Origin of the sequence: Pseudomonas sp. NFACC08-1 (genome assembly GCF_900106735.1) — a bacterium.
In the GTDB taxonomy this organism is placed as follows: Bacteria; Pseudomonadota; Gammaproteobacteria; order Pseudomonadales; family Pseudomonadaceae; genus Aquipseudomonas; species Aquipseudomonas fluorescens_Q.
Genome location: NZ_FNNL01000010.1, coordinates 72,825 through 129,908, shown reverse-complemented (window position 1 = coordinate 129,908; position 57,084 = coordinate 72,825). Strand labels below are relative to the sequence as shown.

Genomic DNA, 57,084 nt, shown 5'->3' with positions numbered 1-57,084 from the left:
TCGAAGGAAATCATGGCCAAGGCTCCGGAAGAATCGAAAATCTTCTTCAAGGTCGCACAGGATGGCGCCGCGCCTTATATCGCTGCGGGTAAATGGAAGCCGTACGAAGGCATGGCCGAAATCGTTCCCGGCATTGCACCGTATGCCATTCCCGGCCACACGCCCGGTCACACCGGCTACATGATTTCCTCAAAGGGTCAGTCGCTGCTCATCTGGGGCGACGTAGCTCATGTTGGCGCCGTCCAAATGCCGCACCCGGAAATCAGCATCGTCTTCGACTCAGACAGCGCGTCGGCGGTCAAAACGCGTGAAGACCTGCTGGTGAAACTCGCTGCGGACAAGACGATGATTGCCGCAGCCCACATGCCGTTCCCTGGCCTGGGCCGTCTTCGCAAAGCCGACAACGGCGAAGGCTACGACTGGGTACCGGCGACTTTCCTCAACCTGGAGTGAACTGACCATGACTTACGATTCATCTTCCGTCCGTGAGCTTCGGGATGCGATGTTTGCCTTCGACTTTGCGCATCCCGTACGCACCATCGAGACGCTCCGCGTCGGCATGGAGGCCATTTCACAAGCGAACCCGCCGGCGGCCGACCTAACCGTCGAGACGATCCAACTCGGTGGCGTAGCTGCGGTGGCGATTACGGCTCCTGGCGCTTCCAAGGACCGAGTCATCTACCATTTCCATGGTGGTGGCTGGGTGGCTGGCTCTCCTTCCTCGCATTTAGGCATGCTTGGGGAGCTGTCTCGAGCGGCAAAGTCCCAGGTCATCGTTCTGGACCACTCCAAGGCACCTGAACACCCATTTCCGGCATCCTACGACGAGTCCATCCGCGGCTACGAAGCACTGCGTGCGCTTGGCAAACCATTCGCCGTGACAGGTGACTCCAGTGGCGGAGGCATGGCTCTCAACGTTCTGGCCTATGCAGCCTCGAAAGGCCACAAGGACGCGCGAGCAGCGCTACTCATTAGCCCATGGGCAGACTTGACGCTGACGCTGCCCTCGTTAACGCAACTGGCTCACCGCGACCCAATGGTCAACGCAAGCGCGATGCGGGAGATGGTAGCGGCTTACGCTGGCAACCACGATTTGAAGGATCCGCGCATCTCGCCCCTGTTCGCCGACATGCACGGTTTTCCTCCGCTGCTCATACATGTCGGAAGCGACGAAGTACTTCTCGACGACGCGCTTGAAATTGACCGAAAGGTGCGCGCGGCCGGTGGCGAATCGCACCTTGAGGTGTGGCCGGAGATGTTGCACGTCTGGCACATTCAAACAGCCTCTTTGCCCCAGGCCCACGACGCGCTCCAGAGAGCCGGCGAGTTTCTCATCGGGCACCTCGCTGACTAGCACGCGCACGCACACACACTGCAAAACTGCAGACACTCGATAGGAGATTGTAATGACTACTGACACCAACCCACCGGGAACAGCATGGATGCAAATCGTCAAGAAGAAAGGAACGAGCGACTTCGCGAAGTCGTTCACTGCTGACGCCAGCCTTCAGACCTCAGCCCTAAGCAAGACGGTGGTCGGCCCGACATCCATCGGGGCATTCTTTGCCGCGACGAGCACGATGTACGAAGACTTCGTGTTCACCGCGGAGGCGGTTGACGGTGCGAAGACTTACCTTGAGTGGGATGCCATCCACGGTGGTAAGCCGGTCGCCGGCACCACCATCATCACTCGGAATGAGTCTGGCCTCGTCCACAATATCAAGCTCTTTCAAAGCCCGTTCCCCGTCGTTCGTGAGTTCTCGGCGGGCCTGAAAGAGCGACTCGAAGAAACACTCGGTCAAGATTTCTTTAGCTAAGTCGGGGCCAACTCGTCGCCGCGTATTAGCTGAACGACACAACTGAGGAAACGCTCATGCCAGTTTTTCACGCCCACATTCCAGCTCGGAAATTCTCTAGCGAAGAGAAACGCGCGCTGGCGGATGCCTTGAATCTCGCTCTTCATGAAGCCATGGATACGCCCAAGGATGACCGCTTCGTCATCATCAGTGAGCACAAGGACGATGAGCTTTTCATCCATCCGACTTTTCCTGACATGAAGAGATCTGACAAGCGCATGGTCGTAACGGTGACGATAGGCTCGAGCAGGACAGTGGAGCAGAAGCGCAAGCTCGCGGAGTTGGTCACCCGTTACGCGGTAGAAAAAGTGGGCGTCAGCCAGGACGACGTCAGCCTGATCATGTATGCCGTTCCCTTGGAGAACATGAGCTTCGGCGGTGGCAAGCTGGTCTCTGACATTGACCTCTCCATGCCTTGGGTAAACAAGTAAGAAATACGAACGCCGCCCCGTTCTTTGGAAATGGCGCAGCAGAATTGACTCGAGCAGGTGGCAGTCCTTGCGCGCGCCCAAAGAGGTAAGCTATGAACGATTGGCATTTCTACGAACCGGCACAGGGACATTCCCTGCGGCACGATCCGCTCAACGCCATCGTCGCTCCGCGCCCGATCGGCTGGATCAGTACTGTCTCCAACGATGGCGTACGTAACCTCGCTCCCTACAGCTTTTTTAACCTGTTCAGCTACAAGCCGCCGATTATCGGCTTTTGCTCGCTTGGTGCGAAGGACTCGCTCGCCAATGCGCGTGCGACCGGCGAGTTCGTATGGAATCTGGCGACGCGAGAACTCGCAGAGGCAATGAACGCCTCTGCAGCGATGGCGCCAGCGGACATCGATGAATTCGAGTTGGCCAAGTTGGAGACGCTGCCCTCCGCAAAAGTACGGCCATCGCGCGTTGCGGCCAGCCCGGTGCAGTTCGAGTGCGTGGTCACCCAGATCGTGCAGCTTGAGGCGCAAGGCGGTGCGGCGCTCCCGGCGTGGCTGGTGTTGGGCGAAGTAGTAGCGATCCACATTGACCAGCAACTGATCAAGAACGGCGTATATCAGACTGCGCAGGCGCGTCCGATCCTGCGCGGAGGTGGGCCGGCCGACTATTTCGAAATCGGCGCGGAGCAACTCTTCACGCTCGAGCGACCAGGCAATTGACCAGGCATCGAGTGACCGAGGCAAAAGGGTGGACGGCATGAACTGCCGCTGCGCATAGGGTTTACGGCGCCGCCTGACCTCTTTATACAAGGAGAACTTCCATGTTTCGACGTACCGATATCGCGTTCGAAGCCGAGGGCGGCGTCACGCTGCGCGGCTGGCTCTATGTTCCCATCGGCGGCACCGCCCCCTATCCTGCCATCACCATGGCGCATGGTTATGCCGGCGTGAAGGAGCACGGCCTAGAACCATTCGCTGAGCAGTTTGCCTCCAACGGCTTTGTCGTCCTCCTGCACGATCACCGTAACTTCGGCGCCAGCGAAGGCACGCCGCGCCAGGATATCGACCCATGGTGTCAGATCGCCGATTGGCGGCGCGCGATCAGCTTCCTCGAAGACCAGGAAGCCGTCGACGCGAAGCGCATCGGCTTATGGGGCACGAGCTATTCCGGCGGTCACGCACTCGTGCTTGGCGCAACCGAACGACGCTTGCGTGCGGTCGTCGCGCAGGTGCCGACGATCAGCGGCTTCGAGCAAGGACTGCGCCGCATTCCGCCCGATGCGGTCGCCGCCATCGAGGATGCCTTCGCGGCGGACGAGCGCGCGCAAGCACGCGGCGAGCCGCCGCGTAGACAGGCAATTGTCAGCGCCGATCCGGCCGTCCCTGCTTCGTACCGCACCAAGGAAGCCGTCGAGTTTTATCTGCAGCCCGTACCCGACGGCGCCTGGGAGAACAGCGTCACGGTGCGCTCGACGCGCGCTGCGCGCATGTACGAACCGGGCACGTGGATTGCGCGCGTGTCCCCCACGCCACTGCTGATGGTCGTCGCGCTGCAGGACACGATCACGCTGACCGATCTTGAGCTGGCCGCCTACGAGCGTGCCCTTGAGCCAAAGCGCCTCGTGACGATTCCCGGCGGCCACTTCGATCCCTACATCACCAGATTCGATCAATCAAGTACCGCCGCGCTGGACTGGTTCAAGGAACACCTCGCCTAACTTCAGCTTGCGACAACGCAGGAGCCCGACATGTCTCATCTCACCCATACCATCGAGAACGGCATAGCAACGATCATTCTTGATCGCTCGCCGCAAAACCGCATCGACGACCAGATGGTTGACGAACTGGCTACGGCAGTCAGCGCGATCGAACGCAGCGACGCACGCGTCGTGCTGGTGCGCGCCGAGGGCGAGAACTTCAGCTTTGGCGGCGACATCACGTCCTGGCCCGATGACACCCCCCGCCAGTTGCGTGCACGCTTCGAGGGTTACATGGACGTCTTCAATCGCTTCGAACGTCTGCCCTTGCCTGTCATTGCCGTGGTGCAGGGCTTGTGCGCAGGCGGTGGTTTCGAACTGGCGTTGCGTGCCGATGTAATCTTTGCCGCCGAAAGCGCAACATTCTGCCATCCGGAACAGTCGCTTGCCTTAGTGACCCTGTTGGGCGGCATCTACCGCGTCGCCGAACGCGCGGGACGCGTACGAGCCATGGAATGGGCGCTGACTTCCGAGCGTGTCCCCGCTGCGACGATGGAGCGCTTCGGCGTCATCAACCGCGTCATCGCCGATGCCGAACTGCTTGCAGCGGCGCATGCCTTCGCCGCGAAGTTCGTGCACGGCCCCACACGCGCCCACGCCGCTCACAAGGCCTTGCTGCGCGCCTGGGCCAACGGCGGCATCCAGGCGGCCGACGATGTGATGTTCAACATTGCCATGCCCTTGTTCGAGACAGAAGACGTGAAGAACGGGCTTGCTTCGGCCATCAAGGCCCTGAAGGCCGGTACGCCGCGCCTGGAGCTCGAATTCAAGGGTCATTGATTTCCGCTACGCAAACCGACTCAAGGAGCGGAACGTGCGCGATTAGCCGTGGAGAGAGGCCAGTAGGCCACCCGGCGCAAACAAGTCACGGACCAGCAAGGGCCCATCGCTTGTTGGCGCTGATACGATTTTGCCCCAGGCCGCCGCAGGGCTCAGACGTCCAGCTCGGAATGCAATTCGGACAACGCGGCAAAAAGTTGCTCATCGTTCCGCTTGTAGTACGTCCATTTTCCAACTTTTGTTGCTGTCACGAAATCCATGTCTTGAAGAACCTTCAGGCAAAGGGATGTCGCAGGTTGCGACATCCCCGCTTTGTCCTGAATCAAGCTTGCGCATACACCGTATACGCTGAAGTCGTAGAGCTGGCTGTAGCTCTTGAAAGACTCGTGGGGGTTTGCCAGCCACGCGAGGACAGCTCGTCGGGTCGGATGAGACAAGACCTTAAGTGCTTCGCTTAACTCCATAAACCTTGAACCTTGACTCTAATGTGGGGCTGCCCCCAGTTGGGTGACCCCGCACGCTGTCAGGCGCTGTGCGGATAGTCGGTGTATCCCCGCTCCCCACCGCCATACAGAGTTGAAGGATCCACGGGGTTGAGGGGGTGGTTTTCTTTGAAACGTAGTGGCAAATCCGGATTTGCTATAAACGTACGTCCGAAGCCGAAAAAGTCGCCGTAACCCGTCGAGAGAATACGTTTGGCTTTCTCATGAGTGTAGTTACCGGCATACATGATCGGGCCCGAGAACGTCTCACGCAGTGCCTGCCGGAATGAGTCTGGAAGATCAGGGCTATTGTCCCAATCTGCTTCTGCAATTGAAAGGTACCCGATGCGCAGGCCTTCCAGCATTTTGGTCGCTTCGACGTAGGTCTCTTGCGGATCTTTTTCGACCAGCCCCAAATAGACCCGTTCTTCATCCGTCGATTCAAATAATGGCGCGAAGCGTACACCAACGCGCTCGCTTGCGAATACACCAATGACCGCTTCAGTCACTTCACGTAAGAACCGCAGCCGGTTTGTGAGAGATCCCCCGTACTCGTCAGTTCTGCAATTAGTGTGTTCTGAGATGAATTGGTTGATGAGGTATCCGTTCGCGCAGTGCAGCTCAACGCCGTCGAACCCCGCACGCTTCGCATTTTGAGCCGCTCGGCGATAAAGCTCTACCAACTCCTTGACCTGGAGAGTGGTCAATTCTTGCGGCATGCTCGGATCTGCTAACTGTCCTTCGTTAGGGCCGGTTTCAATGAACACTTTAACGTTGGTGGCACGGATAGCTGAAGGGGCAACTGGAGGCTGATTATCGGGTTGCAAACTGACGTGGGAAACACGACCAACGTGCCAGAGTTGGCAGAAGATGGTGCCGCCCTCGGCATGAACGGCTTCGGTCACCTGGCGCCAACCTTCGACCTGTTCGTCACTGTAAATACCGGGTGTCCAAGCATAGCCTTGGCCACGTGGCTCGATTTGAGAGCCTTCGGTGACCATGAAGCCAGCTGTAGCGCGTTGGCGGTAGTACGCTGCCATGAGCGAGTTCGGTACGTTACCTGGCTGCGAGCTTCTGGAGCGAGTGAGTGGGGGTAGGACGATACGATTTCGAAGCACCATGCTGCCAAGGTTCATAGCATCAAAAAGACTGCGAGAGGACATTGTTGAGCTCATAGGGGTAGTTGAGTGTGCAAACACATTAACACATAAGAATGTACTAATGTGTAGCGGCGACGCATTCATCTGTATTCAAAGCGCCTAGGCACTGTACGAAAAGTACTGTCTCAAACACCGCATGGCGCAAGCCAGTGAGACCATCGCCGCATAAGTTTTCGCGAGCTTGTCGAAGCGCGCAACGATGCGGCCGTTCTCCTTCAGCCAGCTGAGCATGCACTCAATGATGTTGCGTTGTCGGTATTTGGGGCGATCACAAAGTCTCGGTAATCCTGGCTTGGATTTGCGCTTCATCGTGCGCAGCGGGATAACCGGCTGCATCCGATAGCGGTCGCAGTAGCGCCGCAACGCTACGCCATTGGCATCGCACAGCATGTGAATCTTCGTCATCAGGCCGACCCGGCTTCGTCCGAGGGCATGATCTTGCGGTTCTTTAGCAGCGCCCGAGCAGAGCACCAGAACACTGGGCTCCTGCCTTTGATGGACGCGGACTTTACTGAGTCCCGACGATTGCTGGGTTCAAATGAGTTTCAGCTGATTTCGTACAAAACCCTCGCATGGCTGGGTACGCCCAAGAGCCTGAACTCGGCTTTTTCAGCACCACAAAGCACTATTAATTTCTTATACGCAGACACCCTAACGCCCCACTCACCGGAGTTTCGGGGCGCGAAGCGAGAATATTCTCATGCGCCGTGAATTATTATGAATGGCTCTGCAAATATCAATCAAACAGTATCCAGATAAGCCACTTTTTTATCCCAGACGAACGAATACCTGCTTCTACAGAAACACTGGGCTGAGAGGCATGCTCATCAGAACACAGAAAAAGCGACTAACAGCATCTTCTTTACAATCTGCGGATCCTCGCCACGAGATATCTGTGACGCAGCATTACTTAATTGCGCATCAATATAGATAGATGCAAACTCTGATGACATGTCTGCAGAGAATTCACATTTGGCTTTTGCACGCTCCACCCATTTCCTGTAAGCCGTTAATGCTTGCTCTTGAATGAAATCGATTTGTGCTCGTGTTGCCTCACCCAAGTGCATGCGTGATTCGCGCATCTTTATCAAAAGACATCCCTTTGGTATCCCTTGACTGTCACTCACCGAGGTGGCGAATGACACCAGGCTGTCAAGCATCTCTCGAAACGGCTTTTCTGCCTTTAACATCTCCAGCACAGAATCCAGCTCCTGTTCCTGATATTTAAGAATAACGGCTTTCATCAAGCCATCTTCATTCCAAAATTCACGATAAAGACCTGGCTTCGATATATCGCACCTTCTGCAAATTTCATTAAGGGATAAGCTGCGTACGCCCTCTTTCCAATAGGCTTCCATTGCCACATCCAAAACGTGATCACGGTCCAGGGTCTTAGGTCGTCCCCTTGAAGGCTTTGTCGGATTTAAGCTCATTTTGTACCACCTGGTATTTTAACTTGACACACGGCACCCTCCCCTCCTATTTTGTACCGAATGGTACTTAATAGACAACCCAGCGGGAAAGAAAAATGAGCGAAGCCAAAAAAAGCGTCATCATCACCGGTAGCAGCAGTGGATTTGGCCTAAAAGCAGTGAAAGACTTTGCAGACAAGGGCTACCAAGTGTTCGCCACCATGCGTGGCACAGAAGGCAAGAACGCCGCAGTCAAGACCGCGCTGGAAGCGTATAGCAACCTCATCCATGTCGTAGATATGGATGTCACCAGCGACGAATCCGTCAAGACAGCCATTGCTGGTGTGCTGGCTAAAGCGGGCAAGATTGATATTTTGATTAACAATGCAGGCGTAATGTACCTGGGTATTACGGAGGCATTTAGCATTGCCCAAGCCAGGGAGCAGATGGAAACCAACTACTATGGCGCCATGCGCATTATACAGGCTGTCTTGCCCGCTATGCGGGAAGCCAAATCCGGTCTGATCATTAACACCTCATCAATGGTCGGCCAGATTTCGGCGCCGTATTTCTCTACATACGCCGCCACCAAGCACGCTCTGGAAGGCTACGTCCAAGGCTTACGTTACGAAGTGGCGCCCTTCGGTATTGATGTTGCCATCGTGCAACCAGGCCCGTTCCCTACTGGTCTGAGTGCTGGAGGGCAAGCGCCTTCCCGTCTTGACGTACTGGAGAGCTATGGTGACTTGGCAAAGATACCTGATGCTATGTTCGCAGAATTCGCGAAATTCATGCAGTCTGACCAGGCACCAGATCCACAGTTGGTCGTCGATACTTATTTAGCGTTAGCAGATATGCCTGCCGGCAAACGTCCTACACGCACAGCGGTAGGCATGGTTTGGGGTGTTGATGAAATTAACGCTGCCAAACAACCCATTCAAGACCGTGTTTTAAAAGAAATGCAACTAGAGAATATTTTAGGCGGCGCTGACGCGTAATTCCCTGTAACAGGGCAAGCTATTCCTTGCCCTGTTTCAGCTAAATATCACAATCGCACTCCTTCTTTGGGAAACGTCCAATAGCAGTTCTTTAGCTCCGATTAGCGCAGCGCAATTGAAGAGCAAAGATCTAAGCGCCAACAGCCTTCGCGGGGTGCATACGCTTCGAGGCGAGCAATTTTAGCCACTAGTTAGGCCCCTTGCGGGGCAGGGAGCATACAGTGAAGGTTACACTTCTCTACGGTGGCCTACTTGCAATCTTATTCATTGCACTAAGTGCCCGAGTAATTATTGGAAGAATGGGGCCTGGCAGCCCTAGCCTTGGCGACGGTGGCAATTCCGTCATGTTTCGGCGCATTAGAGGACATGGCAATTTCGCTGAGTACGTTCCACTGGCGCTCGTGCTGATTGGATTTCTAGAATTAACCGGCTCACCGCAATGGCAACTACACACGCTCGGTTCAGTACTACTTGTTGGACGCATTCTACATGGCTACGCACTTTCGTTTACAGACGACAATTCTTTTGGTCGTAACGCCGGCATTTTTGCAACTCTTTTAGTACTGTCCACCTCGGCCGTGCTTTGCATTTGCAGGTATTTTGGTGGCGTCTAATTAGGCGTGCAACGCGACCTTTTTTCGGGCTGTAACTACCGTCCTGGAGCCCAGTCAAAATGTTCTTCGGGGATCCGGATAGTCTGTAATCGTATCGGCTGCATGGCAAGGAGCACCGTTTCTCGATCGGTACTGACTCCGACATAGGCCTCCATCCTTGGTTTTGCTGAGGGACACGGTTGGGTAGAACGCAACGTTGGCCTTACGCACCACAGTTATATCGAGTGTGAATCAAGATCTGTGTTGAGGGTGGCGCGCTCGCCGCGCCCTCGATCGCTCCTCGTATCCAGCGCACCGCTGCGGCCGTCTCGCCAACGAAATCATGAGAGATAACGTAATCCATGACACCGGACTCCAGCATCGCCCGCGTATGAACCGTAAGCTCATGGCCGACGAAAATAGGCCGATCCTCAGCCGCAATGGTATCTATTGCGCAAGCAACGCCCCGATTGGCGCCGGCCACGTTGTAGATGGCTGCCGGGTAGTCGTGTTTGGAAAAGTAACGCGTCAATTGTTCAGTCGTGGTCTGAGGGCGATCATCGGACATCACCCGCTCGTCGATCTTCAGATAGGGAAACTCCGAGCGGAGCACCCGGCGAAACCCCATCTCCCGCTCTTGCTGACAACGAAACGGCACACTGGTCACCAGCAGGATTTTCGCGGGCTCTTTAGGTAACGCATTGCCGATCAGTAACCCGGCGACACTGCCTGCCGCATATTGATCATTGCCAACATAGGCGCTACGCCCGGAGTTAGGCAGGTCGGTGGTCAGGCACACAACTGGAATACCCAGGCTGCAGAGTTTGCGAATCGCTCGGTTGATCGCCGGATGCTCGCGCGATACGACGATCACCCCATCCGCCGAGGCGCCCTGCGCCTGAACCTGATCAGCAAACGTGGCGGGATCGACCTGGTTGGTCGGTTCATAGTAGCCATGCACCACGACACCTGGCGTCGAAGCGTTCACCAATGCCTCGGCGTCAGCCAATGTTGCATTGAAGGTTTCGCCCGAATCGCAAAAGAGCTTGATCTGCAACGTTGCCATGCCATCAGCCAAGTCCTTCTTTAGCTTATCCAGCGCCGCCAGCACTTTCAGACGGGTGTTTTCTCGCACGCCGGGGCGGTTATTCAGCACGCGGTCGACGGTGGCTGCTCCGACCCTGGCCACCTTGGCGACCTGTTGAACGGTGGGCCCCTTCCATAAACGCGCCGATGTTTGCATGGTCATATAGCCCGCTCTCTCTTGATGTCATTTACATCATATACGTATTACTGATGGCTGTTTTCAAGAGCAATGAAAACCACTACTACACCTTCAAATTTGAGGTTTTTCACATCATAAATAGCCTATGGCGCGCCTTGATGATTGCTTGTTCGGTGCTAATAATCGAGGCACAACAAACACAACAAACCGCCAGGATAGTCCCATGAATAACTCGCCTCATCGGTTGGTTTCGACCGCCACGGCTACGCCGCTTATGGCCACATACATCTCCCTTCCCAGTCCACACGCACGCGAGTTCGACGTTGCGTTGATGACTGTCGCCCATTGATAGGTCGTTGAATATGAGCATACGAATCGCCGTTATCGGCGCAGGGATTATGGGGGAGGATCACGCCCGCATCATTGCCCAGGACCTTCCGGGAGCCACTTTGCACGTGGTGTGTGATGCGTCGCCAGAGCGAGCGAAGCTGATAGCTGACCGTTATGGCGCTGCTGACGTTTCCACTGATCCACTGTTCACGCTTTCAAGGTCCGATGTCGATGCAATCATCATCGCCAGCCCGGACGAAACCCATGCGGTCCTGACCATGGCAGCCATCGAGGCAGGGAAGCCCGCACTGTGTGAAAAGCCGTTGTCTCAAAGCCCGGACCAGTGCCTGGCGGTCATCGACAAAGAGGCCTCTCGGGGTCGCCAATTCGTGCAACTGGGCTTCATGCGCCGGTTTGACCCTTCGTATAGGGAAATGAAAAGTGCCTTGAGCGACGGCGTGATAGGTCGGGCTGTGATGATGCACAACTTCCACCGCAACGTAGAAGCCCCCGCCAACTTCAGCGGGCAAATGGCAATCAGTAACTCCGCGCCGCATGAGTTCGATGTGGCACGTCACGTGCTCGACACTGAATACGTTGCCATCTCAGTGTTCCAACCCACCCACACGTCTGAGGACGGCGTCGGCGCCCCGGTATTCATGGTGCTGGAAACCCGGGAAGGCCATCTGGTGAACATCGAAATCAACAACAACGCCCATTACGGGTACGACGTCCGTGGCGAGTTGGTGGGTGAGCGAGGTTCCGTGCAACTGAACACACCCGTACATGCTCGTTTCAACACCTGTCTTCAGGGTTTTGAAAGGTACGCGGCCGATTGGCGGCCGCGTTTCGCCGACGCCTACCGCCTGCAGAACAAAGCATTCGTGGCGTTCATCAACACAGGTCGGTTCCCAGTCCATGCCGCGAATGCCTGGGACGGCTATTGCGCAGCCATTGTCGCCCAAGCCGGCATCGAGGCACTCAATCAGCGTCGCCGGATCGTGTTGCCGACGCTGGAAGCACCGCCCCTCTACCGGTCGCGAGAAGGAGCTACGTCATGAAGCTGGGATTCGTCACCGATAGCCTCGGCAACCTGCCCCTGCGGGAGATGCTCAAGCAGGCTGAACGGCTGGGAGTGTCGGGCCTGGAGATCAACACTGGCGGATGGTCCACCGCGCCGCACTTTGACTTGGCCCAGATGCTCGCCAGCGCCGACCACCGCCAGGCCCTCAAACGCAGCTTCCAGGAACACAATCTGGAGATCATTTCCCTGAACGCCAACGGCAACCCTTTGCACCCCACGCAGCCTGCACAAGGCCAGTGCCTCAGGGACACGATACGCGTAGCCGGTGAGTTGGGAGTCAAGACCGTCTGCACCATGTCTGGCTTACCTGAAGGTCAGGCCGGCGACAGGATGCCGAACTGGGTGGTTGCCTCATGGCCTCCCGAAACCCAGGCAATGCTGCGCTATCAATGGGAAGAACGCCTGCTGCCCTTCTGGAGCGAGATAGCTGATCTGGCCAGGGAAAATGGTGTGGAGCGCATCGCTTTGGAATTGCACGGTAACCAGTGCGTCTACAACGTCCGTTCGCTGCTGAAGCTACGCAATGCCATCGGACCGGTAATTGGCGCCAACCTCGATCCCTCGCATCTGTTCTGGATGGGCGCTGATCCGCTGGTCGCCGCCGAGGCACTGGGCGACGCCATTTATCATGTGCACGCCAAAGACACTTTGCTTAATGCGCCAGTCCAGGCCGTGGATTCACTCCTGGAAAATGGCTCATTGATGGATATCTCATCCCGAAGCTGGTCCTACATCACACTTGGATTCGGCCACGGTGAGCAATGGTGGCGGCAGTTCTGTTACCGCCTGAAGATGGCTGGCTACGATGGCTGGCTATCGATCGAGCATGAGGACGTTTTACTCAACAGCCTCGAGGGTTTGGAAAAGTCCGTAAGACTGCTACAGAGCGTCATGCCGGTTGCCACCAGCGATTTCAAACCCCAACCCATCTGAATCGCACCACGAGAAAAACCCATGTAATTGCATATTGAAACGCTCACCGCGATGGCGAGTGAGTATCCCCATGAGTTTCAGTCAGGAATATCACAATGACAATTAATTCCTACGGAAATACGGCAGACACTTCAGCCGCCTATGTAAGCCCTGAAAAGCACCAGGCACAGCGCTACCTGCAAAAAATCACCTGGATTGCCACGTTTGGCGGCTTGCTATTCGGCTTCGACACCGGCGTCATCAACGGCGCCTTGCTCTACATGAAAGATGACCTGGGCCTGACACCCTTTACGGAAGGTCTGGTCGCCAGCGCCCTATTGATCGGCGCAATGATGGGGGCACTGTTCAGCGGTCGCTTATCGGACCTCAAGGGTCGCCGCCGTATCATTCTTTTCCTCGCCGTAGTGTTTTTTCTTGGCGCGTTGGCTTGTGCGCTGGCGCCAACCCTCAACGTCATGGTGGCCGCCCGCTTCACGCTGGGGTTAGCGGTGGGCGGCGCATCGGTCGTCGTGCCGGCGTATCTTTCGGAGATGGCCCCATCCAGCATCCGCGGTCGCATCATTACCCGCAACGAGTTGATGATCGTCACCGGGCAATTCCTGGCCTTCACCACCAACGCCACACTGGGCAATTTGTTCAGCGATCTCGACGGTGTGTGGCGATGGATGCTTGCCTTGGCAACCCTGCCAGCAGTGGCACTCTGGTTGGGAATGCTCTACATGCCGGAAAGCCCGCGCTGGCTGGCCACCAAAGGGCGCTTCAGAGAGGGCCTGGAGGTGCTGAAACTGGTACGGGAGGAGTACTACGCCAAAGCTGAGATGGAGGCGATCACCCAGCAGATCAGCAACGAACGATTCATCAAAAAAGGCGGCTGGCGTGACCTGTCTCAAAAGGGTGCGCGGCGAATCTTTTTGATTGGCATCGGTATCGCTGTTACGTCGCAGCTGACCGGAGTCAATTCAATCATGTACTTCGGCACCCAGATCCTCACAGAAGCAGGCCTGGAGCAACGTAGCGCACTGATCGCCAATGTTGTAAACGGCGTTATCTCCATTGGCGCAACCTTCGTGGGCATTGCTTTGCTCGACCGCGTAGGCCGTCGTCCAATGATGTTGCTCGGTTTCACTGGCACCACATTGTCTTTGCTGTTGATTGGCCTGGTTTCAGTTTTTGTCGCCCCCTCCGTCACCCGCGCCATGCTCATCCTCGGCGCCATGGCGATGTTCCTGGCCTCCATGCAAGGGCTGATCGGGCCTGCTTTTTGGGTGCTTCTGGCGGAAATTTTCCCAATGCGCATCCGCGGCGGATGCATGGGTATGGCGATCGCAGCGTTCTGGTTGACCAACGTGATGATCGGCATGTTCTTTCCATCTTTGGTTGCGATGATCGGGATCGGCCAAACCTTCTTTGTGTTCGTGGGAGCAGGACTCCTGTCCCTGACCTTCGTCGCGGTATGGGTACCGGAGACACGCGGCAGCACGCTCGAAGAGATTGAGCAGCGGTTGTATGGTTAGGCTTCGCTTCAGGAGCGATAAAGCCCCTCTTTCACTCTCGTCGCAGGAGAGTATGGGGGGCAACGCCAAAGGCTTTGCGAAAAGCGTGGCTGAAATGAGAGAAGTCGGAGAAACCGAAATCCAGCGCCGCCTGAGAAATACTGCGGACTTGACCGCGCTCAATAGCGTCGCGGCTGGCAAGCAATCGTGCCTTCCAGATTTCTGCGACCGGCGATTTCTGATGACGGGCGAAAGCGCGCGTCACAGTGCGCGTTGAGACATGGTGGGCTTGAGCAATGCGTTCGAGCGACAGGTCCGCCTCGGTCAAATACCGGTGGATGTAATTCATGATCCGGCCATGCAGATCCAACTCGTCATGAGTCTGCTTTAAATCCTGGAGTTCCAGGCTGACCACCAGAAGGTCGAGCAACGTGCTGGAGTAACGACTGGATACTCCTTCGTTATGGAAGCCTGAAGGCATACTCGCGGCTTGCCGTAACATCTCGCGTAACGGAATCACTCCCGGGCGACGATCATCCAGAACCACAGCGGTGCAGTCCGCTATGGAGGGCAAGCGCTGACTGAGCAGTTTTCGCGGAATGCGGACAAGGTGGTTATCAGTACCACCGAAGCTGAATCTGAACGGCTGGGATGCGTCATAAAGAAACAGATCGTCCGCCGCCAGTTTCGTCCGTCGGTCAGCCTGCTCCAGTTCGCCATAACCGCTCCTGGTAAAGCCCAACCACAAGTCGTCATTGGGATCACTGCGCAGGTGTTGGGCGGAGCGCTCCCAATAATGCAAGGGGGCGGACAACGTGCAGATGTCCAACTCGCCCATGCCATGCACCTCCAGCGCCCCGTCAAAATCGCTCTGCGCCAGCAGTTTGCTGTCTGCGTCCAGGCAGTGGTGACAAACCACTTCCTTCCAGTAATCGAACCGGAGGGGGGCCGTAACGGCAAGCGTTGAATACTGACAGGTCTGGCTCATTGCATTCACCTCGCGGCGGCGATTCAACAAAAAAAGCGGGGTAACGTTTTGGCGAGCCAAGCAATTAGCAGGCCATCGCCATCGCCTCATTCCCGCTGTCAGACACCTTGGAAGATAGGTGCCTGCGCGTTACATGGGCCGATTCTTCCAATACTCCTGATGCCACTTCTCGGGGCACCTCGCCCCCTTGATTCACAAGCCCCGCACCATTGCTGCGCGCTGATATGCCGGCCTTTTTTGCCTGTCCTTTTCAACCAAACGGTTGTCCATTCGAGCCAAGCACGTTGCATCCCCCCTGGATAATTTCTACTCCACGCCGTGCCCCTACAAGCACGAATGATGAGGTGTCTCATGCATCCACGAGAACAGCAGCGACTGTCCGATTCATCCTGGTTTTTACAGCGATGGGACATGGCACCCGAAGAGTTTGCCACTTACCTGGTGCAGCTCGGGACCTTGATGCTGCAACGCCGATGGCGCGGTACTCACCGCAAAACAACAACATCCACTGGGATGTAGAACAGCGAACCGTCCGTTTGAGACGGAAATAAAGGAGCCCCCCATGGAATCTGCGATTGATAAACATCTCAAATGTCCCCGGACGTTGTCCCGTCGTGTTCACGACGATTACCAGCCACCCTTCCCGATGTATGTGGGGCGAGCCGACGAAAACGTGAAGCAAGTGGTGATGGCTTACCTCGGGGTGCAATTTCGCGACGAGCAACGCGCCGCCGCCCTGCAAGCCATGCGCTACATTGACGCCAGCTTTGCCCTCGCCGATGGCCCAGGGAATCACGACCTGACCTACCACCTGGATAATCAGGGGTATGGGAACTTCATCGCCGTGGGCTATTGGCGTGATCCCGCCGCCTACCACCGATGGCTACTTTCAGCGCCTGTGGCCGATTGGTGGGGCGACGATGCGCGCCTGAACGAGGGGTTGGGGTATTTCCGCGAAGTCATCGCACCGCGCGCCGAGCAGTTCGAGACGCTGTATGCATTCCAGGACGATTTGCCAGGTGTCGGTGCGATCATGGACGGCATCAGCGGCGAGATCGAGGAGCACGGCTACTGGGGCTCGGCGCGCGACCGCTTTGCTATTTCACAAACCGACTGGATGCAGCCGACCAGCGAACTGCAAGTCATTTCAGGCGACCCCGCCAAGGGCGGCAGGGTCGTGGTGCGCGGCCACGACAACCTGACGCTGATCCGCTCCGGACAAGACTGGGTCGAAGCCGGCGAGGAAGAGCGCGCGCTCTATTTCAACGAGATGCTGCCGCCCCTGCAAGACGGCATGAACTTCCTGCGTGACGAGGGGCAGGCGCTTGGCTGCTACAGCAACCGCTTCGTACGCAACGTCGACCTGGATGGCAATCTTCTCGACATCGCCTATGACATCGGTCACTGGCGATCCCTCGACAAACTGGAACGCTGGGCAGAATCCCACCCCACTCATTTACGTATTTTCACCACGTTCTTCCGAGTAATCGGAGGCCTTTCGAAGCTGCGGCTGTATCACGAGGTCTCGGTAGCGGACGGTAGCCAGCAACTGTTCGAGTACATCAACTGCCACCCGCAGACCGGGATGATGCGCGACGCGCAAGTGTCGCCTACCTGACTTCATCGCTGACTCCACTTTTAGCCCTGCGCATTGCCTGACTGGCGATTGCGGGGCTCTTTTTGCCCGAAAAAAAGGATCGTCGATCATGAAACAGTTCCGCTACCTGTCGCTTGCCGCCCTCCTCCCCAGCCTTTCTTCTCACGCGCTCGAGGTGGATCCTGGCGATTACGAGCCGCTCCCCGTCGGAGCGACCATCGGCGTGGTCTACTACCAGCACGCCACCACGGACAGTGCCTATGCCCAGGGTCACAAGACCAGCTCCGATTTCAACCTGACTTCCGATATCGGCATTCTGCGTCTGCTGCACGTCTACCAGTTGAGCGAGCGGCTGACCATCGAGCCCCAATTCCTGTTGCCCTTCGGTCATGTCTCGGGCGGTGGTGACGCTTCTGGTCTAGGCGACGCCAGCGGCATCGGCGACCTCATTCTCACCGCGCCACTCAAGTACCGTCTCAACGACGCCAACGACACCCTCGGTGCGACCGCCTACTTGTACGTGCCGACTGGCGACTATGACAAAGACGACGCGCTCAACATTGGCGAGAACCGTTGGAAGGTTGATCTCCAGGCCGCTTACGTCAAGCACTTCACGCAGAAGTGGGCCATCGACCTCGTCGGCGACGCCATCTGGTACGCAGACAACAACGACTTCGGCGCCAACTCCGCCCGCCGGGAGCAGGACGTTTCCTACGGTGCTCAGTTAATGGGGCGCTACATGCCCGACGAGACCACGGCGCTGGCTATCGGCTTCGGCCACAGTTGGGGCGGGGAAAACCAGATCGATGGTGTCAACCAGGACGACAGGATGGAAACCACCAACTTCCGTATCACGGCCAGGAAGTTTTTCACCGCCAAGGACCAACTCCAAGTGCAACTTGGACGCGACCTTGCGGTGGAGAACGGCCCCAAAGAAGACTTTCGCATGAACCTGCGTTACGTCAGGGTTTTTTAGACCCGCCCGTCTCTACCACCCGTTGTCCTTATCAACCAAGCGTGTGCCCAACGGCGCGACAGTTGGCTAATGAGATGCCTCTCACCCGAAACGGAGTAACCAGACAATGACCGACCAGCAATCCACCATGGAACAACAACCCTCCCTCTATACCCGTCTTGGCGGCTATGACGCGATCTATCAGTTCGCAGGCGCCGTGTTGAGAAAGACAATGGGACACCCCGCCATCGGGCACATCTGGGCCCATATGTCGGAATCGACGTTCCAGAAGGAACACATCAATTTTGTCGATTTCCTTTCCGAGCACTGGGGTGGAAGCGCCAAATACCGGGGTAGAGACATGGTCACCGCGCATCGCGGGATGGGCCTGACCGAGGTGCACTGGCAAGCGGTGCTCGATTGTCTCGAGGCGTGCTACGACGACTACGGCCTGGCCCCGGATCTGCGCAAAGAGGTCAACGACTTCCTCATCAAGTTCAAACCGGCGGTGATCGGGAGCCCCTCCTATCGGGACGTCGTGCTCGCGCACCCGGAAATGGACCCCGCCAAAGGCATGAGAAGCGTTGGGGTTGTCTGGCCAAAACCTGGGAAGGCATCTCAGAAACAGGCCACGCCGGAATCCAAAGACTAATGCGCTCGGCATCAGCCTACGGCAGCCAGGGCTCGCTCTGGCCGCCGACGGCTACCGTGGCGTGGCTATAAAAACAGGGGCAAGCGAGTCCCGCTCAACCAAGCGACTGTCCTCCTCAGCCAAGCGCTGCTCAATCTGTGGAGATAGCTTGATACCAGCCCCGAGCACGGCTCGCCAAGAGTGCGCAGCGTGCCCGGGCATCCCCGAGATGACGTTTGAACAGACATTGCCAGCCCCTACGGGTTGGCACAGGACACAGGACACCCCATGGCCATCATCCGCCCGACTCTCGAACACGTGCAGGATCTCGCCAGCCGCCTGCACATACAGCTGACACCCGAGCAAGCCAGCGAATACCTGGCGCTTATGCAATCCAGTTTCGATGCCTACGACCTGGTCGATGAGTTGCCAGATTTCATCCCTCCAGTGCGCTACGAGCGCAGTGCTGGTTACCGCCCTTCAAGCACGGATAATCCGCTGAACGCCTGGTACTACAGAACCGAGGTGATGGGCGCCAGTTCGGGCAAGCTTGCCGGCAAGACGGTCGCGCTCAAGGACAACATCTCTCTGGCCGGTGTCCCGATGATGAATGGTGCCGCGCCACTGGAGGGTTTCGTACCGTCGTTTGATGCCACCGTGGTGACGCGTCTGCTCGACGCAGGAGCAACCATCCTCGGCAAAGCCACCTGCGAACATTACTGCCTCTCCGGTGGTAGCCATACCTCGGACCCCGCGCCTGTGCACAACCCTTTTCGCCATGGTTACACGACGGGCGGTTCGTCTTCGGGCAGCGCGGCGCTTGTGGCGACGGGCGCGGTCGACCTGGCTATCGGTGGCGACCAAGGCGGTTCCATCCGCATTCCTGCCGCATGGTGCGGCATTTATGGAATGAAACCTACCTGGGGTCTAGTGCCTTACACCGGGGTCATGGCGATCGAGTCCACTTTCGATCATGTCGGCCCCATGACGAGCAACGTACGCGATAACGCGCTCATGCTCGAAGTGATGGCCGGCGCCGACGGGCTCGACCCTCGCCAAGCCGCCCCCAAGGTCGATGCCTATTGCGATTATCTGGAACGAGGCGTGACCGGACTTCGGATCGGGGTTCTCCAGGAAGGCTTCCAACTCGCTAACCAGGATCCACGTATCGCAGAAAAGGTACGCAGCGCTATCGCCCGGCTAGAGGCGTTGGGCGCGCGGGTCGAGGAGGTATCGGTTCCCGAACACAACCTGGCGGGGTCGTTATGGAGCCCTATCGGTTGTGAAGGCCTGACCATGCAAATGATGCACGGCAATGGCGCGGGTTTTAACTGGAAGGGGCTGTACGACGTGGGCCTGCTGGACAAACAGGCCGGTTGGCGCGACCAGGCGAACGCATTGTCGCCGTCACTCAAGCTTTGCATGTTCGTCGGCCAGTTCGGTCTGGAGCGCTACAACGGTCGCTACTACGCCAAGGCCCAGAACATTGCGCGCTTTGCCCGAGCGGCCTACGACAAGGCACTGGACACCTATGACCTGATCGTCATGCCGACAGTGCCAATCACCGCTCAGCCGCTCCCGGAACCGGGTTCTTCAATCACCGAGACCGTCACGCGTGCGTTGGAGATGCTTGGCAATACGGCCGCTCAAGACATTACGGGGCACCCCGCCCTGTCGATCCCTTGCGGCCTGGTGGACGGACTGCCCGTGGGGCTGATGCTTGTCGGAAGACATTATGCCGAAGGCACCCTCTATCAAGCGGCAGCGGCATTCGAGGCTTCTGTCGATTGGCGGACGTTGTAGACCTGCGCATCGCATTGGCGAACGAACACCGGCAAGTAGCACTGAAAGTGAGTATCGACTTCAGAGGAGCCAATACATGAGCCATACCCATGAACATCACCACGATCACGATCACGATCACACCGAGCCACCCGAGGCCATCGCCTTGCGTGTCAAGGCACTCGAATCCCTGTTGATCGAAAAGGGCTTGGTCGACCCAACCGCCATGGATGCGCTGGTGGACACTTACCAACACAAGGTCGGCCCGCGCAACGGCGCTCAGGTGGTCGCCAAGGCCTGGTTCGATCCCGATTACAAGCAGCGGCTGCTGGAAGATGCCACCGCGGCCATTGCTGAACTGGGTTTTTCCGGCGTGCAGGGCGAAGACATGGTGGTGGTGGAAAACACCGCGACCGTACACAACGTGACGGTCTGCACGCTGTGCTCCTGCTACCCCTGGCCGACCCTGGGTCTGCCACCCGTCTGGTACAAATCCGCGCCCTATCGGTCACGGATCGTCATCGATCCGCGCAGCGTGCTGGCCGAATTCGGCTTGATCATTCCCAATGACAAGGAAGTTCGCGTCTGGGACAGCAGTGCCGAGTTGCGCTACCTGGTATTGCCGGAACGTCCGGCGGGTACTGACGGCTGGAGTGAGGAACGACTGGTCGAGCTGGTGACGCGCGACGCCATGATCGGTACCGGACTGCCTAAGAATCCGGATCAAGTAGCCTGAACCTGAGAAGGAAAAAACCCATGAACGGTGTACACGACTTAGGCGGTATGCACGGTTTCGGCCCAGTGCTTACCGAGGAAAATGAACCGATCTTCCATCACGACTGGGAGCGCAGGGTCTTTCCGCTGTTCGCCTCGCTCTTCGCCGGCGGACACTTCAATGTCGACGAATTCCGACACGCCATTGAACGCATGGAACCGGCTGAATACTTGCAGTCCAGTTACTACGAGCATTGGCTGCATGCCTTCGAGAACCTGCTGCTGGAAAAAGGCGTGATCAGCAATGGCGAACTGCAGGGTACGGCCAAACCAACCCCACCGACACAGCCCGTCACGGTTTTAACACCGGACATCGTCGAGGCCGTAGTGCTCGGCGGCGCCTCTTCCCGGGCAAAGGAACCTGTCTCCGGCCGCTTCCAGGTCGGTGACCGGGTGCGGACGAAGAACCTCAATCCAACCACCCACACCCGACTGCCCCGCTACGCGCGCGGCAAGGTCGGGACCATCGAAATTGCACACGGTGCGTTTGCAACCCCAGACACGATGGCCCACGGTCTCGGCGAACAACCCCAACAGGTCTATGCCGTTCGCTTCACTGCCACAGAACTGTGGGGAGTGGCGCGACCGGACAGCGTTTGCATTGATCTGTGGGACAACTATCTGGAGGCCGTATGAGCGCCAGCCTGCATCACATCCCCCCAATAGCCGGCCTGTCTTCCGACGATGAGGGCCCGGTGTTCGACAAACCTTGGCAGGTCCAGGCGTTTTCCCTGCTGGTACACCTGCACCAAATCGGTCTATTCCCCTGGAAAGACTGGGTGCAGGTATTCAGCGACGAGATCAAGGCTAGCCCGGCGCAACCCGGAGAAAGCGTCAACGACACTTACTACCGGCAATGGATCACAGCGATGGAAAGAATGGTCACCACACTTGGTTTAACGGGTATGGAAGACATCACCCAGCGCACCGAGCAATGGCAGCAGGCTTACTTGAATACCCCCCATGGACAACCGGTGACGCTGCTCAATGCGAGTTGCCCACCGGCCCATGGAAACGGCCACGAGCACTTGCCACGGCATGAGCCGGTAGCGATCAGCCGGGCCATCAGCTGAGGCCGGAGTCGTCCTGTTTTTTACTTTCGAGGTCGCGAAGCGGCCAAGGAGCAATCGTCATGCATATCGAACCTAACCTGGTGGAAGCTGGAAAACTCTGGCTGAGCTATGTCACTGCCGCGGGTGCCGGCGCCTACACCCTCAAACTCGCGGCCCAAGCCATAGGCGAGCGTGGGGTCTTCTCGCTGCTGGCTCGCACTATCACTGCCACGGCCCTGGTATTCAGCTTCTTCGAGCTACTACCGCACCATCCAGTCGGCGTCTCCGAGGTGCATCTCATCCTGGGGTCAACGCTGTTTCTGCTGCTCGGCGCCGCACCTGCGACAGCGGGTCTAGCCCTGGGACTGCTGATCCAGAGTCTGTTCTTCGCTCCATTCGACCTGCCGCAATACGGCATGAACGTCACCACCCTTCTGGTACCGCTGTTCGCAGTCGCCGCCCTGGCGAAACGCATCATCGCGCCAAACACGCCGTATGTGGAACTGAGCTATAGACAAGCGCTGGGGCTGTCGACCGCCTTCCAGGCCGGCATCGTCGCCTGGGTTGCCTTCTGGGCCTTCTATGGACAAGGCTTCACCGCAGGAAACGCCCTGTCAATTCTGACCTTCGGCAGTGCCTACATGACCGTCGTCACCCTCGAACCGCTGTTGGACCTGGCCGTGCTGGCCGGTGCCAAGGCAACACATCGCCTGCGTGGCAGCGCGCTAATCGAGCGCCGCCTGTACCAGGCCGCCTGAGTCGACAGACTCCAGTCCAGGTCAGACAGTCCCCGAGCATTCGAAGACCGGAATGCTCGGGGCATCAAGAACCAGAACCGCCCCGAAACCTCGTGAGTAAAACTAGAGGTATTTGATGTTTTTCAGAAATAGCACCCGCAAGGAATTGAAGCTGCTCGGCGAACGACTGGAACAACCCGACGGCGAGGGAGTATCGATAGCGGCGAAGGATTCGTCACTGCGACGGGTACTGGCCGGCATCGAACGCCTGCTCGCCGATCGCACGGCGCTCCGGGCCAGCGTGATCGACCTGAATGCTGAACTGCAACGCCTCAAGCTTCAGTTGGATGAATACGAAACGCAATTGCACGACCAAGCGCAACTTTGGCAATTGGCGGCTTGCGGGTCGGGTGATTTGCTCTGGAAATTGCAGTTCAATGGCAGCCTACAGCCCGCCCGCGATGCAGTACTGCAATGGTTCGGCAACCTGCCCACTCAGGCGGACCTCCCCGTCTATCTAGGCTCCTGGAACGATTGCCTTCACCCTGACGACCGCCAGGCCAACCTGGATGCCCTGGCTCGCCACCTGGCCGATCGCAGCGGGCACGCGCCCTACCAGGTGGAGGTGCGCCTCGCGAGCCACTCGGGAGAATACCGCTGGGTCCAGATCGTCGGCGAAACGCTCCGTGACGAACGGGGGCTGCCACAGATCAGCGTCGGTATTGTGCGTGACATCCACAGACAACGCTTGCAAGACGAAGAGTTCGCGATGCTCTCAGCCCGCTTCGAGATTTCCCGCGAATGCATTCAGGATGCACTCTGGGATATCAATATCATCGCAGGCGATCCAGCCAATCCCCATAACGCCATCTGGTTCTCGTCACAGATGCGTCGCCTGCTCGGCTACGAAACCATCGAAGAGTTTCCCAATGTGTTCGAAAGCTGGTTGTCCCGCCTGCATCCCGAAGACAGCCAACGGGCCGTGCAAGCGTTTGTCGAACATGTCACCGACCGCTCCGGCCAAACACCCTTCGATGTGACCTACCGCCTCAGGCACCGCAACGACGAGTACCGTTGGTTCAGAGGCCGGGGTCAGACCCAGCGAAGCAACGACGGCACGCCCTTGCGTACAGTGGGGGCGATCACAGACGTGCACGCCCATCGCGAGGAAAGCCAGTTGCGTCAGACTCAGGAACGTCAGCATCAAGCGATGCAGGAAAACCTCGCCAAGCTGACGCAGATAGTCGCCGCCATCCAAAGCATCGCCAAACAGACCAATCTACTGGCCTTGAACGCGGCGATAGAAGCGGCCAGAGCCGGTGAGGCCGGAAGGGGTTTCGCAGTGGTCGCCGACGAGGTCCGCAAGCTGGCCACCCGCACCAGCCAGGCCACCCAGCAGGCGGCCGACATGATCGAGAGGTACTGAGTTCAAGCTGTGCATCCATTCTCATTAGATTGAAGGTGTGGCCTGCGCGTAAATGCCCGGGCCACCCCGCAATTCAAACCAATTCAGCTAAAGAGGCCGGATTGAAGCCCTTCAAATCCGCGTAATCGCCTCTTTCCACCTTGGCGACCCAATCCTTGTCACTCAGCAACACACGCCCTACTGCAATCAGATCGAACTCTCCGCGCTCCATACGCTCAATGAGCCGATCCAGACTCGCGGGGGTTGAGCCCTTTCCGGCGAAGGCGTTAGTGACATCATTCTCCAGCCCAACCGAACCGACGCTGATGGTGGTGGCGCCAGTGACTTTCTTCGCCCAGCCCGCGCAGTTCAACCCATTCTCACCGTCAATTTCGGGAAACTCAGGTTCCCAGAAGCGGCGCTGCGAGCAGTGCAGGACGTCGACACCGGCCTCGACCAGTGGCAACAACCAGTCCTCCATCACCGCCGGCGTTTCAGCAACGCGCACCCCGTAGTCCTGTTGCTTCCACTGGCTGACGCGCATGATGATCGGGAATTGCGGGCCAACAGCCTGACGAACGGCAGAGACGACCTCACTGGCAAAACGCGAGCGTTCCTTGATTGTCGGCCCGCCGTAGCGGTCGGTGCGCAGATTGCTACCAGACCAGAAAAACTGATCGATCAGATAACCATGGGCTCCGTGGATCTCAACGGTATCGAAGCCCAGTCGCTTGGCATCCGCTGCGGCCTTGGCGAAGGCGGCTACCGTGTCGGCAATGTCTTCTTCACTCATCGCCACGCCACGCAGGTCACCTGGCGAAACAAGGCCCGACGGGCTTTCAACGGGTGCATCTGGCTCCCAGTCGTTGATGTAACGCGTGGAGCCGGTGTGCCAGATCTGCGGTGCCATGCGCCCGCCAGCCGTGTGGACGGCATCGATCACGTTCTTCCATCCAGCCAGCGCCGCTTCGCCGTGAAAAAAAGGAATACCGGCATCATTACGCGATGCCGGGCGATCAATCACGGTGCCTTCCGACAAAATCAGCCCGACACCTCCCTCTGCCCGCCGCCAGTAATAGGCAGTGCTCGCGTCCCCCGGGATGCCCTCGGGTGAGAACAGACGCGTCATCGGCGCCATGACAATGCGGTTTTTCAGTTCGAGCGACCGGATGGAAAAAGGACGGAATAAGATGCTGGTATCGAGGGTCAACATCGGATGGACTCCATTTGTTTTCGGAGGCCATAAAGTATTTTGTAAACCTGATGTCAATTAGGCACTTAAAGCCGCCTAGGTATACGTGAGGAAACTTCAATGCTGGAATTAAAGCCGCAGTGTTTTTCGTCGGAGTGCCCAAGTCGGGCGTTGTTCGACCAGATCGCGGATAAGTGGTCAATGATGGTTCTGGCGGTGCTCGATGACGGACCGCATCGCTTTAACGCCATCAAACGTCGCCTGGAGGGCGTCACCCAGAAGGCACTTACCCAGTGCCTGCGGCGGCTGGAACGCAACGGTCTCGTCTCGCGCCAGATCATTTCGTTCTCGCCCGTGGCAGTGCAGTATGAGATCACACCGCTGGGTCGAACATTGCAGCAGCCATTTCGCGAGTTGCATAAATGGACGCTCGACAAATTGGCCGAGGTTGAAGCGGCCCGGTCGAAGTTTGACGAGGCCGCGGAGCTTAAGGTGATGGAGTGATTCGGTTAGTCGCGCAAACTACAGTTTATAGTTCAACGTCATCAGGGCATTACGCGGCGCTCCGTAACTGACAGTATCGAAATCGCCTTTCTGGGTTGCATATTTTTTATCGAACACATTGTTGACATTGATTGATAGGTCCATGTTCCTTGACAACTCATAACGTGCCATCAGTGACGTCAGCGCATAGGGGTCTTGTTCCGCTACCCTTGTGCTCGTACTGCTGCTCAAGAAGCGGCTTTGCCATCTGACGCCTCCGCCCAAAGTCAACTTTTCCAACATGCCAGGTAATTTGTACGTAGTGAACATCTGAGCGGTAGTGCGCGGTACCTGTGCGTTCAGCCTGGCGTCGTTGCCATCCTTGGCAGTGAAGGCGGCGACGCCAGCGTAGATGTTCCAATCGCGAGCGACTTCACCTTGCATGTCAAACTCAATCCCGCGGGATTTGGTGCCGTCAACACCTTTGTAAGCCTGCGCACCGGCTGGCGTAAGAAGACTGCCATCCGGTTGTGCAGCATTGTCCAGTTCAGTGTCGAACAATGCGACAGACGCATTCAATCGCCCCTCCAGGTATTCAGCCTTGACGCCAATCTCTTTCGTCTTGCCTTCCGTCGGCGTGAGGACATTGCCATTGCTGTCTCGGAACGATGTTTGCGGGTTAAATATGCCGGTATAACTGATATAGACGGAATACGTACTATCAATCTCGTATATCAGACCTGCGTAGGGCGTGAACTCGTTACTCTTTTTATAATTGAATGGCGTCCCACCTGCGGTCTCGTCGATCTCGTACCGACTGAACCGACCTCCGACAACCAGTTTCAATGGGTCGGCCAATGAGAATCTCGCTGTGCTATAGAAGCCGCGCTGTTTAACCTCGGTATCGGTCGGCACAGACGCCATTGAATCAAAGTCGGGCTTGGGGAAATGATTATTCCAATTGTAGATATTGCCGGGCGTGAACCCTACAAAAAAGGGACTGATATCGTCTTTGTTCGACGTATACCGAGAACTCATAGCGCCTACTACCAGATCATGTTGGCGCCCCATAAAATCGAAGGGACCGCTCGCCATCACATCAAAGGTGTTTTGACGGCTTTTCCCTTTGCCGGCCAACGCAACCGGATAAGCGCCATTAGGGAAAATACCTAATCCAGTCTCCTGGTCGGGTGTACCAAAGCCGCCCAATAACTGGGAGTCATACTTAGTGCGGTACTGGTTCACCATACTGTGAACTTTCCAACCGTTATCAAACCGGTGTTCAAGTTCGGCAAAGGCAGTCTGCCGGGTGCTGTCCCAGCGATTCCAGTCCGCGGCCAGGGATTTGGAGCGCGACCATTCTGCCTCTGAGCCGTTGCTGAACCAGAGAGGAACACCACCCCATGTCGGTCGCTCAGGGGAACTGTTCTGATAGTCGTACCCTATATCCAAGGTGGTGTCTTCGGTGAGATCTGCCTCAATGATCCCGTAGAAAGCTTGCTTTTGTGTTTGGTAACCATCGATGTAGGAGTGACCATCGTTATTGACCCCTACCATACGTGCTCGGATACGACCGTCGGTTGTCAACGGTACGGAAATATCCCCCATCTCTCGGAAATTGTCCCAAGACCCCGCACTGATAGAAGTGGAGGCCGAGAACTCTGGCGTTGGTCTTTTGCGCACCAAGTTGATCGCAGCTGACGGATTACCCGTGCCGGTGAGCAGCCCGTTAGCCCCGCGCACAATTTCGACACGGTCGTAAAATGCCGTTTCCAGATCGCTGATTCCGCTGCCGTTTATGACATCGCCGATGACGGCGGGTATGCCGTCATACTGGATGTTGTCGATCAGAAAGCCTCGGGAATAAAAACTCGTACGTTGGCTATCTGATTGGTAAGACGAGATGCCAGTCGTGTTCTCCAGCACCCCCTGGACTGTATCCAGCTTTTGATCGTCCATGCGCTGACGTGTTACCACGGAAATGGATTGCGGCGTCTCCCGCAACGTCAGCGGCAAGCGAGTCGCGGCCGTGGTTTGACCGATGGTGTAAAGTCCCGTCCCTTCCGTCGGGGTGGTATCAGGTGTCCTCGTCCCGCTTATCGTCACCGATGGGAGAATTATCACGCCTTGAGACTGAGTGCTCTCATCGGCTTCGACAGGGTCCTGCGCCATTACACAATTCGAACTGCCTAAAAGCACCAACAGCGCTGCAGTAACCGGATTTTTCAGCAAACGCTCAGGCACGCAAGGACGCCTCTCACCGCAGTAAGTCAACGAACTCCACATCAGCCATTCCTTATCAAGAAAAAAACAAACAGCGGCCGACCGTCAAGAGACGGGTTTGAGAAAGGGCCGACAACTCAACCGGCGCCAGGCCGGAAAACAGAAGTGACAAATCAGTCTCAAGTGAAACTGATTTGCATTCGTTGTCGCGCAATCTAGCAACAAGCCGCCGTTGCCAGATATCGAAGGATGGCCAGATTATTTTCCAGTTCAGCCAATGTCAGCGATTGGCCGTTTTCCTTCCGCCACGAGGATGGTCAGGTTCGGATAGATGGCCTACAAGCCATTACAGGTCGTCAGGAAACAGGATTGACGGCACCGGCAATGATTCACCTGAGATGAGAGCGCTGGCTGAGCGTGCGGAGAGATATTGCACAGGCGGTTTGCCTACGGTTTTGCGGAACATCGTGATGAAACCACTGGGTCCCTCATAACCGAGTTCCAACGCAACCGATTGGACGCTCTCGCCCCTGGTCATGCGTTGCAGTGACACAATCACATGCAATTGCCGACGCCAACGTCCAAAACTCATCCCTATTTCCTGCAGCAAAAGCCGACTCATGCTGCGCTCACTCATGCCAATGCGAGTAGCCCACTCGCGCACCGAAACCTTAACAGCAGGGTCGGCCAAGAGCATTTCAGCGAGCCTGCGCAGACGCGTGTCGCGAGGCATCGGCAAATGCAGGTCCTCCACGGGGGCTGCCGACAATTCGTCCAGCAACGTTGCGATCAGGCGGTCTTCGCGCGCGACATTGACAGCGTCTCCCGAGAACGCCGCCGCCTTCAGCAGCAACTCGCGCAACAGCGGTGATACGCCAATCGTGCAGCAGCTTCGCGGAAGATCCGGAGCGGCATCAGGTTCAACAAACAGGCAATAACATTCTGTTTCTCCTGAACCACGTGTCGCATGTGACAAACCACCGGGTATCCATACGGCACATTGGGGTGGAACGATCCAGACGCCATCTTCTATTTCACAATTAAGGATGCCGCGCACGGAATAAAGCAGTTGCGCCTTACGATGTTGATGGCTGGCCTGCTCCCAATCCTTGCTCACCATCGAAGCGCTGAGGGCAACGACAGGCCGGGAAATGCTGTCGACGTCCCAAACAGTCACCGTGTCTCTATTGGCCGTGTTCGCCATAACAGGTGTGCGCCCCACGCTAATCCCCTCAAAACGGCTGATTTGAACAATATTGTGGCCAGACTGTGCAATTAAGCCGACTCGCTTGCAGAGTATCCTGAAACCGCGGGACATCACAGAAGTTTGGCAACGTGTCGAAGGACTATAGAAATGCGTATAGACGCCACACAATTTCCGTTCGTTTGGATGCAAAAAGCCACACTGGGCCATAGCCAAGAAGAGTCTCTCGCCGAGTTCGAAGCCGTGCTTGCTCGCAATGAGCCCTTCGTATTGATCAGCAATGAAGGTCTGGACAAGGAGCAACCGGAACACTCGCCAGAGGAACTGAAACAAATGACCCTGTGGATGAAGCGCCACAAAAGCGAACTCAAGCGTTATGTCAAAGCCTCGATTCATATCGAATCAAGTCTCGCCAAACGGCTGGCAGGCAAAGCGTTCGCAATCATGTATGAAAAATTTTGGGGTTATCCCATGCTCATCGCAACCACTGAAGATGAAGCCTTGGCGCTGGCGCAGAAATTATTGAAAAAATAGCGGCGTACCTGCACGCCGCTACTCATCAAGTGGAACCGGAGATGTTTTATAGCAGCGAGATAGGGTAATTGATGAAAATCCGGTTTTCATCAAACTCATTGGTGCTGAAGTCCCGGCGAATCGACGCATTGCGCCATTTCACGTTGAGGTTTTTCAGCGCGCCGCTCTGCACGGTGTAGGCCAGTTCGGTTTCGCGACCCCATTCCTTGCCGTCGTCAACGGTGGCGGTGTGCACATTGTCACCACTGATGTAGCGGTTCATCAGGGTCAGGCCCGGCACGCCGACGGCAGCGAAGTTGAAGTCGTGGCGCAGTTGCCAGGATTTTTCCTTGGCGTTGTCGTAGCTGGAGTTGTAGCTGTCGTTGGCCAGGGTGCCGCCGCTGGTGCCGTTGACGCGCATCCAGGCATCATCGCCGCCGACTTTCTGCAGGCCGACATAAAAGGTGTTGCCACCGTACTTGGCCGAGAGCATGGCGAACGCGGTTTTGTTGTCCAGGTCGCCGGCCAGGGCACTGCCGTTTTCCTTGCCGGTGAAGTAGCCGAGGTTGGCGCCCAGGGTCCAGTCGCCGATGGGCTGGCTGTGGGTCAGGTTGAAATATTGTTGCTGGTAGATGTCGGACAGTTCCGCGTACCACACGCCGACCTGGGTGCGTTTTTCGTTGAAGGCGTATTCACCGCCACCGAAGTTGAAACGGTCGGAGGTGAACGCGCCGCGGCCGTTCATGGACATGTCCTCCATGCTCGCGTCGTTGCGCGGGCTGTTGGCGCGGAACTGGCCACCGTACAGCGTCAGGCCGCTGATTTCGGTGGAGGTCACCTGGCCGCCACGGAAGGTTTGCGGCAGGGAACGGCCATCGTCGGAGCGCAGGATCGGCAGCACAGGCATCCACTCGCCCACTTTCAGCTCGGTTTTCGACACCTTGGCCTTCAGGGCCACGCCCAAGCGACCGAAGTCATCGGCGGGGCGACCGTCGTCATGCACCGGCAGCAATTGCGTACCTGCCGTGCCACGGCCGCCGTCGAGCTTGACTGAGTACGTGCCGAGCACGTCCACGCCGAAACCGACCACGCCCTGGGTGAACCCGGACTTGGCGTCGAGGATGAAACTCTGGGTCCATTCCTCGGCCTTGTCCTGGGCGTTGTTCGGGTTGGTGAAGTTGCGGTTGATGTAAGCGTTGCGCAAATTGAGGGTGGCCGTAGCGCCATCGACAAAACCGCTATTTTGATCGGCTTGAACAACAGCTGACGAACCCGCGCATAACGCAAGAGTCAGACTGATGAGCGATGGATGTGCAGGCACGCCGCGGAGAGTAACCGGGTAGCGCATGATGTTTCCTCACAATGAATTATTATTGTTTTTTGTTGCGATTTTTAGCTCGTGGCAACGCATGCACAGACAGCCCGAAGAGCTAACTTCCGAGCGACCGAAGAAGTTATTTATCTAGCCCGTTATTGAGCAACTTGATAATTGTCTAATATCGCCGTAAGCAAAACCCGAGCGTGCGCAGACGCGAGCTAAACTCAATGCCTGTATTGGCACGCTCGTGAGGAATTGCATGAGAACAACGACTGAAAGTTAAAACGTACTCGAACGCTCGGCGATCAACCCGCACTCCCCGGCGTTTTGCAACGTGTGTATTCCAATTGATAAAGCGTGGTTTCCGGTCCCGTCGATTGCCCCTCCAACAGCCGTTGCAGCTCGGCCACAAAAGACTCGCCGGCGACGCGAACGTAGTCAGGCGCACAACCTTCGATCATGACGATCCAGGCCGGTATCTGGGTCCCTTCGGCGCGGGCCTTTTTCTCTGCGGTTTCAACCTTGCTCACGGCCTCATCAGCCACACACAAGTGCACGCCTGTAATACCCTGTTTATCCGCCAGGGGAGGCAGCACGCGCTGACGCAGTGCATCTGATACCGATTTATGTTGCCCTTCGACAACATCGAAACGGACCGTTAACAAATACGCGCCCTGCCCCACACCGCTGGAGTAAGTGACTTCGCAAATGGATCGCGCGACATTGCGATAGGATTTCACCGACTGCTGGGTCCACGCCGTCGGCGTGTTGAGACGCGATAAATAATCCTGCCCGCCCAACACCTGCACGGAATCAGCCTCATAGAGGTTGAAATAGGTCGGTCCGGCATCCAAGGCGATGTACCGGCGCCCGCGCAAAAAGCCCGGAATTCCAGCCCGCTCAGGCATGTGCTCACGGTTATGCCACTCATAGAACTCGTCCCGCGCTTCGGGCAAAAGATCATGCCAGATCGCGACTACACCTGTTCCTGCAAAGCTCATAGCGTTTTTCCTTTAGCGATAGTCAGTCAACATTGGGGTGGCGGCCCGCGACCCATGCAGCCCCCATTTCAGCAACGTAAGGAACCACGGTCTGAAATTGTTCACCCAATCCCTGGCCACCGACACGCATGGTGTCCCCTGCCTTGAGGAATACCGGTGGTTTCTGCCCGAGTCCCACACCTGGCGGCGTACCGGTAATGATGACGTCACCCGGCATTAGCGGCATGAAGCGACTGAGGTACGCGACAATATGGGCAACGCTGAAGATCATCGTGCGGGTATTGCCGGTCTGGAGACGTTTGCCATTCACGTCGAGCCAGAGGTCAAGTGCCTGCGGATCGGCAATTTCGTCACGAGTGACCAGCCAAGGTCCCAGAGGCGCGAAAGAAAAACCGCTTTTGCCCTTGGTCCACTGGCCTTCGTACTCAAGCTGATAAGCCCGCTCGGAAACATCATTGGCCAGGCAATAACCGGCAATATGATCCAATGCCCGCGACTCATCGATCTGCCAGGCAGGGGTACCGATGACAATGGCCAATTCGACTTCCCAATCCAGCTTTTGAGCGCCCGTTGGCAAGATGACCGGGTCATTGGGTCCGCTGATGGATGCGGTGTGTTTATTGAAGACCACCGGTTGGCTCGGGATCGGCGTATTCGTTTCAGCCGCGTGATCGGAGTAGTTCAGACCAATGCAAATCAGGTTCGGTACGCTGCCCACGCACGGACCAAGACGCGTGCCAGGCGCCACCACGGGCAGCTTTTCAACGTCGACCGCGCGCAGCTTTTCAAGCACTGACGGGCTCAGGGCCGACGCATCGATGTCATCGACAATGCCCGAGAGGTCCCGAACGATCCCTTGCGAATCCAAGATTCCCGGCTGTTCCTGCCCCGGTAAACCAAAACGAACTAAGCGCATTTGTTACTCCTCCAGCGTTGAGAAATTGACAGACAATGAGCCTGCTTCGCCGAACTGAACCTGCAGTGGCTGGTTAACGGGCACATCGAGAACACCTGCATAGGACCCTGTGATAATCACCTGCCCTGCTTGCAGCCCTATCCCTTGTGTAGACAGAAAATTGGCCAGCCAGACGATCGGCAACAACGGATCCCCGTCCGGATGGCGGCCCTTGATACTCACGAGCTTCGACGTTGCATCGCTCAGGGTGATAGCCAGTTCAGAGGGCATGCTGGCAGTGTTCGACAGCGTGATTGGCGCCCCCAGTACCAGGCCATGATTGAATAGACCATCCGCGAGCAATTGCTCGAACGGCAGTGTGTGTGGATCGGTATAACGGCAGTCGATCACTTCCAATGCCAAGCGCACGTCGCTGATCGCAGCAGCGATCTGTTCAGCGGTATAAGGCTCGACACGTGCCGGCAAATCATGGGCCAGGACGCACGCCAGTTCGGGCTCGATGCGCGCCTTATCGGCGTCAGCGGCCAGTCGATAACGTTCACCTTCTACGATGCTGTCGCTGTAGATCGGGGCGACGATCCACTTGCCAGCCGGCGGTAACGCGCACTTCCAGCCTCCCACGGTTTTTCCAGCCAACAGGCCCACGTGTTGCTGAATGGCAAAACCTTCTGCGAGGCTGCTTGGCAGGTTCGGGCCAGGCAAGGATGCCAGCCGAACCCCCTCCAGCCGTGCACGGGCCAAAGCGGCAGCGGCGACTTCCAGCCCTGCCCCCGACTCGGCCCCTAGAGGAGCGAGTTGGCTCATACGCTCTCCGAATGCACGTTGTTCTGGCGCGGCCAAACCGTACCCAGCTTGTTGGCGGCCTCTTCCAGCAGGGCATGCAATTCTTCATAGCGTTCGGGCTGCATGCGCAATACCGGGCCGGCGATACTCATCGTGCCGACCACAGTGCCGGACGGAACCAGCTTGACCGGTACCGCAATCGCCCAGACACCCGCCTCGGCTTCTTCAATGACCAAGCCATACCCGCGCTTTCGGGTCAGTGCCAGCTCGGCCAACAAGCCTTCGATGCTGTTGATCGCTTTCGGCCCCTGCCCAATCCCGGCATCAGCTTTCCCCAGCCCGCTGCGCAACGCATGCTCAATGGCCAGCTCATCAGACATCGTTGCCAGCCAGGCTTTGCCATTGGCGGTTGCATAGAGATTGATCGGTTTATCCATGGCCGGCGAATACATAAGCCCCGGCGCGGCGCCTTGGGCCGAAGACAACCAGGACAAGGTGCCCTCGTTGACCACCGTCAACCGCACCAACTCATGACATTGAACAGCCACTTGCTCGATGATCGGCTGGACCAATTCAGGCAAGCCGATGCCATGTAAATAGCGCTGCCCCAGCAGTGCCAGCTTCAGCGTCAAGCGGTACTGCGACGTGGCTTCATCCTGCTCCGCCCACCCTTGCTCGACTAACTGAGCAAGCACTCGATGGGCGGGGCCCTTCTCCAAGCCCAGCTCGGCTGCAATATCGGACATCCGCATCCAGCGAGCCTCACGGGCCAGCAGTTCAATCGCCTCCAGGCAACGGTCAACAGCACCTTTAACGACTCTCATATTTTTCTCGACTTATCTTTGACAATGAGGTGGATTCGAGCAACATTGTTCGTACTGGAACCGCGTTCCAATAGTATGCAGGCGCCCCCGGATAAGTCAAACCCGCTTGCATCGGGTTGGCCCTATCGAGACAGAGAGGGCCACGCAGCCGGGTTTCCGGGACGTGGGACGCTGGACTGAGATAAAAACCGAACCCTTCGGGTCCGGCTCCTTATCCATAGACAAGCGCCTGTGCATGTTCAATCTTTGCGGAAGAACGCCCAATGCCTCTCACCACCCTGCCTTACCTACAGCAATCCGCGGGCAGCAAGATTGTGCATCATGGCTCGCAAGCCGAAAGTCCAGGGCGCAGCTTCATGGCTGTAGGTGACGGTGTTGCGCAGTGTGCCCAGCAACGGACTGCCGATGCTGACCTCATCACCCTGCTTATGAGTGAAGCCGCTTCCTGGCTCCTCACGGTCCTGGGTAGGTGCAAACAATGTCCCGAGAAAAAGCATGAAGCCATCCGGGTACTGGTGATCACCGCCGACCGTCTGGGCCACGAGATCCAACGGGTCACGGCTGATCAGGGCCATGGAACTGCTGCCTTCAAGCGTAAAGCCGTCGTCGCCCTGGACGTGCAAATCCACGACGCAATTGCGCACGTCATCGAGCGTAAACGCTTCATCGAACAGACGAATAAACGGGCCGATCGCACAGGACGCATTGTTGTCCTTGGCCTTGCTCAACAGCAGTGCGCTGCGGCCTTCGAAATCACGCAAATTGACGTCGTTGCCCAGGGTAACGCCATGCACTTGGCCTCGACTGTTCACCGCCAGCACGATTTCCGGTTCCGGGTTGTTCCATTCAGACTTGCGATGAATGCCGATTTCGCTGCCGCTGCCCACTGCGGCCAGAACCGGTGCCTTTGTGAAAATTTCCGCATCCGGGCCGATACCGACTTCCAGGTATTGCGACCACATGCCTTGCTTGATCAGCACAGTTTTAAGGCGCATCGCTTCTGGCGAGCCCGGTTTGATTGCCCGCAAGTTGTCGCCTATTGCTTCGTGCACCAAGCGGCGAACACTTTCAGCTTTGGCTGCATCGCCTCGGGCCTGCTCCTCGATGACCCGCTCAATCATGCTGGACGCGAACGTCACCCCGGCCGCCTTGATGACTTGCAGATCTGCTGGAGGCAGCAGCGATGCCTTGCCGGGATCGGCATGGCTGCCGGTGTTCCCAAGCAACGCCTCGACAGTCCCGATGTACCTGCCTGGCGCCTGACGAACCGCCAACAACGGCGAGGTGTGTTCCAGCAGTTCGCTGATTGTCGAAAAGGTTTCAGAAAGATCAAACACACCTTCATCGCGCAGCACCACCGGCGAGGGGCCGGCAATCGCACCCGGGATCCAGGCACGGCCAATCAGCGTTCCGGCCAGGCCATCCACTGGCAGGGTGTTTTCGCGCGTCAGTTTCAAATTCGCCATGGAGCTTCCAGATCAGTTGGCCATCAGAGCCGTAAAACTAATGGACCTCCCCCGTAAATCCCAATGAAAGAAACTCACCCATCAATGCTGTTTCGTTATCGACAGACAAGGCCTTATCCGATGGAAAATGATCAAATTACTTTTGCCAGTGTCTCCCGATGGCTGAAGATCAAACATTTGGTACTGGTCAATAGCTTGGCCAAGACCCGCAACATGCACACAACCGCCGAGCATATGAATGTCACGCAACCGGCCATCAGTAAATTGCTGCGCGATCTGGAAGTTCTCCTCGGTTTTCCGCTGTTTGAGCGTCAAACGCGTAGTCTGGTTCTTACCGAACTAGGGGAGTTCGTAGCCCGCTATGCGCGTATTACCTTGGAGGACACAGAGTCGTTCGTCGACCAAGTCAACAAACTGCGTAAAGGCGGGCATGGTCATTTAAAAGTCGGCACCATTTTCGCCGCCACATCCGTGGTGCTGCCTGAAGCCATTGCCAGCATAAAACGGGAGCGCCCCCTCCTTTCTATCGAGGTGATCGAACAAACCAGTAACCATCTGCTGGAGATGCTCGAACAAAAGAAACTCGATTTGATCATCGCGCGCTTCACGGATGAGGATTGTCAGCCGTTCGAATTTACGTCGCTGGGACCCGAACCCTTTTGCCTTGTCGTGAACAGCACACACCCTCTGTGCGGGCTTGAGGAGGTCCCCACTGAAGCAATCAGTGAATGGCCATGGGTCATGTATCCCTTCAATACGCCGATCCGACAACGCATGGAGCGCGCGTTCAGGACGTTCAAGATCGCCCCGCCGACCAACACGGTGGAAACCATTTCGATGCAGACCTTCCTGCAGTTGCTTCAGTCCGGGCCAATGCTCGCCATGCTCCCCGAGTCCATGGTCCAGTCACAGCTACAAAACGGGCAGCTTCAAATCCTCAACACGCCCTTCAAAGTTGAATCCCAGGATTACGGAGTTATCACTCGCAAGGATGAGCCCCTGTCAGAGCCGACACGGACGTTTATTGCGACCTTGCTGGCGTTCGCCAAACAGCGGCAAACGGCTACAGAGAAGAGAGACCGCAGCCATTTCAAAAAAAGTCGATGAGGCAAAGTTATCGAGCAATCGAAAGCTCTCATTAGGCAGCCATTTCCATGAATCCTATAGTGCCGACACAAAAGTGCGGCGCTATTAGCGACCGCCCACCACCCAGCAGCCCGTGAGGATGCGATGGAACTGATCACGAAAACCGGCGCAGCAGCTGTGCTGCGCTTGAACCCGCTGGACGATGTGCTGATTGCACGCCGACCGCTACTCGCTGGCGAAGTCCTCGATCAAGAAGGCGTGACTGTCCGGCAAGCGATTGTCTCAGGCCATAAAGTTGCCTCCCGCCGTATCGAAGCCGGTCAACCGGTGAGGCGCTATGGGCAAATCATTGGTTTTGCTGTTGTCGACATAGAAGCAGGCGAGCATATCCATGTGCACAACCTGGCGATGGGGGAATTCACTCGAGATTATGCTTTCAGCGTCGATGCGAAGCCCAACGTCAAGCCGAGTGAAGCCCCGTCGTTCATGGGTATCGTACGCCCGGATGGACGCGTCGCGACACGCAACTACATCGGCATTCTTACATCAGTGAATTGCTCTGCCACAGTCGCCCGGGCCATCGCCGACCATTTTCGTCGGGACATCAATCCCGCCGCACTGCAAGCGTTTCCAAACGTCGACGGTGTTGTCGCTCTCACGCATTCCGCCGGCTGCGCCGTTGATCCCGCAGGCGACGGCTTGAGCATGTTGCGCCGGACATTGGCCGGCTATGCGACCCACGCCAACTTTGCGGCCGTGCTGGTGATCGGGTTGGGCTGCGAGACGAACCAAATCGACTCATTACTCACAACGCAAGGACTCACCCGTAGCAATACCCTACGCACGTTCAACATCCAGGACAGTGGCGGTACATCCAAGGCTATCGCCAGTGGCATTGACCACGTGAAGCAATTGCTTGGCGAGGCCAATCAAATTCAGCGTGAACCGGTCAGCGCTCGCCATTTGACCGTCGGGCTTCAGTGCGGCGGCTCGGATGGCTACTCCGGCATTACTGCCAACCCAGCGCTGGGCAACGCGGTGGATCGCCTGGTCGCCTGCGGCGGTACCGCGATTCTCTCCGAAACCCCGGAAATTTACGGTGCCGAACATTTGCTGACACGACGGGCTGTGAGCCGTGAAGTCGGCGAAAAACTTATCGCTCGCATTCATTGGTGGGAACAGTACTGCGAGCGTATGGGAGCCGAACTGAACAATAACCCCTCTGCCGGCAACAAGGCAGGTGGCTTGACCACCATCCTGGAAAAATCACTGGGCGCGGTGGCAAAGGCGGGTTCGAGCAACCTGATGGATGTTTACGAATACGCCCAGGCCGTTACGGCCAACGGGCTGGTTTTCATGGACACCCCTGGCTATGACCCGGTCTCGGCAACCGGTCAGGTCGCCGGTGGTGCGAACCTGATTGCGTTTACCACCGGTCGTGGATCGGCCTATGGCTGTGCTCCTGCCCCATCAATCAAGCTGGCGACCAATAGCGCCTTATGGACACGTCAGCGAGAAGACATGGACATCAACTGCGGCGAAATAGCCGAAGACACTTTGACCATCGAGGCATGCGGTGCAGCGATCTTTGAAACCATGCTGCGCATTGCCTCGGGCGAACGCAGCATGAGCGAACAACACGGATACGGACAAAACGAGTTCGTGCCTTGGCAGATCGGCGCCGTCACCTGATTTTCAGTCCTGGGGACGCCTTGCCCTTCTATCACATGCACATTCAACCTGGAGACAACCATGTCCCTCATCACCGGCCAGAACTTTATCGGCGGTCAGCGTAGCGCCGCCGGCACCATCATCGTCAAGAGCGTGGATGCCAGCACAGGGGAAACCTTACCCTATGCGTTCCACCAGGCGACTGCGCAAGAAGTCGAGAACGCGGCTCATGCAGCCCACCATGCTTTTTCCAGCTACCGCACCCTGAGCGCGAGCAAACGGGCTGAATTTCTCGATGCCATTGCGCAAGAGCTAGAGGCTTTGGACGATGAGTTCATTGCGTTGGTTTGCCGTGAAACAGCACTGCCTGTCGCCCGCATCCAGGGCGAACGCGCACGTACCAGCGGTCAAATGCGCTTGTTTGCAAACGTGTTGCGGCGTGGTGACTTCTATGGGGCCCGCATCGACCAGGCACTACCCCTTCGCAAGCCGTTGCCACGTCCTGACCTTCGCCAGTACCGCACCGCAATCGGTCCGGTCGCTGTGTTTGGGGCAAGTAATTTCCCGTTGGCTTTCTCCACAGCCGGCGGCGATACCGCCTCCGCGCTCGCGGCGGGTTGTCCGGTGGTATTCAAAGCCCACAGCGGCCATATGGCCACTGCAGAACAAGTCGCCAACGCGATCATCCGCGCGGCCGAACGCAGCGGCATGCCCGCCGGTGTCTTCAACATGATTTATGGCAGTGGCGTAGGCGAAGCCCTGGTAAAACACCCGCTCATCAAGGGCGTTGGCTTTACCGGCTCGCTCAAGGGTGGTCGAGCGTTGTGCGATATGGCCGCCGCTCGCCCCGAGCCCATTCCAGTCTTCGCTGAGATGTCGAGCATCAACCCGGTCGTGATCCTGCCTCAAGCGCTCGCGCTTCGAGGCGACAGTATCGCTCACGATCTTGTCGCCTCGGTGGTTCAAGGTTGTGGGCAGTTTTGCACCAATCCCGGACTGGTGGTGGGTATTCGCTCGGATGCTTTCACTGCTTTTCAGGACCGAGTGGCAGCGTTGATCAACGACCAACCGCCACAGACAATGCTCAATGCGGGCACCCTGCGCAGCTACGCGGCTGGCTTGCAGAACCTGCACGCGCACCCCGGCATCGCGCACCTGGCTGGCAGCAACCAGCAGGGTCACCAGGCCCAACCACAGCTGTTCAAGGCTGACGTTGCGTTGCTGCTTAACGGCGATAAGGTTCTTCAAGAAGAAATCTTCGGCCCCACGTCCATCTTCATCGAGGTCGCTGACCAGGTCCAACTCAACTCGGCAATCAATGCCCTTCACGGACAATTGACTGCAACCTTGATCGGCGAGCCAGAAGACCTTGCGCAGTTCATGGAGTTGACGGCTTTGCTGGAGATGAAGGTTGGCCGCATCCTCATCAATGGCTACCCAACAGGTGTCGAGGTCTGCGATTCAATGGTGCACGGTGGCCCTTATCCTGCCACTTCCGATAGCCGCGGCACCTCGGTCGGCACCTTGGCCATCGACCGCTTCCTGAGGCCCGTCTGCTTCCAGAACTACCCCGACGCGTTGCTTCCCGATGCGCTCAAGAACGCGAATCCGTTGAACATTTCGAGGCTCGTCGACGGCTGTCTTTCAAGAGATCGCTTGTAGTTTACCCTCCTAGCAACCATTCGTTCTATTGCATGGGCGGGCTCCAGCGTGCCCGCTCGGCGTGGCGACGCACCCCCGCAGATAACCAGCGCCATGCCTTGATCGACCAAAGGAACTCCCTTGACAAGGCGGCGATTCTGGTAACAGAATTACTGATGGAACGACGTTACAATAACAACAATCGAGAATCTGGAGACATGTCATGAGCCAAAGCATTCAAGGCGATCCACACTCCAAGCGTCAGTCTAAAAAGGCCGCAGCGAGCGGCTGGATAGGCTCAGCGCTGGAGTACTACGACTTTTTTATCTATGCCACTGCGGCAGCGCTACTTTTCCCACAGCTGTTCTTCCCGTCAGACAACCCGACGGTTGGGATCATCATTTCGCTGGCCAGCTTCGGCGTTGGTTATATCGCCCGGCCACTAGGCGCTGTAGTCCTGGGGCACATGGGCGACCGCCATGGACGCAAGACGGTGCTCGTCTACTGCATGTTCCTGATGGGCGCGTCGACGATGTGCATCGGTCTGCTTCCTACCTATGCACAGATTGGTATCTGGGCACCTGCCCTATTGATACTGTTGCGCCTGATTCAAGGTTTTGCGGTCGCGGGTGAAATGTCTTGCGCCAGTTCCATGATCCTGGAACATGCGCCTGATGGGCGTCGAGGTTACTTCGCAAGTTTTACCCTTCAAGGCGTCCAAGCCGGGCAACTGCTAGCCGCTGCGGTTTTCCTGCCTCTTGCCCAGTTCATGCCAGCCGATCAGTTTGCTTCTTGGGGCTGGCGGATTCCATTCCTGCTCAGCGCAGGGGTGCTCGTCATGGGGTGGATCATCCGGCGTCAGGTTCATGAGGCTCCGATCTTCACTGAGGCGCAGACACAGACCAAACCCCGCAAGCTACCTGTGATCGAAGTGCTCACGCAGAGTTGGGGCGATCTGCTACGTGTCATCTGCATGGCGCTCTCTGCGGTACTTGCAATCGTCGCCTCTGTATTCGGTGCGACCTATGCCGTGCAACCCGCCTATGGCATTGGATTTCCTTCCGGCTTATTCATGTGGATACCGGTGCTAGGCAATATATGCGCAGTTATCCTTATCCCCTTCGTCGGTAAGCTCTCCGATAGAATTGGCCGCAAGCCTCCGGTGATCGTTGGCGTTCTGTGCGGCGGTATATTGTCATTTGGCTACCTCTATGCGATCAGCATTCACAATATGTGGCTTTCGCTGGTTCTATCGCTGCTCATGTGGGGTGTGGCTTACCAAGGCTTTAATGGTGTGTTCCCAAGTTTGTTCCCGGAACTGTTCCGTACACGGGTACGAGTTACCGGCATGGCCATTGGACAGAACATAGGCGTGGCATGCACAGCGTTTCTGCCGGCCCTTTTTGTATCCGTAGCGCCTCCCGGTAGCGACAATATCCCTCTGAAAATTGGGGCACTGACTTTTGGTATCTGTGTAATCTCCGCTATCGCCGCTATTACTACCCGGGAAACCTTCCGGATTCGTCTGAAAGACCTCGGTGACCCCAATGCTGTCCCGATGTCAAAGGAGGAATACGAAGAGGTGCGGGAAAAATCCAATACCAAGTTGAACGCCAAAGCCTCCGATCAAGCGTTCAAAAAAGCAGAGCCAGTGATGCGCTCCTGACGGCCGCCCTTTCACCACCGCCATGCTGCTCAGTTTTTTGCACAGGATTTCGAGCAGCACGGCAGTGATACGCACGCCCGTCAGGGGTGGATTCCGATATCTACATACCGGCAACTGGCGTGCAATAGCCAATACAAGTAGGTTGTCATGCATCCACGCATCACAGGCACCACGCGAATATATGGATTGATAGGCGATCCACTCAAGAGCGCCAGGTCTCCAATGCTGTTGAATAAGCTGTTTGCCGAAGCACAGGCTGACGCCGTCTGCATTCCTTTGGAAATCGGTGCGGGGGGTCTGGCTGAGTTTGTCAAAGGCGTGCGAGCCGTGCGCAACCTCGCTGGACTTCTGGTCACCATGCCGCACAAGCAGAGCATGCTGGACATCGTGGATGAGCTCCACCCTACTGCGCGCCAGATCGGCGCAATCAACGTCGTTCGTTGTGACAATGACGGGCGCTGGGTGGGCGCTGTGTTCGACGGACTTGGCTGCGTAGCTGGCATGCAGCGCCACGGAGTTTCCCTGGAGGGAAAATCTGTTCTGCTTATAGGCGCTGGCGGCTCGGGACGGGCAATCGCGTTTGCCGTTGCCGCTGCTGGCGCACGATCACTGGTCATTGCAGACCTGGATCCGCACCGCGCCTCGGACCTTGCGCACCGCGTTGCCAAAGAGGGTCCGTGTGCTGTGTATGCAGGCCCGGCAGCCCCCGCAGGTCACGACATCGTTATCAATGCTACCCCGCTCGGCATGAACCCTGATGATCCAATGCCTATAGACGCAACGCGACTGGACCCAGCGACGGTGGTGGTCGATATCATCACCAGGTCAGAGCCGACTGCCTTGCTGCTCGAGGCGCAATCGCGCGGCTGTCAAACCCTCAATGGCGAGCCTATGCACGTAGGTCAAGCCCTGCTGGCATTGAGTTTTCTAGGTTTCGAAGATATCGAGCGTCGCTACTCGACCGGATTATAAGAGGTCCCGTACAACCTGCCCCGGCTCCCCTCTTCATAACCCGAACCGAAACGCTTAACAGCGTGGCTCGCGCGCTGTTATGTTCGGGCTTGATCGCACCCGAGGGCACCGGCAAGTTCGTCAAACATACTTATTTATAAGGAATGAGTGCTTGAAAGTCGTTCTTCTTGAAGTAAGCCACTGGCACACTCCGCTCTACCTTGATGCCCTTGAGCGCCTGCCTGATGTGAGCGTCACGGCGGTATCCGACGCCACCGGGTCCCGTGGTCCCGCCCTCGCCCAGCGCTTCGGAGCGCGACGCTACGATCACTGGAAAACCCTGCTCGATAACGAAGAGGCTGATTTCGCCTTCGCCTTTGGCCCGCACGACGAGTTGTATGCCATGGGCAAGGCACTGGTCGATCGCAACATTCCGTTCGCGATGGAGAAGCCCTGCGGACTTACCCAGCATGAAGTACTGGACCTGCACCAACGCGCCGAAGCTGCCGGCGTGTTCGCGGCGGTGCCGTTGGTTTGGAGGCACAGTGAATTACTGAACCGCGTCAAGCATGCGGCGTTGCAGCGTGGTGCCAGATGGAGAACCCTGTCGTTTCGATTCAACGCCGGCCCGCCCGGACGCTACTTGACGAACAGTTGCTCCTGGATGCTTGACCCGAAACGCTCGGGTGGTGGATGCACGATCAACCTTGCCCCTCATTTCGTCGATCTGGCGCAGCAAATGTCCGGAGAGCGCATATGCAGCGTGTCCGCCGTCATGCATCGCGACCCGCAGCTGACCGCCGTAGAGATCGCCTCAATGATGACCCTGGTGACCGAGAGCGGCTGCATCTGCACCATCGAAACTGGCTACAATTACCCGGCTAACACACCCGAGCAACGGGAGTACTCGTTTTCATTGTCAACCGATCAGTTCTACGTGCGCTCGACCCCGGATGGCTTGCGGCTGATCGACACGGTTGGAGAGGCAAGTGACCTGACCATGAGCCTGAACTCTGACGTGTATTACGATAACTTCGTAACCGATGTCCTCCCCCCCGACCGTGACACAGCCTATACCGGTGCCGGACTTGCAACCATGCACCACGTCATGCGCATCATCGAGGCGGCCTATGAGTCAGACCGCCTCGGCGGCACTCCCATCACCCTCTAGCCCCCCTGACACGACGTTGGATGGCCATTGCTGGGCCCGGTGGCCACCCTGAGCGTCGCCGGTCCCATCGCGACGCGATGAGTAATCCGATCCTATCGACTATGTAGAAGAGTTCCTCATCATTCTCCTCTGATTGATCTGGAACTCCCTCTGGATATTTCTTTCACGACCTTGGTTCTATTTGCTACGTCAGAGGCGATTCCAATGATCAGGCCCGGGGCGGACATGATCTCTACCTCCTATCTGATTCGATCAGTAATGGTGCCCGCGGGGGGCTGCGCTAGAACACAAAGCTATGCCCTAACTCCACTTCCATCCAACCCAAGAACCGCCTGACCCTGGGGAAACTGGAGTGAGCCTTGGGGAACACCAAATGGTGGGCGGCGACCGCAGAGCTCAAGGCTTCGGGGGCGACTTCAACCAGCGAACCGTTGGCGAGGTATTTTTGCGCCAGCAGCGTGCTTTCAAGGGCGAAGCCCAAGCCGTGGCTAGCGGCTTCCAGGCTCATGTAGGACCGGTCAAAACTCAAGGCGTAGGGCTTTTCGGGGCGCGCCAGACCATGCTGGGCGAACCACTCAGGCCACTTGAGCAAGGTTGCTTCGGAAAGGATCAGCTCTTGCGCCAGAAGATCTGCTGCGTTTTTTACCGCGCAGCGCGCGATCAGCTTGGGCGAGGCCAGCACAGCGAAACTTTCGTTACGCACGGTGCGCACTTCATAGCTGGGCCAATTAGGCCGGCCGTGACGAATATCGACATCGATCTTGTCCTGACTGAAGTGCAGCGATTCATAAGAACAGGACAAATTGATCTGGATGTCCGGATTGCTCAAGCGAAACGACTCCAACCGCGGCATCAACCAGAGTAAGCCAAAGCTGGGGGAGGAATGCAGCCGCAGGCAATCCATGCTGACGTCACTCGCTGCCCGCTCGGTGGCGACCTCAAGGCTCTGCAACAGACCGGAAATGTCCTTCAAGTACTGCTCACCCACTGGCGTCAGGGTCACCCCACGCGCTGCCCGCACAAACAACTGTCGACCAATCATCACCTCTAGCTTGGCCAATTGGTGGCTGATCGCTGACGGCGTGAGGTCGAGCACTTCGGCGGCTCTTGCCAGGTTGCCAAAACGGGCAGTCTGCTCGAAGGCTTGAATGGCTCTCAGCGGTGGCAGATGGGATGAAGGGAGATCGTCCTGGCGCATCGGTATTCAGCCTATTGTTTTTGGGTCGCGAGCGGATCGTGCCATTCAAGCATTTGCGGTCCGCATTGACGAGTGCTGAATTTTATTCATGTAGCAGTGACGTTTGCGTTATTGCTCGGCCTGTCGACGGGGACCACTCTGAGCCATCGATCGTTGAATCGAACCATAAAAACAATCAGAGGTATCCCTCATGCTTCTTCAAGGCAAAGTCGCGATTATTACTGGCGCCGCATCCGCACGCGGCATCGGCCGCGCAACCGCGCTCACCTTCGCCCAACACGGCGCCCGCGTTGTAATCCTGGATCTCGACGAATCCGCCGCCCGTGACGCCGCAGCCACCCTCGGCGAAGGCCACCTGGGCCTGGCTGCCAACGTCGCCGATGAGACACAAGTCCAGGCTGCGGTCGCCAAGGTGGTGGAGCACTACGGCCGTATCGACATACTCGTCAACAATGCCGGCATCACCCAGCCCATCAAGACCCTGGATATTCGCCCGAGCGATTACGACAAGGTCCTGGATGTCAGCCTGCGCGGCACGCTGTTGATGTCCCAGGCAGTGATTCCGGTGATGCGCGCTCAGGCTTCGGGCAGCATCGTCTGTATGTCATCCGTATCGGCCCAGCGCGGCGGTGGTATTTTCGGCGGCCCGCACTACAGCGCCGCCAAGGCCGGCGTGCTCGGACTGGGCAAGGCCATGGCACGCGAATTTGGCGCGGACAACATTCGCGTCAACTCCATTACGCCAGGCCTGATCCATACCGACATCACCGGAGGCCTGATGCAGGATGAACGCCGCCACGCAATCATCGAAAGCATCCCGCTGGGTCGGCTTGGCGCAGCGCAGGATGTTGCCAATGCGGCACTGTTTCTCGCCAGCGACTTGTCCTCTTACCTCACCGGCATCACGTTGGATGTAAACGGCGGCATGTTGATCCACTGACCACAGGTGTCAGCCCCCGCAGTTCATTAAGTTCAGGATCGAGGATACGCCGGGCTTCAAGCGCGGCGTTCTATAAAAACAAGAGATCAGACCCTCATGATGACCACCATGACGCTCGACACTGTATCCACAGTGCGCGCAAGCGCGTATCACAAAACTGCCTGGCGACTGATGCCTTTCCTGATGTTGTGCTACCTGTGCGCCTATCTGGACCGGGTAAATGTCGGGTTTGCAAAGCTGCAGATGATGAACGACCTGTCCCTGAGCGAAACCGTCTACGGGCTCGGCGCGGGCGTGTTCTTTCTTGGCTATTTCCTCTGCGAAGTGCCGAGCAACCTCATTCTCCACAAGGTCGGTGCCCGTCGCTGGATCGCGCGCATCATGATTTCGTGGGGCATTATCTCCGCCCTCTTCGCCTTCGTGGAAACGGCTTGGCAGTTCTATGCGCTGCGCTTCCTGCTCGGCATCGCCGAAGCCGGTCTCGCACCGGGCCTGCTGCTCTACCTCACCTACTGGTTCCCCTCCTACCGCCGCGCCAAAATGACCGTGCTGTGGTTCATCGCCATCCCGCTCTCCGGCATGATCGGCGGGCCGCTCTCAGGCTATATCATGACCCAGTTCGCCGGCGTGCATGGCTGGGCGGGCTGGCAGTGGATGTTCGTGATCGAAGCCATTCCGACCGTCATCGTTGGCCTGATGGTGCTGGCCTACCTCAAGGACGGCGTGCACCAGGCGACCTGGCTCACCGATGAAGAAAAAGCGCTGGTCAGCAAAGAACTGGCCGAGGACAACAGCCGCAAAGTCACCCATGCATCGGTCGGCGCATTCCTGCGCGACCGCCGCCTGTGGATTCTCGCCTGCATCTACTTTTGCGTGGTCATGGGCCAATACGCGATCACCTTCTGGCTGCCGACACTTATCCGTAATGCCGGTGTTGCCGATCCGATGCTCATCGGCTTGCTCACCAGCCTCCCCTACCTGTGCGCCATCGTCGCGATGGTGCTGATGGGGCGCAGCGGCGACAAGCACCAGGAGCGCCGCTGGCATCTGGTGGCGCCGATGATTGCCGGTGCGCTGGGCCTCACGTTGGCGGCGGTGTTCGGAGCCAACCTGACGTTGTCGGTGTTGTGCCTCTGCCTTGCAGCAGCAGGGGTGCTGTCGGCGTCGTCACTGTTCTGGATGCTGCCGACCACCTTGCTCGGTGGCGTCTCCGCCGCTGCCGGGATCGCTGGAATCAACAGCTTTGCCAATCTGGCGGGTTTCTGCTCGCCCTACCTGATTGGTTGGATCACTACCACGACCGGTTCGAGCGCCATCGGCATGTACCTGATTACCGGTGTGCTGTGCATCGGTGCCTGTTTGGTGCTGCGTATTCCTGCCGCTTCGGTCAATCGTTGAGTTAACGGAGAATTTCCATGACTGCCACCTTATCGCGCGTGTCCTCCATCACACTGGTGCAGCGCGCCCATAACATTCGCCGCCATGCCTTGCGCATGGGCCAAGTCCAGGGTCAGGGCTATGTGGGCCAGGCGCTGGGCGCGGCAGACTTGCTGGCCGTGTCGTACTTCCACGCCTTGAACTACAAGCCCGAAGACCCTGAGTGGGAACAGCGTGATCGCTTCTACCTCTCCATCGGTCACTACGCGATTGCGCTGTATGCCGCGCTGATCGAGGCGCAAATCATTCCACTGGATGAGCTTGAAACCTACGGTTCGGATGACAGCCGCCTGCCCATGTCCGGCATGGCCGCCTATACCCCCGGCATGGAGATCACCGGCGGTTCGCTAGGCCAGGGACTGGGTATCGCAGTGGGTGCCTGCCTGGGTTTGAAGCGCAAACAGTCCACCTCATTCGTCTACAACCTGCTGTCGGACGGCGAGCTGAATGAGGGATCCACCTGGGAAGCGGTCATGTCCGCTTCGCACTGGAAACTCGACAACCTGATCGCCATCGTCGACGTGAATAACCAGCAAGCCGACGGACATTCCAGTGAAGTGCTGGCATTTGAACCCATCGTTGACCGATGGCAAGCCTTCGGCTGGTTCACCCAGCGGGTAGACGGCAATGACCTGGACGCCTTGGTCAAGGCGTTCGACGCTGCCCGCAGCCATCCTGGCGCACAACCGCGCGTCATCATCTGCGATACCAGGATGGGCAAAGGCGTGCCGTTCCTGGAAAACCGCGAAAAGACTCACTTCATCCGCGTCGACGAGCATGAATGGGATGTGGCCCTGAACAACCTGGAAGAAGGCAAAACAGTATGAGCAACGCAACCAACATGACGGCTCAGGCGCCTGTAGCGCCGAAGAAAAAGCTGACCACCTCGGCGATGATTGCCTCGATTGCCGCTGAAGGCCAGGCCACAAAACCAGCGCCATTCGGTCACGCACTGGCCGCACTCGCGGACCAGCGCCAGGACATCGTGGGTTTATCGGCTGACTTGTCCAAATACACCGACCTGCACATTTTTGCGAAGGCGCACCCAGAGCGCTTCTACCAGATGGGCATGGCTGAGCAGCTGTTGATGAGCGCAGCAGCCGGTATGGCTCGGGAGGGGTTCGTGCCCTTCGCCACCACTTACGCGGTGTTTGCGTCGCGCCGGGCCTATGACTTCATCTGCATGGCGATTGCCGAGGAAAACCTCAACGTTAAAATCGTCTGCGGTCTGCCGGGCCTGACCACCGGATACGGCCCCAGCCACCAGGCAACGGATGATCTGGCGATCTTCCGCGCCATGCCCAACCTGATGATCGTCGACCCTTGCGATGCCCTGGAAATCGAACAAGTCGTGCCCGCCATAGCCGCGCACCAAGGGCCAGTCTACATGCGGTTACTGCGCGGCAACGTACCGCTGGTGCTCGACGAATATGGCTATGAATTCGAGATCGGCAAAGCCAAGACCCTGCGCACGGGCAATGAGGTTTTAATCATTTCCACCGGTTTGATGACCATGCGCGCCCTGGAAGCCGCCAAGGAACTTCAGGTTGACGGCGTGGATGTCGCGGTGCTTCACGTTCCCACCATCAAACCTTTGGATGAGCAGACTATTCTGACGGAAGCCAGAAAGCCGGGACGACTGGTAGTGACTGCCGAGAATCACTCCATCATCGGCGGATTGGGCGAAGCGGTGGCAACCGTGCTGTTGCGCAATGGCGTTACGCCGACGTTCCGGCAAATAGCGTTGCCGGACGCGTTTCTCGATGCTGGTGCGCTTCCGACGTTGCACGATCGCTATGGTATTTCCACCCAGGCTGTGTGCGCACAGATCAAGGGTTGGTTATAGGGTTTAAACCTGCAAGGGACTGAGTGAGTCCCTTGGTAGGAGGGCCTCCTCCGTTCACTGAAAATATTCCCTGAGAGTCTCTAAGCGTCTTCTGGCAGGCTGTTCATCTGATCATCCTGCCTTTCCTTAGCCCATATTGATGTGATAGCTCCGACCGGACTCTCTGCGAGTCGCTAGACAGATATGAGACTTTCAGCGCAACGGTGAACATGCAGCCGATGAGCGTCTGCTCCTCCGATCTTCAACGGCAACCGCCGACCGCATGACCACGGTGTAACCGAGCTACGTTCTGATCGATGCGGTCTTGGATCGTGCGCAAGGTGTCTCGAGTAATAACCTGTGGGTATAGATTCTCGGCAATGCTTGCAAACTGGCTCGCCACATCACAAATGCCGTCAATCATTCTGCCTGCGACGTCCGGGGGCACCTCGGCTTCCTCGGCAAGCCGAAGCATTTGCGTGCGGGAAATCGACAGGGCTTCCCCCATCACATCCATCTGGTGATATCCACTTGGCCCCTCGCAGAAGGTCACGTCGTAAGCCGGCGACAGTCTCCACTGACCGTCTTGCAACATGATGTAGGCAAAGTTCTTGGGATGATCGTCTCTGTTGTTGAACGCAACATTGAAGACTGCACGTTCGAAGGCCACCGCCATCTCTCGCACGTCGTTGGTACACATCTGCGTTGCCCGCAAAAAATTGACGTAGTCCAACACCCCCGGAGATTGGTAATTTTCCCCCGTAAAGGCCGCGAGGCTTTGCATGGGTACGCGCAGACCATCCCGGCGGTCAAATCGCTTACTGGCAAACGCTGCCAACCCGTCAGGCAGACTGAAATACTGCGTGTCAGGGGTTTCGATACCGCACATGCGCAGGCACTCGGCGTAGACCATTTCGATTGCGCAAACCTCGGCCTGTTCTCCTTTGGCCGGGAACTTGATCAACCAGGCTTCAAAACCCGGCGTGACGGCAGTGGTAAACCGGCCAGTTTCGGGATCGCGATAGACGAGGGCCTTAGGCCTTGCACCTTGAGGCGAGCCGCCCACCAACAGCAACGTCTGCAGGAACTCGCCACCGTCTCCATGGAGCACTTCCCGCACTTCGGCGGCAAGCTGCTCCAGCGGGATGTGGACATCAGATTCCTGCCCTTCGGGTGCCACGGGCTCAAACGTCATGGCCCCCATTGCATTGCTACCGATGTAGGCCAGCCGTTCCAGTGAGCCGATGCGCGCCGTGGTGAGCCCGCGGTGCCTGAACATACGGTCCATCAGCAACATGCCCCACCCATCCGGCAAGGAGTCGTAAACAGGCCCTGGCAGGTACAGTTGGTGGTCCGGAAAATCTCGGCGCAAGTGAGCCCCCTCCAACGGCAGCGTGTAGGAGGACAGTTCCAAGCCCCTTTGCCTGGCTTCATTGCTGTACTCGAACACGATCAGCGGGCGACCGGTCAGGGCAGTCGTGGAGACCAGCGTGCCCCATTGCCATCGCTCACCCCATCCCTCGTAGAAGACGTTGACCTGCTCAAGCATTGCCGGACTTCCTCTTTGTACGCAGACGATTGGCGCTGTTTTCGTAGCGCCGAATATCCTCGATGCTGTCCAGCTTTGGCAGGAACAGGCCTTCCAGTTCCTTGGTTCGGCCAAGAGCCATCGCCACCCGAACGACGTTCTCGAATCCGACATTGCGCCCGGCTTCAAGGTTGGACACTGTATTTGTGCCGATGCCGGCACGCCCGGCCAAGTCGGCTTGTGTCATATCCCGCGCCAAGCGCTCTGTGCGCAAGCGATCGCAGAGGCGCTTGACGACCTCGCTCGGCTTGCTGAAGCTTAAATCCAACATAACGTGTACCAAGCCCATTCTGTGCCAGTTAGTGCACAAAATTATAGAATTAACGCTCAGCCCCATCAAGCGACTTAATTCCCTAAAACTGTGTCTTATTGCTTAATTTCTGGTCTTAGGCACAATTTAATGGATTTATCTCATTGAAAGGTGTCAGTTACCCGGATCGTTATTCTTCTTGGGCCCCATCTTCTCCGTCAGCTTCTCGATCAGGTAGGCGTTGACTTTATCCTTGCTCTCAGCTGCTGCCTCAAGAGCTTTGGCGGTTGGCATCTTGTCAGGGCCCTCCGTGACCGTGAGTACAACGTCCTGAAATCGCTTAGTCTTCTCATCCTCGAACTGGGCGTAATTCCTGGAAAGCTGGAGAGCGCCGTACACCGCGCCACTCTTCAAGTGGTCCAATGTAATCGCAGGTTCGTGTTCACTCCTTCCTGCCACCACTCAAAGCTTCCCGCTGCCAGGCCTGGCGCATGAGCTCAATGACTTCTGCGTCCGACGTCTGGGCAAAATCCAAATACCAATAACCGATCGACATCATCCACTCGGGAATGAGTGGGCAAATCACTTCATTCACTTCGCTGCGCAAAGCCTCGACCGTTTCCAGCGGACCAACCGGCACCGCGACAACAATGCGCGCCGGGGACTGCACGCGCACCGCATGGACCGCGGCCATCATGGAGGAACCGGTTGCCAAGCCGTCGTCGACCAGGATCACGATCTGGTCCTTGAGCTGCAATGGCGGACGGTTTCCCCGATACACCTGTTCGCGCCGCGACAACTCCTGCGTTTCCCGCGCGACTACGGCCTCGAAACTGGCACGGTCGATCGGGTGTACCCGCAGTGCGTCGTCATTGAGGATTTGTATGCCGCCGCTGGCAATAGCGCCCATGGCAAACTCCGGATGCGAAGGGACGCCAAGCTTGCGCACCAGCATCAGGTCCAGGCGAACGTCCAGGGCCGTAGCGACTTCGTAAGCCACCGGGACACCACCACGAGGCAAGGCAAGGATGATGACGTCAGCTCTGTTGGTGTATTTGAGCAAGGGCTCGACCAATCGCCGACCGGCCTCGGTGCGGTTCGGCAACGTGGTTTGCAATGAGGGGCTCTGAATCATGGGGAACCTCCTGAGGCATTGATGTGATGGACGATCCTGGTCGCGCCAGATGGCTAGTACGCTGCGGCGGGTCGCCGTCGTTGCGTTACAACGGGCACCTCCGTTGCAGATTCACCATCCTCTGTCAGAGCAACCTTGGCGTTGATATATATCAAGTCCCTTCGTCAGCCAGACATCCGGCAACTCATGCACGCTGGAAAGGGCGGGTGGTGCACCATGGCGTCGCCCGGCGTTTGATCAGGTAGACATCGCCTGAAGCTTGCGATCCAGGTCAATGAAACCATCGGCATGCCAATCCCAATCCTGGGCTTGGGCTGCATCGGGGGCGGGCGCTCCGCCATACTCCATGGGCCGGTCGATATAGGCCGTCATCAGGCCGCAATCCCTGGCTGCCGCAAGATCGCTGTGGTGGCAGGCCACCAGGCAGAGTTCAGCGGGTTTGATGGCCAATGCCCTGGCCGTGGACAGGTACGCCGCAGGATCCGGTTTGTAGGTTTGCGCGAACTCCGCTCCCAGTAGCGCGTCCCATTGCAAACCGTTGTAGCGGTTCATAGCGATCATCAAAGCCACATTGGCATTGGACAAAGTCACCACCGTAAAGCGCCGACGCAGCAGGGCCAGGCCCTCGGCTACGTCAGGCCAAGGGTCCAGGCGACGCCAGGCATGGGCAAGCGTGTGCAATACCCCGGGGTCAACCTGGTCGACTTCCAGGCCGTAAGCCGTCAACAATTGGACCAGCGTCTCGTAGTGCAATGTGTCCAGGACAACAAAGCCTCCATGCCCCTTGATGCACTCGCGCAACGCTGGCGCATACAACCGGCGCCATTGCATGGCAAATTCCGCGGGGCTGACAGCGGGCAGGTAGGTCGACACGAATGGACTCGCCTCACGTGCGATGCCTGAATGCCAGTCAACCACCGTACCGAACACATCGAATGCCAACGCTCGTGCAAGTGCCATCGCAAGACTCCTCTGCTATTTAGGTCCAGCCTGGCACACCGGCCGCCGAGGCTCTGGAACGCGGGGATCCAATGAGCTTAGCCTTATCCTTTTCATGCGTCATCGATACTGCGCCGCTCCTATAGCTTGTGACTACCCGCCTTGCGCAGTCGCGCCGCGAGGAACACGCCAACCAGCAGCGCTGCGGGGATGAGACCTGAGTCAGGTGCGAGCCGACAACGTGTCGGACAGGCCCTAGATAAACGTCGTGGGATCCTGCTGGGCCTGGAACGTGGAGACGATCTGGTCAGCCACGACACCGATCACCATCGACCAGACCGATAACGCATAGAAACCCGGACCTACGCGTGCTGTCGCAGGCCAATGAGTTCATCTAGCTGTGCGGCGAATTCGGCGCCTTTGTCGACGGCTGGTTCGTCCAACAGGACATCGACTGGAGCGACGCCGACCGCACTGTGCTGACCCGATACCTGCGCGAGCGTGACATCCACGTGGTGGTCCACAAGTGGTTGCTCATGCATTCACGTCCACGACAGTGCGCCCGCGCACCTTGCCTTCCAGTACCCGAGCGGCAACGGCCGGCACCTCTGCCAAGCCAACCATCTGGGTGGTGCGGGTCAGCTTGCTCAAATCAAGGTCCTGGGCGAGTCGCGACCATGCCTGCAGGCGCACCGCTTGCGGAGCGTTGACCGAATCGATACCGGCCAGGGTCACGTTGCGCAGGATGAAGGGCAGCACCGAGCCAGGCAGATCCGCGCCCTGAGCCAGGCCGAAGGCAGCGACAACACCGCGATATTGGGTCTGTGCCAAAGCATTGGCCAGGGTGTGACTGCCCACCGAATCAATGACGCCAGCCCAGCGTTCCTTGGCGATCGGTGCGCCCGGCTGCGACAAGGTGTTGCGGTCGATAACCTGCGTCGCACCAAGGTCGCGCAGGTAGTCACCCTCCTCTAGTCGTCCGGTCGAGGCGATCACTCGATAACCCAGGCCCGACAGCAGTGCGATAGCCACCGAGCCGGCGCCACCGCTGGCGCCGGTGACCAGGATATCGCCTCGATCAGGGGTCAGCCCGCCATGCTCCAATGCCAGGACGCTGAGCATCGCCGTATAGCCCGCGGTGCCGATGGCCATGGCCGCCTGGGTCGAGAATACTTCCGGGATCTTTACCAGCCAGTCACCGCTCACCCGCGTCTTCTGCGCAAAGCCCCCGTGGTGGGTCTGGCTCAGCCCCCAGCCGTTGACCAGCACACGGTCGCCGGCCTCGAACCCCGGGTGGCTGGACGTCTCGACGATGCCGGCGAAGTCGATGCCCGGAATCAGCGGAAACTGGCGAATGACGGGGGAGCGTCCGCTGAGGGCCATGGCGTCCTTGTAGTTCACGGTCGAGAACTCGATCGCGACAGTGACGTCACCGGGCATCAGGTCCTCGTCCTTGAAGTCAACCAGCTGGGTCGAGATCGCTTCGCCGGTTTTGGTCGTGAGCAGCGCTTTGAATGTCATGGTTTTTGTCCTGTTCGTTCAAACGGATCGTCATCGCTGCCCTGCAGATGCAACAGACACGGCAACGGGTATGGCCAGGCCGAGTCAGTGTGCCTGAGAAGGCCACTTGGTTTCGAGCGGCAGCGCCCTGCGGATGCCCATGTCCAGCAAGCGCGCCGGAGCAAAGCTGCGCATGAACTGCAACTGGCCGGCCGCTTTGCCAGCGGTATAGCGCAACTTCGGATGCTCGGCACGCGCGACCTGGAGTACCACTTCAGCCACCACGTCGGGGCCGTCGGCGGTCGCCATGGCCTGGTTCACCACTTTCGTCACTTTTATCCGAATGTCTTCGTACACGTCGAGCTTGGCATCGGGTTGGAGGTTGTTGCTCTCGAATTGAGTCTTGGTATAGCCGGGCTCGACGACGGTGACCCTGATGCCGTGGGTACGCAATTCGTGATCCAGCGCTTGCGAATAACCTTCCACCGCATGCTTGCTGGCTGAATAGAGGGCCGCGTAAGGAACAGGCACGACGCCGAGGATTGAGCCGATGTTGATGATGCGGCCAGCACCCTGGCGGCGCATGTGCGGCACCACCGCGCGCGTCGTGCGTACGATGCCGAGGAAGTTGGTATCGAAAAGAGTCTTGGCCTGCTCGACGGAACTCTCCTGCGCTGCTGCGTGATCATAACGTAACGATCAATGTTTTTGATGCTGATCAACATCAATAATACCGACGGCAGCGCCGCTCCAGCACTTGAATGAGTCAGTGCGCATGAAATCAAGGAATTAATAAGGCCGTCGACGAACTCGTGGCGAGGACACTTGTTCGCACTTGAACGGAAACGGTTCCGGGCCCTGAATTCTTTCCCTCAGGGCCCGAAACCGTTATATCAAGCGATCAGGTCATTAGCAGCGAGGGTATTGACACCCACCAGCTGGATTTCAAAATCCGCGCCCAGGTCGCCGTTGACGTTGCCGTACAGCACCTGATCGACGAAGCGCAGTTGTCCTGCAGCCGTGAAGTCATTCGAATCGATGAAGCTGAACGAGTCGGCAAACGCAGTCAGGAGATTTGCGTCCAGCTTCGACAGGTCCAACTTGTCGCCCTGCAGGCTGCTGAAGTCGGAAATGGAGTCACGGTTAAAACCTGTGCCCAGCTCACCCAGCGTATTGAAAACAAAACGGTCGCTTCCGGTTCCGCCGGTGAGGTTGTCACTGCCCAGGCCGCCGATCAGTGTGTCATTGCCTGCCCCGCCATCCAACACGTTACGCCCGGCGTTGCCGATCAGCACGTTGCCCAGGTCGTTACCGATCCCCATGAAGGCAGTGCCCGTCAGCGTGAGATTCTCCAGATTGGCCCCCAGGATCCAGCCAACCGAGGAACGCACGGTATCGATTTCACTGCCCAGGACGGTGGCTTCGCTGATGACATCACTGAGGTTGTCGACCACGTAGGTGTCGTTGCCGGTACCGCCAATGAGGGTATCGATACCGCTACTGCCGTCCAGTGTGTCGTTGCCTGCCCCACCACTCAATACGTTGTTGCCGGTGTTGCCGATCAGTACGTTGTTCAGGGCGTTGCCGTTGCCATTGAGGTTGGCGCTGCCGGTCAGCGTAAGGTTCTCCAGATTGGCTCCCAGGGTCCAATTCAGGGACGAGCGCACGGTATCGATTTCGCCAGCCAGGGTACTGGTTTCGCTGACGATATCCTT

At 57.6% G+C, this 57,084-nt stretch carries 54 protein-coding genes and 4 pseudogenes (1 of these 58 cut by a window edge); 34 read left to right on the top strand and 24 right to left on the bottom strand.

The window, feature by feature from the left end; genetic code table 11:
• The 7 genes from BLU76_RS20710 to BLU76_RS20680 form a co-directional block, all read left to right on the top strand.
• On the top strand, positions 1–453 hold the 3' portion of the coding sequence (locus BLU76_RS20710) for an MBL fold metallo-hydrolase (RefSeq protein ID WP_063321005.1). It extends 531 nt beyond the left edge of the window; only the last 453 of its 984 coding nucleotides appear in the window; its start codon lies beyond the left edge, outside the window; it ends in the stop codon at positions 451–453.
• Positions 454–460: 7 nt separating this feature from the next.
• Positions 461–1,354, top strand: coding sequence for an alpha/beta hydrolase (locus tag BLU76_RS20705; protein WP_063321004.1), 894 nt, complete (start codon positions 461–463; stop codon positions 1,352–1,354).
• Between the two features lie 52 nt (positions 1,355–1,406).
• Positions 1,407–1,817, top strand: coding sequence for a hypothetical protein (locus tag BLU76_RS20700; protein WP_092224145.1), 411 nt, complete (start codon positions 1,407–1,409; stop codon positions 1,815–1,817).
• Positions 1,818–1,873: 56 nt separating this feature from the next.
• Entirely contained in the window at positions 1,874–2,287 is a 414-nt protein-coding gene (locus tag BLU76_RS20695) for a tautomerase family protein (RefSeq protein ID WP_092224143.1), read from the top strand.
• Between the two features lie 92 nt (positions 2,288–2,379).
• Positions 2,380–3,000, top strand: a complete 621-nt coding sequence (locus BLU76_RS20690; protein ID WP_092224141.1) for a flavin reductase family protein — start codon at positions 2,380–2,382, stop codon at positions 2,998–3,000.
• Between the two features lie 101 nt (positions 3,001–3,101).
• Entirely contained in the window at positions 3,102–3,998 is an 897-nt protein-coding gene (locus BLU76_RS20685) for an alpha/beta hydrolase (RefSeq protein ID WP_092224139.1), read from the top strand.
• Between the two features lie 30 nt (positions 3,999–4,028).
• Complete coding sequence (locus BLU76_RS20680) at positions 4,029–4,817, top strand: enoyl-CoA hydratase/isomerase family protein (protein ID WP_092224137.1); 789 nt, start codon at positions 4,029–4,031, stop codon at positions 4,815–4,817.
• A 152-nt stretch (positions 4,818–4,969) separates the two neighbouring features.
• Here BLU76_RS20680 and BLU76_RS20675 read toward each other — a convergent pair whose 3' ends face one another.
• The 4 genes and pseudogenes from BLU76_RS20675 to BLU76_RS20660 form a co-directional block, all read right to left on the bottom strand.
• Positions 4,970–5,281: an ArsR/SmtB family transcription factor gene (locus BLU76_RS20675; protein WP_092143097.1), complete on the bottom strand. Its 312-nt coding sequence runs from the start codon at positions 5,279–5,281 to the stop codon at positions 4,970–4,972.
• Between the two features lie 59 nt (positions 5,282–5,340).
• A complete protein-coding gene (locus tag BLU76_RS20670; protein WP_092143094.1) occupies positions 5,341–6,462 on the bottom strand; it encodes an alkene reductase in 1,122 nt (373 codons plus the stop codon).
• 96 nt (positions 6,463–6,558) lie between these two features.
• Positions 6,559–6,918, bottom strand: a pseudogene (locus tag BLU76_RS20665) (IS5/IS1182 family transposase); the annotation flags it as partial.
• A 368-nt stretch (positions 6,919–7,286) separates the two neighbouring features.
• Complete coding sequence (locus tag BLU76_RS20660; RefSeq protein WP_086936564.1) at positions 7,287–7,892, bottom strand: TetR/AcrR family transcriptional regulator; 606 nt, start codon at positions 7,890–7,892, stop codon at positions 7,287–7,289.
• A 95-nt stretch (positions 7,893–7,987) separates the two neighbouring features.
• On the opposite strand from BLU76_RS20660, the gene BLU76_RS20655 reads away from it, so the two are divergent.
• A complete protein-coding gene (locus BLU76_RS20655; RefSeq protein WP_092224135.1) occupies positions 7,988–8,869 on the top strand; it encodes an SDR family oxidoreductase in 882 nt (293 codons plus the stop codon).
• 221 nt (positions 8,870–9,090) lie between these two features.
• Entirely contained in the window at positions 9,091–9,483 is a 393-nt protein-coding gene (locus BLU76_RS20650; RefSeq protein WP_158265816.1) for an MAPEG family protein, read from the top strand.
• A gap of 202 nt (positions 9,484–9,685) precedes the next feature.
• On the opposite strand, the gene BLU76_RS20645 is transcribed toward BLU76_RS20650, so the two are convergent.
• The gene (locus BLU76_RS20645) at positions 9,686–10,711 is read right to left on the bottom strand and encodes a LacI family DNA-binding transcriptional regulator (protein WP_092143082.1); all 1,026 of its coding nucleotides are present in this window, start codon (positions 10,709–10,711) and stop codon (positions 9,686–9,688) included.
• A gap of 338 nt (positions 10,712–11,049) precedes the next feature.
• Here BLU76_RS20645 and BLU76_RS20640 point away from each other — a divergent pair, with 338 nt between their 5' ends.
• The 3 genes from BLU76_RS20640 to BLU76_RS20630 all read left to right on the top strand — a co-directional run bounded on the left by BLU76_RS20640 (position 11,050) and on the right by BLU76_RS20630 (position 14,548).
• Positions 11,050–12,078: a Gfo/Idh/MocA family oxidoreductase gene (locus BLU76_RS20640; protein ID WP_092224133.1), complete on the top strand. Its 1,029-nt coding sequence runs from the start codon at positions 11,050–11,052 to the stop codon at positions 12,076–12,078.
• Positions 12,075–13,034, top strand: coding sequence for a sugar phosphate isomerase/epimerase family protein (locus BLU76_RS20635; RefSeq protein ID WP_092224131.1), 960 nt, complete (start codon positions 12,075–12,077; stop codon positions 13,032–13,034). The genes BLU76_RS20640 and BLU76_RS20635 overlap by 4 nt, the downstream gene beginning before the upstream one ends.
• Before the next feature lie 95 nt (positions 13,035–13,129).
• On the top strand, positions 13,130–14,548 hold the full coding sequence (locus tag BLU76_RS20630; protein ID WP_092224129.1) for a sugar porter family MFS transporter: 1,419 nt from the start codon (positions 13,130–13,132) through the stop codon (positions 14,546–14,548).
• Between the two features lie 31 nt (positions 14,549–14,579).
• On the opposite strand, the gene BLU76_RS20625 is transcribed toward BLU76_RS20630, so the two are convergent.
• Positions 14,580–15,515, bottom strand: coding sequence for an AraC-like ligand-binding domain-containing protein (locus BLU76_RS20625; RefSeq protein WP_092143070.1), 936 nt, complete (start codon positions 15,513–15,515; stop codon positions 14,580–14,582).
• A 562-nt stretch (positions 15,516–16,077) separates the two neighbouring features.
• On the opposite strand from BLU76_RS20625, the gene BLU76_RS20620 reads away from it, so the two are divergent.
• From BLU76_RS20620 to BLU76_RS32355, 10 genes and pseudogenes are all read left to right on the top strand, one after another.
• Positions 16,078–17,133, top strand: a complete 1,056-nt coding sequence (locus BLU76_RS20620; protein ID WP_092143067.1) for an aliphatic aldoxime dehydratase — start codon at positions 16,078–16,080, stop codon at positions 17,131–17,133.
• A gap of 88 nt (positions 17,134–17,221) precedes the next feature.
• Positions 17,222–18,088 carry a transporter gene (locus BLU76_RS20615; RefSeq protein ID WP_092143065.1) on the top strand — a complete coding sequence of 289 codons (867 nt, stop codon included), beginning with the start codon at positions 17,222–17,224 and terminating at the stop codon, positions 18,086–18,088.
• Between the two features lie 106 nt (positions 18,089–18,194).
• Positions 18,195–18,719: a group I truncated hemoglobin gene (locus BLU76_RS20610; protein WP_092224127.1), complete on the top strand. Its 525-nt coding sequence runs from the start codon at positions 18,195–18,197 to the stop codon at positions 18,717–18,719.
• Positions 18,720–18,986: 267 nt separating this feature from the next.
• The gene (locus BLU76_RS20605) at positions 18,987–20,501 is read left to right on the top strand and encodes an amidase (protein ID WP_092224125.1); all 1,515 of its coding nucleotides are present in this window, start codon (positions 18,987–18,989) and stop codon (positions 20,499–20,501) included.
• Between the two features lie 76 nt (positions 20,502–20,577).
• Complete coding sequence (gene nthA / locus BLU76_RS20600) at positions 20,578–21,216, top strand: nitrile hydratase subunit alpha (protein WP_092143055.1); 639 nt, start codon at positions 20,578–20,580, stop codon at positions 21,214–21,216.
• A gap of 20 nt (positions 21,217–21,236) precedes the next feature.
• Positions 21,237–21,890 carry a nitrile hydratase subunit beta gene (gene nthB, locus BLU76_RS20595; RefSeq protein WP_092143052.1) on the top strand — a complete coding sequence of 218 codons (654 nt, stop codon included), beginning with the start codon at positions 21,237–21,239 and terminating at the stop codon, positions 21,888–21,890.
• Positions 21,887–22,327, top strand: a complete 441-nt coding sequence (locus BLU76_RS20590) for a nitrile hydratase accessory protein (protein WP_092143049.1) — start codon at positions 21,887–21,889, stop codon at positions 22,325–22,327. Before nthB ends, BLU76_RS20590 begins: the two co-directional genes overlap by 4 nt.
• A 59-nt stretch (positions 22,328–22,386) precedes the next feature.
• The gene (locus BLU76_RS20585) at positions 22,387–23,064 is read left to right on the top strand and encodes an energy-coupling factor ABC transporter permease (protein WP_092224124.1); all 678 of its coding nucleotides are present in this window, start codon (positions 22,387–22,389) and stop codon (positions 23,062–23,064) included.
• 115 nt (positions 23,065–23,179) lie between these two features.
• Positions 23,180–24,172: pseudogene (locus BLU76_RS20580) on the top strand (PAS domain-containing protein); the annotation flags it as partial.
• 3 nt (positions 24,173–24,175) lie between these two features.
• Positions 24,176–24,463 (top strand): annotated as a pseudogene (locus tag BLU76_RS32355) (methyl-accepting chemotaxis protein); the annotation flags it as partial.
• Positions 24,464–24,542: 79 nt separating this feature from the next.
• Here BLU76_RS32355 and BLU76_RS20575 read toward each other — a convergent pair.
• Positions 24,543–25,661, bottom strand: a complete 1,119-nt coding sequence (locus BLU76_RS20575) for an NADH:flavin oxidoreductase (RefSeq protein WP_092224120.1) — start codon at positions 25,659–25,661, stop codon at positions 24,543–24,545.
• Positions 25,662–25,760: 99 nt separating this feature from the next.
• Here BLU76_RS20575 and BLU76_RS20570 point away from each other — a divergent pair, with 99 nt between their 5' ends.
• The gene (locus BLU76_RS20570) at positions 25,761–26,144 is read left to right on the top strand and encodes a winged helix-turn-helix transcriptional regulator (protein ID WP_092224118.1); all 384 of its coding nucleotides are present in this window, start codon (positions 25,761–25,763) and stop codon (positions 26,142–26,144) included.
• Between the two features lie 18 nt (positions 26,145–26,162).
• Here BLU76_RS20570 and BLU76_RS20565 read toward each other — a convergent pair whose 3' ends face one another.
• Both BLU76_RS20565 and BLU76_RS20560 read right to left on the bottom strand, forming a co-directional pair.
• Entirely contained in the window at positions 26,163–28,367 is a 2,205-nt protein-coding gene (locus BLU76_RS20565; RefSeq protein ID WP_256571951.1) for a TonB-dependent siderophore receptor, read from the bottom strand.
• Positions 28,368–28,692: 325 nt separating this feature from the next.
• Positions 28,693–29,550: an AraC family transcriptional regulator gene (locus tag BLU76_RS20560; protein WP_092143037.1), complete on the bottom strand. Its 858-nt coding sequence runs from the start codon at positions 29,548–29,550 to the stop codon at positions 28,693–28,695.
• 150 nt (positions 29,551–29,700) lie between these two features.
• On the opposite strand from BLU76_RS20560, the gene BLU76_RS20555 reads away from it, so the two are divergent.
• Positions 29,701–30,084, top strand: coding sequence for a hypothetical protein (locus BLU76_RS20555; protein WP_092143034.1), 384 nt, complete (start codon positions 29,701–29,703; stop codon positions 30,082–30,084).
• A gap of 46 nt (positions 30,085–30,130) precedes the next feature.
• Here BLU76_RS20555 and BLU76_RS20550 read toward each other — a convergent pair whose 3' ends face one another.
• The 6 genes from BLU76_RS20550 to BLU76_RS20525 form a co-directional block, all read right to left on the bottom strand.
• Positions 30,131–31,411 (bottom strand): OprD family porin, encoded by a 1,281-nt coding sequence (locus tag BLU76_RS20550; RefSeq protein ID WP_092224114.1) that lies wholly within the window; start codon positions 31,409–31,411, stop codon positions 30,131–30,133.
• 275 nt (positions 31,412–31,686) lie between these two features.
• The gene (locus BLU76_RS20545) at positions 31,687–32,382 is read right to left on the bottom strand and encodes a DUF4286 family protein (protein ID WP_057400013.1); all 696 of its coding nucleotides are present in this window, start codon (positions 32,380–32,382) and stop codon (positions 31,687–31,689) included.
• 22 nt (positions 32,383–32,404) lie between these two features.
• A complete protein-coding gene (locus BLU76_RS20540; RefSeq protein WP_092224112.1) occupies positions 32,405–33,298 on the bottom strand; it encodes a fumarylacetoacetate hydrolase family protein in 894 nt (297 codons plus the stop codon).
• A gap of 3 nt (positions 33,299–33,301) precedes the next feature.
• On the bottom strand, positions 33,302–34,102 hold the full coding sequence (locus BLU76_RS20535) for a fumarylacetoacetate hydrolase family protein (RefSeq protein WP_092224110.1): 801 nt from the start codon (positions 34,100–34,102) through the stop codon (positions 33,302–33,304).
• Positions 34,099–34,905: an IclR family transcriptional regulator gene (locus BLU76_RS20530; protein ID WP_063320977.1), complete on the bottom strand. Its 807-nt coding sequence runs from the start codon at positions 34,903–34,905 to the stop codon at positions 34,099–34,101. The genes BLU76_RS20535 and BLU76_RS20530 overlap by 4 nt, the downstream gene beginning before the upstream one ends.
• 287 nt (positions 34,906–35,192) lie before the next feature.
• Entirely contained in the window at positions 35,193–36,371 is a 1,179-nt protein-coding gene (locus tag BLU76_RS20525; RefSeq protein ID WP_092224108.1) for a fumarylacetoacetate hydrolase family protein, read from the bottom strand.
• A gap of 120 nt (positions 36,372–36,491) precedes the next feature.
• On the opposite strand from BLU76_RS20525, the gene BLU76_RS20520 reads away from it, so the two are divergent.
• From BLU76_RS20520 to BLU76_RS20495, 6 genes are all read left to right on the top strand, one after another.
• On the top strand, positions 36,492–37,478 hold the full coding sequence (locus BLU76_RS20520) for a LysR family transcriptional regulator (protein ID WP_092224106.1): 987 nt from the start codon (positions 36,492–36,494) through the stop codon (positions 37,476–37,478).
• A 123-nt stretch (positions 37,479–37,601) separates the two neighbouring features.
• Positions 37,602–39,149: a UxaA family hydrolase gene (locus BLU76_RS20515; protein WP_092224104.1), complete on the top strand. Its 1,548-nt coding sequence runs from the start codon at positions 37,602–37,604 to the stop codon at positions 39,147–39,149.
• A gap of 60 nt (positions 39,150–39,209) precedes the next feature.
• Complete coding sequence (locus BLU76_RS20510) at positions 39,210–40,790, top strand: aldehyde dehydrogenase (NADP(+)) (RefSeq protein WP_092224102.1); 1,581 nt, start codon at positions 39,210–39,212, stop codon at positions 40,788–40,790.
• A 202-nt stretch (positions 40,791–40,992) separates the two neighbouring features.
• Positions 40,993–42,435 (top strand): MFS transporter, encoded by a 1,443-nt coding sequence (locus BLU76_RS20505; RefSeq protein WP_092143004.1) that lies wholly within the window; start codon positions 40,993–40,995, stop codon positions 42,433–42,435.
• A 147-nt stretch (positions 42,436–42,582) separates the two neighbouring features.
• Complete coding sequence (locus BLU76_RS20500; RefSeq protein WP_092143001.1) at positions 42,583–43,407, top strand: shikimate dehydrogenase family protein; 825 nt, start codon at positions 42,583–42,585, stop codon at positions 43,405–43,407.
• A 151-nt stretch (positions 43,408–43,558) separates the two neighbouring features.
• Positions 43,559–44,557: a Gfo/Idh/MocA family protein gene (locus tag BLU76_RS20495; protein WP_092142998.1), complete on the top strand. Its 999-nt coding sequence runs from the start codon at positions 43,559–43,561 to the stop codon at positions 44,555–44,557.
• A 280-nt stretch (positions 44,558–44,837) separates the two neighbouring features.
• On the opposite strand, the gene BLU76_RS20490 is transcribed toward BLU76_RS20495, so the two are convergent.
• Complete coding sequence (locus BLU76_RS20490) at positions 44,838–45,755, bottom strand: LysR substrate-binding domain-containing protein (protein ID WP_092142995.1); 918 nt, start codon at positions 45,753–45,755, stop codon at positions 44,838–44,840.
• Between the two features lie 190 nt (positions 45,756–45,945).
• Here BLU76_RS20490 and BLU76_RS20485 point away from each other — a divergent pair, with 190 nt between their 5' ends.
• From BLU76_RS20485 to BLU76_RS20470, 4 genes are all read left to right on the top strand, one after another.
• Positions 45,946–46,695 carry an SDR family NAD(P)-dependent oxidoreductase gene (locus tag BLU76_RS20485; RefSeq protein WP_072346036.1) on the top strand — a complete coding sequence of 250 codons (750 nt, stop codon included), beginning with the start codon at positions 45,946–45,948 and terminating at the stop codon, positions 46,693–46,695.
• A 96-nt stretch (positions 46,696–46,791) separates the two neighbouring features.
• Positions 46,792–48,093, top strand: a complete 1,302-nt coding sequence (locus BLU76_RS20480; protein WP_092142989.1) for an MFS transporter — start codon at positions 46,792–46,794, stop codon at positions 48,091–48,093.
• 17 nt (positions 48,094–48,110) lie between these two features.
• A complete protein-coding gene (locus BLU76_RS20475; protein ID WP_092224100.1) occupies positions 48,111–48,959 on the top strand; it encodes a transketolase in 849 nt (282 codons plus the stop codon).
• Positions 48,956–49,978 carry a transketolase family protein gene (locus BLU76_RS20470; protein ID WP_092224098.1) on the top strand — a complete coding sequence of 341 codons (1,023 nt, stop codon included), beginning with the start codon at positions 48,956–48,958 and terminating at the stop codon, positions 49,976–49,978. The genes BLU76_RS20475 and BLU76_RS20470 overlap by 4 nt, the downstream gene beginning before the upstream one ends.
• Before the next feature lie 241 nt (positions 49,979–50,219).
• Here the strand turns inward: BLU76_RS20470 and BLU76_RS20465 are convergent, their stop codons facing one another.
• The 8 genes and pseudogenes from BLU76_RS20465 to BLU76_RS20425 all read right to left on the bottom strand — a co-directional run.
• Positions 50,220–51,506: a type II toxin-antitoxin system HipA family toxin gene (locus tag BLU76_RS20465; RefSeq protein WP_092224096.1), complete on the bottom strand. Its 1,287-nt coding sequence runs from the start codon at positions 51,504–51,506 to the stop codon at positions 50,220–50,222.
• Positions 51,499–51,816, bottom strand: coding sequence for a helix-turn-helix domain-containing protein (locus tag BLU76_RS20460; RefSeq protein ID WP_072346046.1), 318 nt, complete (start codon positions 51,814–51,816; stop codon positions 51,499–51,501). Before BLU76_RS20460 ends, BLU76_RS20465 begins: the two co-directional genes overlap by 8 nt.
• Positions 51,817–51,969: 153 nt before the next feature.
• Positions 51,970–52,194, bottom strand: coding sequence for a hypothetical protein (locus BLU76_RS20455; protein WP_092464366.1), 225 nt, complete (start codon positions 52,192–52,194; stop codon positions 51,970–51,972).
• Positions 52,195–52,237: 43 nt separating this feature from the next.
• The gene (locus tag BLU76_RS20450) at positions 52,238–52,930 is read right to left on the bottom strand and encodes a phosphoribosyltransferase (protein WP_092142974.1); all 693 of its coding nucleotides are present in this window, start codon (positions 52,928–52,930) and stop codon (positions 52,238–52,240) included.
• A 237-nt stretch (positions 52,931–53,167) separates the two neighbouring features.
• Entirely contained in the window at positions 53,168–53,890 is a 723-nt protein-coding gene (locus BLU76_RS20445; protein WP_092224094.1) for a haloacid dehalogenase type II, read from the bottom strand.
• A gap of 513 nt (positions 53,891–54,403) precedes the next feature.
• On the bottom strand, positions 54,404–55,390 hold the full coding sequence (locus BLU76_RS20435; protein ID WP_092224092.1) for an acrylyl-CoA reductase (NADPH): 987 nt from the start codon (positions 55,388–55,390) through the stop codon (positions 54,404–54,406).
• Positions 55,391–55,474: 84 nt separating this feature from the next.
• Positions 55,475–56,035, bottom strand: a pseudogene (locus BLU76_RS20430) (SDR family NAD(P)-dependent oxidoreductase); the annotation flags it as partial.
• A 227-nt stretch (positions 56,036–56,262) separates the two neighbouring features.
• A partial coding sequence (locus BLU76_RS20425) for a calcium-binding protein (RefSeq protein WP_371915042.1) occupies positions 56,263–57,084 on the bottom strand: 822 nt, incomplete at its 5' end.

Excerpts from the sequence above, each read along its gene's own strand:
- BLU76_RS20705 (WP_063321004.1), top strand. The coding sequence starts at position 461 with ATGACTTACGATTCATCTTCCGTCCGTGAGCTTCGGGATGCGATGTTT.
- BLU76_RS20700 (WP_092224145.1), top strand. The coding sequence starts at position 1,407 with ATGACTACTGACACCAACCCACCGGGAACAGCATGGATGCAAATCGTC.
- BLU76_RS20695 (WP_092224143.1), top strand. The coding sequence starts at position 1,874 with ATGCCAGTTTTTCACGCCCACATTCCAGCTCGGAAATTCTCTAGCGAA.
- BLU76_RS20690 (WP_092224141.1), top strand. The coding sequence starts at position 2,380 with ATGAACGATTGGCATTTCTACGAACCGGCACAGGGACATTCCCTGCGG.
- BLU76_RS20685 (WP_092224139.1), top strand. The coding sequence starts at position 3,102 with ATGTTTCGACGTACCGATATCGCGTTCGAAGCCGAGGGCGGCGTCACG.
- BLU76_RS20680 (WP_092224137.1), top strand. The coding sequence starts at position 4,029 with ATGTCTCATCTCACCCATACCATCGAGAACGGCATAGCAACGATCATT.
- BLU76_RS20675 (WP_092143097.1), bottom strand. The coding sequence starts at position 5,281 with ATGGAGTTAAGCGAAGCACTTAAGGTCTTGTCTCATCCGACCCGACGA.
- BLU76_RS20670 (WP_092143094.1), bottom strand. The coding sequence starts at position 6,462 with ATGTCCTCTCGCAGTCTTTTTGATGCTATGAACCTTGGCAGCATGGTG.
- BLU76_RS20660 (WP_086936564.1), bottom strand. The coding sequence starts at position 7,892 with ATGAGCTTAAATCCGACAAAGCCTTCAAGGGGACGACCTAAGACCCTG.
- BLU76_RS20655 (WP_092224135.1), top strand. The coding sequence starts at position 7,988 with ATGAGCGAAGCCAAAAAAAGCGTCATCATCACCGGTAGCAGCAGTGGA.
- BLU76_RS20645 (WP_092143082.1), bottom strand. The coding sequence starts at position 10,711 with ATGACCATGCAAACATCGGCGCGTTTATGGAAGGGGCCCACCGTTCAA.
- BLU76_RS20640 (WP_092224133.1), top strand. The coding sequence starts at position 11,050 with ATGAGCATACGAATCGCCGTTATCGGCGCAGGGATTATGGGGGAGGAT.
- BLU76_RS20635 (WP_092224131.1), top strand. The coding sequence starts at position 12,075 with ATGAAGCTGGGATTCGTCACCGATAGCCTCGGCAACCTGCCCCTGCGG.
- BLU76_RS20630 (WP_092224129.1), top strand. The coding sequence starts at position 13,130 with ATGACAATTAATTCCTACGGAAATACGGCAGACACTTCAGCCGCCTAT.
- BLU76_RS20625 (WP_092143070.1), bottom strand. The coding sequence starts at position 15,515 with ATGAGCCAGACCTGTCAGTATTCAACGCTTGCCGTTACGGCCCCCCTC.
- BLU76_RS20620 (WP_092143067.1), top strand. The coding sequence starts at position 16,078 with ATGGAATCTGCGATTGATAAACATCTCAAATGTCCCCGGACGTTGTCC.
- BLU76_RS20615 (WP_092143065.1), top strand. The coding sequence starts at position 17,222 with ATGAAACAGTTCCGCTACCTGTCGCTTGCCGCCCTCCTCCCCAGCCTT.
- BLU76_RS20610 (WP_092224127.1), top strand. The coding sequence starts at position 18,195 with ATGACCGACCAGCAATCCACCATGGAACAACAACCCTCCCTCTATACC.
- BLU76_RS20605 (WP_092224125.1), top strand. The coding sequence starts at position 18,987 with ATGGCCATCATCCGCCCGACTCTCGAACACGTGCAGGATCTCGCCAGC.
- nthA (WP_092143055.1), top strand. The coding sequence starts at position 20,578 with ATGAGCCATACCCATGAACATCACCACGATCACGATCACGATCACACC.
- nthB (WP_092143052.1), top strand. The coding sequence starts at position 21,237 with ATGAACGGTGTACACGACTTAGGCGGTATGCACGGTTTCGGCCCAGTG.
- BLU76_RS20590 (WP_092143049.1), top strand. The coding sequence starts at position 21,887 with ATGAGCGCCAGCCTGCATCACATCCCCCCAATAGCCGGCCTGTCTTCC.
- BLU76_RS20585 (WP_092224124.1), top strand. The coding sequence starts at position 22,387 with ATGCATATCGAACCTAACCTGGTGGAAGCTGGAAAACTCTGGCTGAGC.
- BLU76_RS20575 (WP_092224120.1), bottom strand. The coding sequence starts at position 25,661 with ATGTTGACCCTCGATACCAGCATCTTATTCCGTCCTTTTTCCATCCGG.
- BLU76_RS20570 (WP_092224118.1), top strand. The coding sequence starts at position 25,761 with ATGCTGGAATTAAAGCCGCAGTGTTTTTCGTCGGAGTGCCCAAGTCGG.
- BLU76_RS20560 (WP_092143037.1), bottom strand. The coding sequence starts at position 29,550 with ATGGCGAACACGGCCAATAGAGACACGGTGACTGTTTGGGACGTCGAC.
- BLU76_RS20555 (WP_092143034.1), top strand. The coding sequence starts at position 29,701 with ATGCGTATAGACGCCACACAATTTCCGTTCGTTTGGATGCAAAAAGCC.
- BLU76_RS20550 (WP_092224114.1), bottom strand. The coding sequence starts at position 31,411 with ATGCGCTACCCGGTTACTCTCCGCGGCGTGCCTGCACATCCATCGCTC.
- BLU76_RS20545 (WP_057400013.1), bottom strand. The coding sequence starts at position 32,382 with ATGAGCTTTGCAGGAACAGGTGTAGTCGCGATCTGGCATGATCTTTTG.
- BLU76_RS20540 (WP_092224112.1), bottom strand. The coding sequence starts at position 33,298 with ATGCGCTTAGTTCGTTTTGGTTTACCGGGGCAGGAACAGCCGGGAATC.
- BLU76_RS20535 (WP_092224110.1), bottom strand. The coding sequence starts at position 34,102 with ATGAGCCAACTCGCTCCTCTAGGGGCCGAGTCGGGGGCAGGGCTGGAA.
- BLU76_RS20530 (WP_063320977.1), bottom strand. The coding sequence starts at position 34,905 with ATGAGAGTCGTTAAAGGTGCTGTTGACCGTTGCCTGGAGGCGATTGAA.
- BLU76_RS20525 (WP_092224108.1), bottom strand. The coding sequence starts at position 36,371 with ATGGCGAATTTGAAACTGACGCGCGAAAACACCCTGCCAGTGGATGGC.
- BLU76_RS20520 (WP_092224106.1), top strand. The coding sequence starts at position 36,492 with ATGGAAAATGATCAAATTACTTTTGCCAGTGTCTCCCGATGGCTGAAG.
- BLU76_RS20515 (WP_092224104.1), top strand. The coding sequence starts at position 37,602 with ATGGAACTGATCACGAAAACCGGCGCAGCAGCTGTGCTGCGCTTGAAC.
- BLU76_RS20510 (WP_092224102.1), top strand. The coding sequence starts at position 39,210 with ATGTCCCTCATCACCGGCCAGAACTTTATCGGCGGTCAGCGTAGCGCC.
- BLU76_RS20505 (WP_092143004.1), top strand. The coding sequence starts at position 40,993 with ATGAGCCAAAGCATTCAAGGCGATCCACACTCCAAGCGTCAGTCTAAA.
- BLU76_RS20500 (WP_092143001.1), top strand. The coding sequence starts at position 42,583 with ATGCATCCACGCATCACAGGCACCACGCGAATATATGGATTGATAGGC.
- BLU76_RS20490 (WP_092142995.1), bottom strand. The coding sequence starts at position 45,755 with ATGCGCCAGGACGATCTCCCTTCATCCCATCTGCCACCGCTGAGAGCC.
- BLU76_RS20485 (WP_072346036.1), top strand. The coding sequence starts at position 45,946 with ATGCTTCTTCAAGGCAAAGTCGCGATTATTACTGGCGCCGCATCCGCA.
- BLU76_RS20480 (WP_092142989.1), top strand. The coding sequence starts at position 46,792 with ATGATGACCACCATGACGCTCGACACTGTATCCACAGTGCGCGCAAGC.
- BLU76_RS20475 (WP_092224100.1), top strand. The coding sequence starts at position 48,111 with ATGACTGCCACCTTATCGCGCGTGTCCTCCATCACACTGGTGCAGCGC.
- BLU76_RS20470 (WP_092224098.1), top strand. The coding sequence starts at position 48,956 with ATGAGCAACGCAACCAACATGACGGCTCAGGCGCCTGTAGCGCCGAAG.
- BLU76_RS20465 (WP_092224096.1), bottom strand. The coding sequence starts at position 51,506 with ATGCTTGAGCAGGTCAACGTCTTCTACGAGGGATGGGGTGAGCGATGG.
- BLU76_RS20460 (WP_072346046.1), bottom strand. The coding sequence starts at position 51,816 with ATGTTGGATTTAAGCTTCAGCAAGCCGAGCGAGGTCGTCAAGCGCCTC.
- BLU76_RS20450 (WP_092142974.1), bottom strand. The coding sequence starts at position 52,930 with ATGATTCAGAGCCCCTCATTGCAAACCACGTTGCCGAACCGCACCGAG.
- BLU76_RS20445 (WP_092224094.1), bottom strand. The coding sequence starts at position 53,890 with ATGGCACTTGCACGAGCGTTGGCATTCGATGTGTTCGGTACGGTGGTT.
- BLU76_RS20435 (WP_092224092.1), bottom strand. The coding sequence starts at position 55,390 with ATGACATTCAAAGCGCTGCTCACGACCAAAACCGGCGAAGCGATCTCG.